43 protein-coding genes and 3 pseudogenes are annotated in these 52160 nt (G+C 69.2%); 25 read left to right on the top strand and 21 right to left on the bottom strand.

Annotation, left to right across the window (positions count from 1 at the left end; genetic code table 11):
• The 7 genes from rhlB to VFE83_RS02010 all read left to right on the top strand — a co-directional run.
• Positions 1–246 (top strand): ATP-dependent RNA helicase RhlB (gene rhlB, locus VFE83_RS02040; RefSeq protein WP_324903202.1); only part of this gene is annotated, 246 nt, incomplete at its 5' end.
• A gap of 147 nt (positions 247–393) precedes the next feature.
• Positions 394–1077 carry a cell division ATP-binding protein FtsE gene (gene ftsE, locus VFE83_RS02035; RefSeq protein WP_324903201.1) on the top strand — a complete coding sequence of 228 codons (684 nt, stop codon included), beginning with the start codon at positions 394–396 and terminating at the stop codon, positions 1075–1077.
• Positions 1074–2027, top strand: coding sequence for a permease-like cell division protein FtsX (gene ftsX, locus VFE83_RS02030; RefSeq protein ID WP_324903200.1), 954 nt, complete (start codon positions 1074–1076; stop codon positions 2025–2027). Before ftsE ends, ftsX begins: the two co-directional genes overlap by 4 nt.
• A complete protein-coding gene (locus VFE83_RS02025; RefSeq protein ID WP_324903199.1) occupies positions 2024–2863 on the top strand; it encodes a response regulator in 840 nt (279 codons plus the stop codon). Before ftsX ends, VFE83_RS02025 begins: the two co-directional genes overlap by 4 nt.
• Positions 2860–3570, top strand: coding sequence for a uracil-DNA glycosylase (ung, locus tag VFE83_RS02020; RefSeq protein ID WP_324903198.1), 711 nt, complete (start codon positions 2860–2862; stop codon positions 3568–3570). Before VFE83_RS02025 ends, ung begins: the two co-directional genes overlap by 4 nt.
• A gap of 263 nt (positions 3571–3833) precedes the next feature.
• The gene (rpoH, locus tag VFE83_RS02015; protein ID WP_324903197.1) at positions 3834–4709 is read left to right on the top strand and encodes an RNA polymerase sigma factor RpoH; all 876 of its coding nucleotides are present in this window, start codon (positions 3834–3836) and stop codon (positions 4707–4709) included.
• A gap of 169 nt (positions 4710–4878) precedes the next feature.
• Positions 4879–5286, top strand: coding sequence for a hypothetical protein (locus tag VFE83_RS02010; protein WP_324903196.1), 408 nt, complete (start codon positions 4879–4881; stop codon positions 5284–5286).
• 93 nt (positions 5287–5379) lie between these two features.
• Here VFE83_RS02010 and VFE83_RS02005 read toward each other — a convergent pair whose 3' ends face one another.
• The 3 genes from VFE83_RS02005 to tal all read right to left on the bottom strand — a co-directional run bounded on the left by VFE83_RS02005 (position 5380) and on the right by tal (position 9657).
• Positions 5380–6657 (bottom strand): NAD(P)/FAD-dependent oxidoreductase, encoded by a 1278-nt coding sequence (locus VFE83_RS02005; RefSeq protein ID WP_324903195.1) that lies wholly within the window; start codon positions 6655–6657, stop codon positions 5380–5382.
• Positions 6654–8000, bottom strand: coding sequence for an MFS transporter (locus tag VFE83_RS02000; protein ID WP_324903194.1), 1347 nt, complete (start codon positions 7998–8000; stop codon positions 6654–6656). Before VFE83_RS02000 ends, VFE83_RS02005 begins: the two co-directional genes overlap by 4 nt.
• A 706-nt stretch (positions 8001–8706) precedes the next feature.
• Positions 8707–9657, bottom strand: a complete 951-nt coding sequence (tal, locus tag VFE83_RS01995) for a transaldolase (protein WP_324903193.1) — start codon at positions 9655–9657, stop codon at positions 8707–8709.
• Between the two features lie 127 nt (positions 9658–9784).
• Between tal and VFE83_RS01990 the strand changes: the two genes are divergently transcribed.
• From VFE83_RS01990 to VFE83_RS01980, 3 genes are all read left to right on the top strand, one after another.
• Entirely contained in the window at positions 9785–10540 is a 756-nt protein-coding gene (locus tag VFE83_RS01990) for an NYN domain-containing protein (protein ID WP_324903192.1), read from the top strand.
• A gap of 67 nt (positions 10541–10607) precedes the next feature.
• Positions 10608–11363 (top strand): protein-L-isoaspartate(D-aspartate) O-methyltransferase, encoded by a 756-nt coding sequence (locus VFE83_RS01985; RefSeq protein ID WP_324903191.1) that lies wholly within the window; start codon positions 10608–10610, stop codon positions 11361–11363.
• Positions 11364–11393: 30 nt separating this feature from the next.
• Complete coding sequence (locus tag VFE83_RS01980; RefSeq protein ID WP_324903190.1) at positions 11394–13862, top strand: hypothetical protein; 2469 nt, start codon at positions 11394–11396, stop codon at positions 13860–13862.
• Between the two features lie 63 nt (positions 13863–13925).
• On the opposite strand, the gene VFE83_RS01975 is transcribed toward VFE83_RS01980, so the two are convergent.
• Positions 13926–16139: a primosomal protein N' gene (locus VFE83_RS01975; RefSeq protein WP_324903189.1), complete on the bottom strand. Its 2214-nt coding sequence runs from the start codon at positions 16137–16139 to the stop codon at positions 13926–13928.
• Positions 16140–16583: 444 nt separating this feature from the next.
• Here VFE83_RS01975 and VFE83_RS01970 point away from each other — a divergent pair, with 444 nt between their 5' ends.
• Together VFE83_RS01970 and VFE83_RS01965 are read left to right on the top strand one after the other, a co-directional pair.
• Positions 16584–17579, top strand: coding sequence for a sigma factor-like helix-turn-helix DNA-binding protein (locus VFE83_RS01970; protein ID WP_324903188.1), 996 nt, complete (start codon positions 16584–16586; stop codon positions 17577–17579).
• Positions 17569–18192 carry a DUF3106 domain-containing protein gene (locus VFE83_RS01965; protein WP_324903187.1) on the top strand — a complete coding sequence of 208 codons (624 nt, stop codon included), beginning with the start codon at positions 17569–17571 and terminating at the stop codon, positions 18190–18192. Before VFE83_RS01970 ends, VFE83_RS01965 begins: the two co-directional genes overlap by 11 nt.
• A gap of 33 nt (positions 18193–18225) precedes the next feature.
• On the opposite strand, the gene VFE83_RS01960 is transcribed toward VFE83_RS01965, so the two are convergent.
• Together VFE83_RS01960 and VFE83_RS01955 are read right to left on the bottom strand one after the other, a co-directional pair.
• Entirely contained in the window at positions 18226–18555 is a 330-nt protein-coding gene (locus VFE83_RS01960) for a DUF4286 family protein (RefSeq protein WP_324903186.1), read from the bottom strand.
• A 1228-nt stretch (positions 18556–19783) separates the two neighbouring features.
• A pseudogene (locus VFE83_RS01955) lies at positions 19784–20084 on the bottom strand (DUF3667 domain-containing protein); the annotation flags it as partial.
• A gap of 241 nt (positions 20085–20325) precedes the next feature.
• Here VFE83_RS01955 and VFE83_RS01950 point away from each other — a divergent pair.
• Both VFE83_RS01950 and sppA read left to right on the top strand, forming a co-directional pair.
• A complete protein-coding gene (locus VFE83_RS01950) occupies positions 20326–21705 on the top strand; it encodes an MATE family efflux transporter (protein ID WP_324903185.1) in 1380 nt (459 codons plus the stop codon).
• Positions 21706–21825: 120 nt separating this feature from the next.
• Complete coding sequence (gene sppA, locus VFE83_RS01945; RefSeq protein WP_324903184.1) at positions 21826–23709, top strand: signal peptide peptidase SppA; 1884 nt, start codon at positions 21826–21828, stop codon at positions 23707–23709.
• A 180-nt stretch (positions 23710–23889) separates the two neighbouring features.
• On the opposite strand, the gene VFE83_RS01940 is transcribed toward sppA, so the two are convergent.
• Positions 23890–24117, bottom strand: a complete 228-nt coding sequence (locus VFE83_RS01940; protein WP_324903183.1) for a hypothetical protein — start codon at positions 24115–24117, stop codon at positions 23890–23892.
• Between the two features lie 103 nt (positions 24118–24220).
• On the opposite strand from VFE83_RS01940, the gene VFE83_RS01935 reads away from it, so the two are divergent.
• From VFE83_RS01935 to VFE83_RS01925, 4 genes and pseudogenes are all read left to right on the top strand, one after another.
• Positions 24221–24997: an SDR family oxidoreductase gene (locus tag VFE83_RS01935; RefSeq protein WP_324903182.1), complete on the top strand. Its 777-nt coding sequence runs from the start codon at positions 24221–24223 to the stop codon at positions 24995–24997.
• 313 nt (positions 24998–25310) lie between these two features.
• Positions 25311–25799 (top strand): DUF6496 domain-containing protein, encoded by a 489-nt coding sequence (locus VFE83_RS01930; protein ID WP_324903181.1) that lies wholly within the window; start codon positions 25311–25313, stop codon positions 25797–25799.
• A 13-nt stretch (positions 25800–25812) separates the two neighbouring features.
• Positions 25813–26445: pseudogene (locus VFE83_RS19470) on the top strand (protein-L-isoaspartate(D-aspartate) O-methyltransferase); the annotation flags it as partial.
• Positions 26422–27810, top strand: coding sequence for an erythromycin esterase family protein (locus VFE83_RS01925; RefSeq protein WP_331683106.1), 1389 nt, complete (start codon positions 26422–26424; stop codon positions 27808–27810). The pseudogene VFE83_RS19470 and the gene VFE83_RS01925, both read left to right, overlap by 24 nt.
• Positions 27811–27819: 9 nt before the next feature.
• Here the strand turns inward: VFE83_RS01925 and VFE83_RS01920 are convergent, their stop codons facing one another.
• The 9 genes from VFE83_RS01920 to VFE83_RS01880 all read right to left on the bottom strand — a co-directional run bounded on the left by VFE83_RS01920 (position 27820) and on the right by VFE83_RS01880 (position 39045).
• Positions 27820–29685 (bottom strand): CocE/NonD family hydrolase, encoded by a 1866-nt coding sequence (locus VFE83_RS01920; RefSeq protein WP_324903205.1) that lies wholly within the window; start codon positions 29683–29685, stop codon positions 27820–27822.
• A gap of 153 nt (positions 29686–29838) precedes the next feature.
• The gene (locus VFE83_RS01915; protein ID WP_324903179.1) at positions 29839–30474 is read right to left on the bottom strand and encodes a DUF4124 domain-containing protein; all 636 of its coding nucleotides are present in this window, start codon (positions 30472–30474) and stop codon (positions 29839–29841) included.
• Entirely contained in the window at positions 30474–31190 is a 717-nt protein-coding gene (locus VFE83_RS01910) for a DUF4124 domain-containing protein (protein ID WP_324903178.1), read from the bottom strand. The genes VFE83_RS01915 and VFE83_RS01910 overlap by 1 nt, the downstream gene beginning before the upstream one ends.
• Positions 31191–31366: 176 nt before the next feature.
• Positions 31367–31936, bottom strand: a complete 570-nt coding sequence (locus VFE83_RS01905; protein WP_324903177.1) for a Sua5/YciO/YrdC/YwlC family protein — start codon at positions 31934–31936, stop codon at positions 31367–31369.
• Positions 31937–32309: 373 nt separating this feature from the next.
• Positions 32310–34805, bottom strand: a complete 2496-nt coding sequence (locus tag VFE83_RS01900; protein ID WP_324903176.1) for a DNA topoisomerase I — start codon at positions 34803–34805, stop codon at positions 32310–32312.
• Positions 34806–35003: 198 nt separating this feature from the next.
• Positions 35004–35999 carry an RDD family protein gene (locus tag VFE83_RS01895; RefSeq protein ID WP_324903175.1) on the bottom strand — a complete coding sequence of 332 codons (996 nt, stop codon included), beginning with the start codon at positions 35997–35999 and terminating at the stop codon, positions 35004–35006.
• An 88-nt stretch (positions 36000–36087) separates the two neighbouring features.
• Positions 36088–36576 carry a DUF494 family protein gene (locus VFE83_RS01890; protein ID WP_324903174.1) on the bottom strand — a complete coding sequence of 163 codons (489 nt, stop codon included), beginning with the start codon at positions 36574–36576 and terminating at the stop codon, positions 36088–36090.
• 86 nt (positions 36577–36662) lie between these two features.
• Entirely contained in the window at positions 36663–37805 is a 1143-nt protein-coding gene (dprA, locus tag VFE83_RS01885; RefSeq protein ID WP_324903173.1) for a DNA-processing protein DprA, read from the bottom strand.
• 91 nt (positions 37806–37896) lie between these two features.
• The gene (locus VFE83_RS01880; RefSeq protein WP_324903172.1) at positions 37897–39045 is read right to left on the bottom strand and encodes a LysM domain-containing protein; all 1149 of its coding nucleotides are present in this window, start codon (positions 39043–39045) and stop codon (positions 37897–37899) included.
• Between the two features lie 192 nt (positions 39046–39237).
• Between VFE83_RS01880 and def the strand changes: the two genes are divergently transcribed.
• The 4 genes and pseudogenes from def to VFE83_RS01860 all read left to right on the top strand — a co-directional run.
• Positions 39238–39753 (top strand): peptide deformylase, encoded by a 516-nt coding sequence (gene def / locus VFE83_RS01875; protein WP_324903171.1) that lies wholly within the window; start codon positions 39238–39240, stop codon positions 39751–39753.
• A 166-nt stretch (positions 39754–39919) separates the two neighbouring features.
• On the top strand, positions 39920–40837 hold the full coding sequence (gene fmt / locus VFE83_RS01870; RefSeq protein WP_324903170.1) for a methionyl-tRNA formyltransferase: 918 nt from the start codon (positions 39920–39922) through the stop codon (positions 40835–40837).
• Between the two features lie 77 nt (positions 40838–40914).
• On the top strand, positions 40915–42219 hold the full coding sequence (gene rsmB, locus VFE83_RS01865) for a 16S rRNA (cytosine(967)-C(5))-methyltransferase RsmB (protein ID WP_324903168.1): 1305 nt from the start codon (positions 40915–40917) through the stop codon (positions 42217–42219).
• Positions 42220–42266: 47 nt separating this feature from the next.
• A pseudogene (locus tag VFE83_RS01860) lies at positions 42267–43940 on the top strand (ArnT family glycosyltransferase); the annotation flags it as partial.
• A gap of 177 nt (positions 43941–44117) precedes the next feature.
• Here VFE83_RS01860 and VFE83_RS01855 read toward each other — a convergent pair.
• Together VFE83_RS01855 and VFE83_RS01850 are read right to left on the bottom strand one after the other, a co-directional pair.
• Entirely contained in the window at positions 44118–44969 is an 852-nt protein-coding gene (locus VFE83_RS01855; protein ID WP_324903166.1) for a glycosyltransferase family 2 protein, read from the bottom strand.
• The gene (locus tag VFE83_RS01850) at positions 44966–45799 is read right to left on the bottom strand and encodes a glycosyltransferase family 2 protein (RefSeq protein ID WP_324903165.1); all 834 of its coding nucleotides are present in this window, start codon (positions 45797–45799) and stop codon (positions 44966–44968) included. The genes VFE83_RS01855 and VFE83_RS01850 overlap by 4 nt, the downstream gene beginning before the upstream one ends.
• A gap of 19 nt (positions 45800–45818) precedes the next feature.
• Here VFE83_RS01850 and VFE83_RS01845 point away from each other — a divergent pair, with 19 nt between their 5' ends.
• Positions 45819–46871, top strand: coding sequence for a CDP-glycerol glycerophosphotransferase family protein (locus VFE83_RS01845; protein WP_324903204.1), 1053 nt, complete (start codon positions 45819–45821; stop codon positions 46869–46871).
• 10 nt (positions 46872–46881) lie between these two features.
• Here the strand turns inward: VFE83_RS01845 and VFE83_RS01840 are convergent, their stop codons facing one another.
• The 3 genes from VFE83_RS01840 to VFE83_RS01830 all read right to left on the bottom strand — a co-directional run bounded on the left by VFE83_RS01840 (position 46882) and on the right by VFE83_RS01830 (position 49932).
• Entirely contained in the window at positions 46882–48318 is a 1437-nt protein-coding gene (locus tag VFE83_RS01840; protein WP_324903203.1) for a PH domain-containing protein, read from the bottom strand.
• Between the two features lie 70 nt (positions 48319–48388).
• A complete protein-coding gene (locus VFE83_RS01835) occupies positions 48389–48892 on the bottom strand; it encodes a PH domain-containing protein (protein ID WP_324903164.1) in 504 nt (167 codons plus the stop codon).
• Positions 48893–48999: 107 nt separating this feature from the next.
• The gene (locus VFE83_RS01830; protein ID WP_324903163.1) at positions 49000–49932 is read right to left on the bottom strand and encodes a lauroyl acyltransferase; all 933 of its coding nucleotides are present in this window, start codon (positions 49930–49932) and stop codon (positions 49000–49002) included.
• 80 nt (positions 49933–50012) lie between these two features.
• Between VFE83_RS01830 and dtd the strand changes: the two genes are divergently transcribed.
• Complete coding sequence (dtd, locus tag VFE83_RS01825) at positions 50013–50453, top strand: D-aminoacyl-tRNA deacylase (protein ID WP_324903162.1); 441 nt, start codon at positions 50013–50015, stop codon at positions 50451–50453.
• Between the two features lie 74 nt (positions 50454–50527).
• On the top strand, positions 50528–52160 hold a 1633-nt coding region (gene rpoD, locus VFE83_RS01820; RefSeq protein ID WP_324903160.1), incomplete at its 3' end, for an RNA polymerase sigma factor RpoD.

Here is a 52160-nt window from a genome sequence, read left to right as displayed (position 1 = left end):
GCATCCGCAGCCGACACCGAGCGCGCACCGCGCAAGCGTCGCCGCCGTCGTGGCGGTCGCCGTATCGAGGGCGCCGAGGGGGCGACCGCACCGGCAGCCGCCGCGCCGCAGAAGCCGCGGCAGCCGACGCAGGTACACGCGCAGAAGTCGGGCGCCAAGCCGGACGGCGACAAGCTCGGCCTGCTGCATCGCATCGGCCGTGGCCTGAAGTCGTTGATCTCGCGTTCGCCGCGCAGCCAGCATTGATCGACCGGCACCGGGTCGATCCGGTCCGCCGGTCGTATCCGGGCCGTGCGGATCCCGTCGCGGTCTGTGCGCGCGGTCCGTTTCGCGCTAGCCATCCACGCCCGTGCCGCCGATACTTGTCGGCACGCGTGTGAGCACCGGTGAGCGATGAGCGTCCTGCGCTTCGACAACGTCAGCAAGCGATACGACGGCCGCGATGCGCTGGCCGAAGTGAGCTTCGAGGTCGCGCAGGGCGAAATGCTGTTCGTGACCGGCCATTCCGGCGCCGGCAAGAGCACGCTGCTGCGGCTGATCCATCTTTCCGAACGCCCGACCCGGGGCGCGGTGGTCTTCGGCGACCGCAACCTGCTCAAGGTCCGCGGGCGCCGCATCGCATTGCATCGGCGCGACGTCGGCATCGTCTTCCAGGACCACCGCCTGCTGGCCGACCGCAGTGTCGCCGACAACGTGGCACTGCCGCTGATCCTGCGCGGAATGCGCCGCGGCGAGATCGGCAAGCGCGTGCGCAACGTGCTCGACAAGGTCGGTCTGGGCGAACGAGCCCAGGCGCTGCCCACGCAACTGTCCGCCGGCGAGCAGCAACGCGTGGGCATCGCGCGCGCCATCGTCGGCGAGCCGCGCCTGCTGGTGGCCGACGAACCCACCGGCAATCTCGACCCCACCCTGTCGGCGGAGATCATGGCGCTGTTCGAATCGCTGCCCGAGCGCGGCACCAGCGTGCTGGTCGCCAGCCACGACCTGGCGCTGGTCAAGCGCATGAAGAAGCGCGTGCTGGTGCTCAACCAGGGCCGGCTGGTCGACGACATCTCGCCGCAGGACCTGGCGCAGTGAGCTCGTCGACCACCGCACCGTCGGCCCGACCTGCGCTCACGCAGTCGCGCCTGGGCACCTGGTTCGACCACCACGTCTACAGCCTGGTGGCCAGCTTCGGCCGCATGCTGCGCAAGCCGTGGGCGACCGCGCTGACCATCGGCGTGATGGCGGTGGCGATCACGTTGCCGCTGGGCCTGTGGGCGGCGCTGAACAACGTCGAGCGCTTCACCGGCACGGTGCAGCAGTCGCGCCAGATCAGCCTGTTCCTCAAGTCCGACGTCACGGTGGAGCGCGCCCGCGCGCTGGCCGAGCAACTTCGCGCCCGCGCCGACGTGGCCGATGTCGAGCTGCGCACGCCCGAACAGGGCATGGAAGAACTGCGCCGCAACAGCGGCCTGGGCGACGCCATTTCCGCCGTCGACGGCAATCCGCTGCCGAGCCTGCTGATCGTTAGCCCGAAGGGCGACGAGACCACGCTCGCGCAATCGCTGGGCACGGTGCCCGAGGTGGACGTCGTCCAGCACGACGCGGCCTGGCGCCAGCGCCTCGACAACTGGCTGCGCTTCGGCGTGCGCCTGGCCTGGGTGCTCGCCGCGCTGCTCAGCCTGGGCGCGCTGCTGGTGGTCGGCAACACGGTGCGGCTGGACATCCAGTCGCGCCGCGACGAAATCGCCGTGCTCCAGCAACTGGGCGCGACCGACGGTTTCATCCGTCGTCCGTTCCTGTACCTGGGCGCGTGCTATGGGCTGGTGGCCGGGGCGCTGGGCCTGGCGCTGCTGACCGCGGCCGACCATGCGCTGCGAGCGCCGCTGATGGAGCTGGCGCGCAGTTACGGCAGCCAGTTCACGCTGCAGGGCTTCGATCTGCCGCAAGCGGTCGCGATCGTGACCGCATCGGGCATCCTCGGCTGGCTCGGTGCCGGCCTGGTGACCGGCCATTACCTGCGCCAGACGCGACCGATCACATGAGCCAGGATCTCCGCCATCTCGCCAGCACCGCGCCGCGCATCATGGTCGTGGACGGCTCGAAGTTGGTCCGCAAGCTGATCGGCGACGTGCTCGCGCGCGAACTGCCTGACGCGGTCGTGGTGCCCTGCGCCGACATCGCCGAGGCGCGCGCCGCGCTGGGCAACGGCGCGGTCGACCTGGTCACTACCTCCTTGGTTCTGCCTGACGGCGACGGGATCGCGCTGGCGCGCGCCGTGCGCGAATCGGCGGGGCAGGCCTACGTGCCGATCATCGTCGTCTCCGGGGATGCGCAGGCGCACCTGGAGTCGCGCCGTTTCACCGAGGACGTCACCGACTATTTCGACAAGTCGCTGGGCCACAACGCACTCGCAGCTTTCATCCGTGGCTACGTGCATCCGCAGCCGATCCCGGGCGCACGCGTGCTGTACGTCGAGGACAGCAAGGTGGTCGCGCTGGCGACCAAGCGCATGCTCGAGCGCCACGGCCTCACCGTGCTGCATTTCGTGGGCGTGGAAGAAGCACTGGAATACCTGGAAACGCATCGCGGCCAGGATGATGCCGGCGCTGACCTCGTGCTCACCGACGTCTACCTGAAGGGTGCGCTCAGCGGCAACGACCTGCTGGCGCGACTGCGCGACGACTTCGGTTACGGCAAGCGGCGCCTGCCCGTGCTGGTGATGACCGGCGACGCCAATGCCGACAACCAGAGCGCGCTGCTGCGCGCCGGCGCCAACGACCTCGTGCTCAAGCCGATCGAGGAACGCCTGCTGGTGACCAAGACGCTGTTCCAGTTGCGCCTGGCGCGACTGGGCGAGCCGGCCACTCTGGACTCATGAGCGAGACCGCAGACCGCATCCGCCTGGAGCCGTCGTGGAAGGCCCGCATCGGCGATTACCTGCAGCGGCCCGAGATGCAGGCCCTTTCGGGCTTCCTGCGCGACCGCAAGGCAGCCGGCGCGCGCATCTTTCCGCCCGGTCCGAACATCTTCGCCGCATTCGACGCGACGCCGTTCGACCAGGTGAAGGTGGTGATCCTGGGCCAGGACCCGTACCACGGGATGGGCCAGGCGCATGGGCTGTGCTTCTCGGTGCAGCCGGGCGTGGGCGTTCCGCCGTCGCTGGACAACATCTTCAAGGAAATCCAGCGGGACCTGGGCATCCCGCGGCCCGACCACGGCTGCCTGCTGCCGTGGGCGCGGCAGGGCGTGCTGCTGCTCAATGCCGTCCTGACGGTGGAGGAAGGCCGTGCCGGCGCCCATCAGGGCAAGGGCTGGGAAGGCTTCACCGACCACGTCGTCGACGTGCTCAACCGCGAGCGCGAGGGGCTGGTGTTCATGCTGTGGGGCAGCTATGCCCAAGCCAAGGGCAAGGTGATCGACCCTCGCCGGCACAGGGTGCTCAAGGCGCCGCATCCGTCGCCGCTGTCCGCGCACCGCGGTTTCCTCGGCTGCGGGCATTTCTCGGCCGCCAACGAATACCTGGCCCGTCACGGCAAGACGCCCATCGACTGGTCGTTGCCGTCCAGGGCCACGCTACCGACCTGACCGCCGGCGGGCTCAGCCCGCATTTCCCGGCGGGAGCCGGTGGTGAACTTTCTCGTCCCGGCCGGGTCTATGAACGGCGTCGCGAAACACCGGGCCGGTCACGCGGTCCCGACGCTCCTCTCACGCGCCAAATGGTTGATTTATCAGGCGATCCATTCGGGATGGCCGGGCAACTCGACCCGCCGCGCTTTGTCCCACCCATGAAACACTGAGGCCCTTTCGACCTTTAGCAGACCACCATTTCGACTGCTAAGATGCCCCCCATGACCCAGAACACCCTGTCCATCCCGCTGGTTTCCAACAACCTCCCGGTGCCGAGCGCCCTCGGCTCGCTGGACGCATACGTCAACGCCGTGCACCGCATCCCGGTGCTGAGCGCCGAGGACGAGCAGGCACTGGCCCGCCGCTTCCGCGACCAGGAAGACCTGGACGCCGCCCGCGAGCTGGTGCATTCGCACCTGCGTTTCGTCGTCCACGTGGCCCGTGGCTACAACGGCTATGGCCTGCAGATGGGCGACCTCATCCAGGAAGGCAACATCGGCCTGATGAAGGCGGTCAAGCGCTTCGACCCCGACCAGGGCGTGCGCCTGGTGTCCTTCGCGGTGCACTGGATCCGCGCGGAGATGCACGAGTTCATCCTCAAGAACTGGCGCATCATGAAGGTCGCCACGACCAAGGCGCAGCGCAAGCTGTTCTTCAACCTGCGCAAGTCCAAGACCCGCCTGGGCTGGATGAACGCCGAGGAGGTCCGCGCCGTGGCCCAGGACCTCAACGTCTCCGAGCGCGAAGTGCTGGAGATGGAGTCGCGCCTCTCGGGCCGCGACATCGGCTTCGACGCGCCGGATGAGGACGACGACAACGCCCCGCCGTCGCCGGTGGCCTACCTGCGCGCCGACGGCGAGGACCCCTCGCAGGCGTACGAGCGCGAGGACGAGGAAGACAACCACCTCGCCCTGCTGCGCGAAGGCCTGTCCGGACTGGACGCCCGCTCGCGCGACATCATCCGCCGCCGCTGGCTGGACGCCGACAGCAAGATCACGCTGCAGGAACTGGCCGACGAATACGGCGTTAGCGCCGAGCGCATCCGCCAGATCGAGGCCAACGCGCTGAAGAAGATGCGCGCGCTGTTCGCGGCATAACGCGACCCGCGTCGAACGACTCACGATGGCCCGGCACTGCCGGGCCATCGGCTTTTGGGCGACCGCATTTCACATTGTCTTCATTGCCTTGCATGGACTTTCCCCTCGCCCTCCGCCACCGCGCGGTGCGGTGGCGGGGAAGGGTGAACCCAACGCAAGGAGTCTCAGGATGAGTACGAAGCTGGCTGGAATGGCTTTGGTGCTGTGCGGTTCGATGCTGGGTACGTATGCGCCTGCCGCGAAGGCGGGAGACGTGAGCAATGCGAGCTTGGCGTGCTATGTGGACACATCGGCGTTTGACCAATTGACGTCGGGCTTCTGCGCGAGCGGCTGGACGCCCGCCCAGCCCAACCCGACCGTCGCACACTTCGAAGTCATCGGCCTTGCGCCGGGCAACTACACGTTTACCTGGTCGTCCGCGCAATGCGGAAACGTGGCGTGGTGCAACCAGTCGATCCGGAAGGACACCAGCGTCGGCGGCCATCCCGTCACGCTGACGGTTACCATTCGCGACAACGACACCGGTGCCAGCAAGACGGTGAGCGCCACCGCCGAGTACATCGACATCTGGACGTAAGCGAGTACCGACGGCAGCCGCGATGCGGCTGCCGTCTTCGATGTACGGCAACAGGATGACCGTCGCGCGCTGGGGAAGGCGCACTGGCCATGTCTACGGCGCGCGCTCCTGCCCCGTCTCTTGGCCGCCCAGGATGATCCGCGCGTGGCGCTGGTAGCTCCAGTAGGCCCAGGCCCAGTTGATCAGCACGATGATTCGGTTGCGGAAGCCGATCAGGAAGAACACGTGGGCGGCAAGCCAGAACCACCAGGCGATTAGGCCCGAAATCTTCAGCCCATGCAGGTCGACGACCGCGGCCATGCGGCCGATGGTGGCGAGGTTGCCGAAGTCGCGATAACGGAACGGTGGGGCTGTCGCGCCGGCGAGGCGCGACCGGATCACGCGCGCTACGTGCGAACCCATCTGCTTGGCGGCGGGCGCGACGCCCGGCACCGGCTTGCCGTTCTGCTGCACGCTGGCCAGGTCGCCCGCGACGAAGATCTCCGGATGGCCCGGCACGCTGAGATCGGCTTGCACGGGTACGCGGCCGGCGCGGTCGCGCGGAACGTCCAGCAGCGCGCCCAGTGGCGAGGCCGCCACGCCCGCGGCCCACAGCACGGTGCGTGCGGGAACGAAGCGGTCGCCCAGCGTGTAGCCGCGTTCGTCGATGGCACTCACCGGCGTACCGGTGACGACTTCCACGCCGAGCTTGTGCAACTGGCGGCGCGCCTTCTCCGACAGCGATTCCGGGAACGACGCCAGCACGCGCGGTCCGGCTTCGACCAGCCGCACCCTGGCCTGCGATGGATCGATGTTGCGGAACTCGCGCTTGAGCGTGTGGCGCGCGATCTCCGCCAGCGTGCCGGCCAGTTCCACGCCGGTCGGTCCGCCGCCGACCACCGCAAAGCTGAGCCACGCCTCGCGCTCGGCGGGGTCCTCGCAGGCTTCCGCGCGTTCGAACGCGAGCAGCAGGCGGCGGCGGATCGCCAGCGCGTCGTCCAGCGTCTTGAGGCCGGGCGCGTCCGCACTCCATTCGTCGTGGCCGAAGTAGGCGTGCGTCGCGCCGCTGGCGAGCAGCAGGTAGTCGTAATGCAGCGCATCGCCATCGGCCAGCGACACGGTGCGTGCGGTCTTGTCCAGCCCGATCACCTCGCCGAGCCGCACTTCCACGTTGCGCTGCTTGCGCAGGATGTGGCGCAGCGGTGCGGCGATGTCGGGCGAGGACAGGCCGGCCGTCGCCACCTGGTACAGCAGCGGCTGGAACAGGTGGTGGTTGCGCCGGTCGACCAGGGTGATACGCACATCGCTGCCGGCCAGCGCGCGCGTGGCCCACAGGCCGGCGAAACCGCCGCCGACGATCACGACATGCGGACGCGCCGAAGTTGCACTCATGCGATGGGAGTCCTGTCCGGAACGGCCACGTCGCGGCCGATGACGTCATGGTCGCGGTCGATGCGCGAATGGTGCTTGGTGTCGCGCATCAGCACATACACCGTAAGCGAAACGGCGACACACGCGGTGACGTAGATGTAGAACCACGACTCGTGGCCGATCTGCTTGAACCACAGCGCGATGTACTCGGCCGTGCCGCCGAACACCGACACGGTCAGCGCGTAAGGCAGGCCCACGCCGAGCGCGCGGATGTGCGCGGGGAACAGTTCGGCCTTCACCACGGCGTTGATGGACGTGTATCCGGTAACGATCACCAGGCCCGCCATCACCCATGCGAATGCGCTCAGCAGCGTGTTCGACGCGGCGATGCCGCTGAGGATGGTGTAGGTGCACAGCGTGCCGAGCACGCCGAAGGCGATGAGGATGGGGCGGCGTCCGGTGCGATCGGAGAGCGCGCCGACCAGCGGCTGCAGCAACATGAACACCAGCAGCGACGCCGCGGAGATCAGCGTCGCGTCGGCCTTGCTGAAGCCGCCGGTGTTCACCAGGAATTTCTGCGGGTACGTGGTGAACGTGTAGAACGACAGCGTGCCGCCCATGGTCAGGCCGATCACCGTCAGCACCTCGCGCGGATGCTGCAGCAGCACGCGCAGGCTGCCACGCTGCTTCGCATCGCGCGTACGCGCGACGGCGAAGGATTCGGTTTCCTGCATGCTGCGGCGCAGGTACAGCGCGGTCACCGCACACAGTGCGCCGACGACGAAGGGAATGCGCCAGCCCCAGTCGTGCAGCTGTTCCTCGGTCAGCAGCGCGCGCTGCAGCAGTACCAGCAGCGCCAGCGCGAGCAACTGGCCCATCACCAGCGTCACGTACTGGAAGCTCGACCAGAAACCGCGATGACGTGACTGTGCCATCTCGCTGAGGTAGGTCGCGGACGTTCCGTACTCGCCGCCGACGCTGAGGCCCTGCAGCAGCCGCGCGAACACCAGCAGCGCCGGTGCGGCCAGGCCGATGCTCTCGTATCCGGGCGCCAGCGCGATCAGCAGCGATCCCACGCACATCAGCAGCACCGAGACCATCAGCGCCGCCTTGCGGCCGTAGCGATCGGCGTACAGGCCCATCAGCCACCCACCGACCGGGCGCATCAGGAAGCCCACCGCGAACACCGCCGCCGTGTCGAGCAGCTGCGCGGTGGTGTCGCCCTTGGGGAAGAAATGCGGCGCGAAGTAGATGGCGAACGCGGAATAGGCGTACCAGTCGTACCACTCCACCAGGTTGCCGACCGAACCGCTGAAGATGCTGCGCAGGCGTTGGGCGGGTGTCATCGAGGCGGTGGCATCCATGCGCGTCAGTTTGCCTGAAGTGATGCGGGGAGATGTCGACGTGATGGTGACCAGCGCCATCGTGGCCCGGGTAAGCGAAGCGCTCCCCGGACTGTCGTGCATGACCCGGGCGGCCTTGGGCCTTTTCCGGGCTATGGGAGGACGCTCTCTGACTGCGCCATGAGCGCGGACGCTCTATTGCTGTCATCCCCGCGAAGGCGGGGATCCATGCCGGCATGCATCACGGCTTCGGAGAGGATGACGCGGCGGGAGGATGGATTCCCGCCTTCGCGGGAATGACGGCTAAAAGAAGCCCGGTATCGGCCCTGGGGCCCGGGTAAGCGAAGCGCACCCGGGACTGTCGCGCACTGATCCATCGCGAGCGAGCTAACCATTCGAGCGCGCTGCGCCAACCCTTGTCGCCCGGATAAGCCGCCAAGGCGCGCCTTAGGTTGTCGGCATGACCCGGATGCGGCCTTAGCCTTATCCCGGGCTACGGGAGCGGACCTTTTTGACTGTCGCGATGAGCGCGGACGCTCTATTGCTGTCATCCCCGCGAAGGCGGGGATCCAGACCGGCGCGCATCACGGCTTCGGAGAGGAAGATGTGACTGAAAGATGGATTCCCGCCTTCGCGGGAATGACAGCTAATAGCAGCTTGGCGTGACGCGTACAAAAAAGCCCGGCATGAGCCGGGCTTCGCATTGATCCGTCCGCGGGCGGGGCATTTATCCCAGCCGCTGCGCCAGCATCGCCTCCAGCTTGCGCTGGTCGGCGGCGAACTTGCGGATGCCGTCGGCCAGCTTGTCGGTCGCCATGGCGTCTTCGTTGTGCTCCCAGCGGAACACGGACTCGCTCATGCGCTCCGGTGCCGGTTGGCGCTCGCCGGTGTCGGTGAGGGCGCGCGGCACGTCGCCGCTGGCATCGGCCAGTGCGGAGAGCAGGTCCGGCGAGATCGTCAGCCGGTCGCAGCCGGCCAGCGCCAGCACCTGCCCGGTGTTGCGGAAGCTGGCGCCCATCACGACGGTGTTGAAGCCGTGGCGCTTGTAGTGGTGCCAGATGCGCGTGACCGACTGTACGCCCGGGTCGTCCTGCGGCGTGGCCGGCTTTTCGCCGCCGTTGGCCACGTGCCAGTCGAGGATGCGGCCCACGAACGGCGAGATCAGGAACACGCCGGCCTCCGCGCACGCCACCGCCTGCGCGAAGGAGAACAGCAGGGTCAGGTTGCAGTTGATGCCTTCGCGCTCGAGCTGCTCGGCGGCGCGGATGCCTTCCCAGGTCGAGGCGATCTTGATCAGCAGCCGCTCGCGGCCAATGCCGACCTGTTCGTACAGTGCGACCAGCTTGCGCGCCTGCGCCAGCGTCGCCTGCGTGTCGAAGCTGTGGCGTGCGTCGACTTCGGTCGACACGCGGCCGGGGATGAGCTTGAGGATTTCCACGCCCACCGTGACGGCTAGCAGGTCGGCGGCGTCGGCGACGCGCGCGGGCAGGTCGGTGCCCCGCGCCTGCGAGATGGCCGAGTCGATCAGCGGCGCATAGGCCGGCAGCGAGGCGGCCTTCAGCAGCAGCGAGGGGTTGGTGGTCGCGTCGAGCGGATGGAAGCGGGCGATGGCGTCGATGTCGCCGGTGTCGGCGACCACCGCCGACAGGCTGCGGAGCTGTTCGAGCTGGCTGGTCATGGTGTGCTTTTCGTGGGGTTCGTTCGAATGGTATCGGTCCCATTGTGGGGGATCGCGCGGGCGCCGTCATGCCCGCGTGCCGGCGCCTGCGCTAGGCTCGCGCGAACGCCGTCCAGGACCCTCCGCCATGGCCGAACCCGAGCGCCGGATCGCCCTGCTGATCGATGCCGACAACGCGCCGGCGGGCAAGATCGACGCGATCCTGGCCGAGGTGGCCCGCCACGGTGCCGCCAACGTGCGCCGCGCCTACGGCAACTGGAAGAGCCCGCACCTGAAGGGCTGGGAGGCGACGCTGCACGAGTACGCCATCCGGCCGATCCAGCAGTTCGCCTACAGCACCGGCAAGAACGCGTCCGACATGGCCATGGTGATCGACGCCATGGACCTGCTGTACGCGCGCAACCTGGATGGGTTCGCCATTGTCTCCAGCGACGCGGACTTCACGCCGCTGGTGATGCGCCTGCTGACCGAGGGCGTGAAGGTCTATGGTTTCGGCGAGAAGAAGACGCCGGCGCCGTTCGTGAATGCGTGCTCCAAGTTCACCTACCTGGAAGCGCTGGTGCAGCCGAGCACCGAAACGGCGGTGGTCGCGACCGCGCCGAAGGCCGGCAAGGAACTGCGCGGCGACACGGCGCTGATGCGCATGCTGCGTGGCGCGGTGGATTCGGCCAGCGGCGAGGACGGCTGGGCGCACCTGGGCGCGGTCGGCCACCAGATCAGCAATCGCGCGTCGTTCGATTCGCGCAATTACGGCTATCGCAAGCTGAGCGATCTGATCGAGGCGACGGAGCAGTTCGAGGTGAAGCGCGACGAGCAGATCGTCTGGGTGCGTTATCGGCCGCGAGCGAAGACGAAGGCGGCGAAGAAGCCTGAGAAGGCCTGAGAACGCCTGAAAACGCGCGACGAGGCGTTTTCGGCGCGCTAACGGCCGCACACCTACACTCGCCGCCATGTCAGGCGGGTCCGCCATCGCCAGGCTGCTGATCGGCGTCGTCGTCGCCGCGATGATGTCGCCGCCGGCGCCTGCGCAGGAGGGCGACCGCTACGCAGGTGCGCGCCGCGCGCTGGTCGCCGAATTGCGCTCGCAGTCGAGTGGCGATGCCGGTACCGCGCTGCAGATCGACCGGCAGACGCTGGACGTCATCGGCCGCGTGCCGCGCCACGAATACGTGCCGGCGTCCGAGCGCGGCGAGGCCTACGAGAACCGCCCGCTGGGCATCGGTTACGGACAGACCATCTCGCAGCCGTACATCGTGGCGCTGATGACCACGCTGGCGAAGCCACGCTCGGGGCAGAAGATCCTCGAGATCGGCACCGGGTCGGGCTACCAGGCAGCGGTGCTCGCCGAATCCGGTCCGCAGGTCTTCTCCATCGAGATCGTCGAGCCGCTGGCCCGCCAGGCCGCACAGCGCCTCGCCCGTTACCGCAACGTCGCCACGCGCACCGGCGACGGCTACTACGGCTGGAAGGAGCACGCGCCGTTCGATGCGATCGTGGTCACTGCCGCGGCATCGTCGATTCCGCCGCCGCTGGTGGCGCAGCTGAAACCGGGCGGGCGCATGGTGATTCCGGTCGGCAGCAGCTTCTTCACCCAGACGCTGCTGCTGGTGGAGAAGGATGGCGGCGGCCGCGTCCGCACGCGGCAGGTGCTGCCCGTCCGCTTCGTGCCGTTGACGGGCGCCGGTCAGGCTGGAGCCCGCGACTGAGGCGCGGGCGCCGCAACAGCGAGCGGTGCCGTGCACAGTGTCGAAACGTCCATCGCCGGATCACGCTTCCGCCTGACGCTGGCGATCGCGCTGGTGTCGGCGGCGGCACTGGCCTACCAGCTGCTGCTGATGCGCTGGCTGGCAATCGTGCACTGGCATCCGTTCGCGGTGATGATCATCAGCCTCGCGCTGCTGGGCCACGGTGCCAGCGGCACGTGGCTCAGCCTGTGGCTGCGTGATCGCGACGTGGCGCGCGATGGCCCGCGCTTCGATGCGGCGTTCGGTGCATGCGCGCTGGCGTTCGCGGTCTCGGCGACGCTGACGCCGGTCGTGGCGCGGGCGATTCCCTTCAACGGACTGGAGCTGGTGTGGAACGCGCGCCAGCTGTTGTGGCTCGGTGCGCTGTTCCTCACCTTGTCGGTGCCGTTCTTCTTTGCCGCAGCGTGCTTCGGGTTGGCGTTCGCCTTTCATGGGCCCCGCATTCCCGCGCTGTACGCGGCGGACCTGTGCGGCGCAGGCGTCGGCGCGCTGGTCGCGCTGGCGCTGGGCTGGTGGCCGCTGCAGAACGGATTGCTGGCGGCCGCGATGTGCGGCGTAGTCGCGGCGATGCTGGTGATGCGCGGGCGAAGACCGCTGATCGTTGCGATCGCCATCGGCATCGCGTTGCTTGCGCTGTGGCCAACACGATTGCTGACGCCATCGCCGAACGAGTTCAAGGGCCTGAGCAAGGCGTTGCTGCTGCCGCAGGCGCGCGTGCTGGCGGAGCGATCGGCTCCGCACGGCTGGTTCACGGTGCTGGAAAGCCGCCGCGTTCCGCTGCGTCACGCGCCGGGCCAGAGCCTGTCCTACACCGGCGAGCCGCCACCGCAACTGGCGCTGTACACCGATGGCGACGCGATGAGCGTGATGCTGCGCGACGACGGACACGTCGATGCGCGGTGGCTGGAGGCGATGACTTCGGCGCTGCCTTACCGCATGCGCACACCCGATCGCGTGCTGGTGCTCGGCGTGGGTGGCGGGATGGAAGTACTGCAGGCGCTGAACCTGGGCGCGCGGCAGGTGGACGCCGTCGAGGCCTCGGCCGAGCGGCTGCAGTGGGTACGCGATGTGTTTGCCGGGTACACCGGCGACCTGCTGCGCGACCGTCGCGTGCAGGCCTTTCATGCCGAACCGCGCGCCTTCGTACGCGCCAGTCCGCGCACGTACGACCTGATCGTGCTGGCCGGTGGCGAATCCTTCGCCAGCAGCGGCGCGGGCGTGCAATCGGCCAGCGAGCAGTACGCGCTGACCGTCGAGGCATTGCGCGATTACCTGGCGCGGCTCTCGCCGGACGGCATGATCGTCGCCACGCACTGGACCAAGCAGCCGCCGCGCGACGAGCTCAAGTTTTTCGCCACCGCGGTGGCAGCGCTGCGCGAGCGGGGCGCGCCGGACCCCGCGCGACAGCTGGCTGCGATCCGCAACTGGGATGCGAGCACGTGGCTCATCGCGCGCTCGCCGATGCCGCGCGAGACGGTCGCCGCGCTGCAACGCTTCGCGCATCGGCATGACTTCGACGTCGTGCATGCGCCCGGGGTGCGCGCATCCGCGCCGCAGGACCGCATGCACCTGCTCGAACCGCCGTACCTGTTCGACGGCGTGCAGGCGTTGCTGTCACCGCACGCGCGGGACTACCTGCGTGCGTACAAGTTCGACATCGACCCGGCGCGCGACGACCGCCCGTACTTCGGCCACTTCTTCCGCTGGCACAGCCTGCCGGAGCTGCTGCGCCTGCGCGGGCAGGGTGGCGCCGTGCTGCTGGATTCGGGCTATCTGCTGCTGGTCGGCGCGCTGATGCTGGCCACGGCCTTGGCGGTGATCCTGGTGCTGCTGCCGCTGCGTGCGCTGCCACGTGCGAGCGATGCGGGCGTTTCGCGCGAACGCGCCGGGCTGTACTTCATCGCGCTGGGGCTCGCGTTCCTGATGATCGAGATCGCGACACTGTCACGCATGACGCTGTTGCTGGGCCATCCCTTGCTGGCGGCGAACGTGGCGCTGGCGGGGTTCCTGCTGTGCGCCGGTGCGGGCAGCGCACATGCGCAACGATGGCTGTCGCGATCGGACGGCAGCGATGCGGCCATCGCCGCGCGCGTGGCCTGGGCGGTCCGCGTGATCATGTTCGGCCTGTTATGGCAGTTCGTGGTGTTCGTGCTGCTGCTCGAACATGCGGCGGCCTGGCCGGTGACATTGCGTGGCCTCGCCTGCCTGGTCGGCATCGCGCCGCTCGCCTTCGCGATGGGCATCCCGTTTCCGCTGGGCCTGGCGCGACTGTCGCGACGCGCGCCCGCCTTCGTGCCGTGGGCGTGGGCCCTCAACGGTTGCGCCTCGGTGATCGCGGCGATCCTTGCGTTGCTGCTGGCGATGGCGCTGGGCCTGCGCACGACGCTGCTGATCGCGCTGGCGCTGTACGTGTTCGCGGTGTGGATGTGGCGCGGGCGAGTGCAGATGGAAGAGGAGTGAGTGGAGAGGGCCGCACGGCCATCCGTACTACTCGTTCCTCTCCACTCTCGCCTCTCCGATCGCTCAGTACAGGTCCACCGGATCCACGTCCAGCGACCAGCGCACCTTGCGCGCTTCGGGGGATGCGTGGATCGCCGGCATCGCGCCGTCCAGTGCGCCATGCAGGCTGCGCCGGTCTGCGGCGGAGAGCAGCAACTGCATGCGCTGGAAGCCGGCACGGCGCGGCATCGGCGCGGGCAGCGGGCCATGCAGGTCGAGCGGGGCGCCTTGTGCGCGCAGGCATTCGCGCGCCATGCGCAGGAACGCCTCGCAGGCCTCCACCTGCTTCGCTTCCGCGCGCAGCATCGCCATGTGCGCGAACGGCGGGAAGCCGGCCGCGTCGCGTTGCGCGAGTTCGGCGCCGGCGAAGGCGTGGTAGCCACCGGCGATCAGCGTGTTGAGCAGCGGATGATCGGGGTGGTGGGTCTGCAGCAGCACCTCGCCCGCGCGCTGCGCGCGTCCGGCGCGACCGGCCACCTGGATCAGCAGCTGCGCGAGTTTCTCCGGCGCGCGGAAGTCCGCCGAAAACAGGCCCTCGTCCACGCCCACCACCGCCACCAGCGTGAGGTTGGGCAGGTCGTGGCCCTTGGCCAGCATCTGCGTGCCGACCAGGATGCCGCGCTGCGTGCCGAACTGCGCCAGCAGCTTTTCCAGCGCATCGCGCCGCTGCGTGGTGCCGCGGTCGATGCGCACCACCGGCACCTCGGGAAACCGCGCGGCCAGCGCTTCCTCGATGCGCTCGGTGCCGGCGCCCTGCGCCTGCAGGGCGAGCCCGCCGCAATCCGGACAGGCCGACGGCGCAGGACGGCGCGTACCGCAGTGATGGCACTGCAGGCGCCGACCGCCGGCGTGCACGGTCATCGGCGTGCCCTGCAGCGGCGTGCTGCAGCGCGGGCAATGCGCGCTCCACCCGCAGTCGTGGCACAGCAGCACGGGCGCGTAGCCGCGGCGGTTCTTGAACACCAGCACCTGGCCGTCCGCCGTCAGCGCCTGTTCGATCGCGGCGAACATCTCCGGCGAGAGGCCCGCTTCGAGCGGGCGCTTGCGCACGTCGCACACGCGCACCCGCGGCGCCTGCGCCTGGCCGGCGCGCGCATGCAGGCGCAGGTGCTCGTAACGTCCGGATTGGGCATTGCGCAGCGACTCCAGCGACGGCGTCGCGCTGCCCAGCAGCACCGGCACTTCCAGCGCCTTGCCGCGCACCAGCGCGAAGTCGCGCGCGTGGTAGCGGATGCCGTCGAGCTGCTTGAAGCTGCCGTCGTGCTCCTCGTCGACGACGATGAGCCCGGCGTCCGGCAGCGGCAGGAACACGGCCGAGCGCGTGCCGACTGCTACGCGCGCCTCGCCGCGAGCGAAGGCGGCCCAGGTGCGCGCGCGTTCGTTGTCGCTCAGGCCCGAATGCAGCGCATGCACCGGCACGCCCAGGCGGGCACGGAAGCGCGCCAGCGTCTGCGGCGTCAGGCCGATCTCCGGCACCAGCACCAGCGCCTGCTTTCCACGCGCCAGGCAGTCGGCGATGGCGTGCAGGTAGACCTCGGTCTTGCCGCTGCCGGTGACGCCGTCCAGCAGCAGCCCGGCAAAGCCGCCGGCGCTGGCCAGGACCGCGTCGACCGCCGCCTGCTGCTCGAGGTTGAGGGCTGGACCGGCGGCGGGGAGCGGCGCATGGGCGGCGGCCGGAATCGCGACGCGCTCGGCCAGTCCGCGCTTGACCAGCGCACGGGCGGCGCTACGCCAGTCCTCGAACTCCAGGTCCAGCCGGTCTTCGTCCAAGGGGCCGGGCTGCAGGCGGTCGGCCAGCAGCCGTGGACGTCCGGCGCGGAGGCGTTCGCGCGCGGTCTGCCCGGCCTCCGTCAGCTGCCAGGCCCAGGCGTGGGTATCGGGCATGGCCTCGCCGCGCCGCAGGGCGGCGGGGAGGGCGGTTGTCAGGACTTCGCCCAGCGGGGCGTGGGTGTAGCGCGCCAGCCACCGTAGGGATTCCAGCAATTCGCCCTGCAGGACCGGTTCCGGGTCCAGCCGCTCCAGCGCGGCCTTGAGCTCGGCGGCGGGGTCCTCGGGCGGGCCGACATCGGCCACCACGCCGACCAGTTCGCGCGTCCCGAAGGGCACCCGCACCCGCAGCCCGACGTCCTCGGGCCCCGCCGATTCCCCCGCGGGCGGCCGGTAGTCGAACAGCCGCGGCAGCGGGACCGGCAGGGCCAGCCGCCACACGGACGGCGGGGTCGGGGAGGGTTCGGGCATCGGCGCAGTCTACCGGCCCGGGCGGGGTGGGCAGGAGCCTCGACAGTTGCCGTTCATTGTTGCCAAGGCTGTGACAAAAATCACGTAAGTAGCTATGTCCAAAGGGAAAGCACCCTTATCCACATCACCTGTGGATAAATCTGTGCATCGCGTGTCGGCAGAAGGGCCCGATCCAGTAAAAACAAAGCTCCTGGTCGGGTTGGTGAAAAAAGTGCCAACGCGGATATTTTCTTTAAGATCATGAGCTTAGGTGTGAAACATGGTTGTCACCCGGGTGGCGTCCCTGTTCAGCCACGTCCCGATGACGGCTGCGTTACTGCTGTGCACAACCACATTTTTCGGACGAGGCCCGTCCTGCTTGGCGGAGCACGTAACAGGACGTTGTCAAGCGGTTTTGCGGAGAAGTCGCACCGCTATGATGCGGCGTATGGTGAAGCCGGTCCGATGAGCGTTTCCCCCGAATTTTCCACCGCCGCGCCGGCTGCCTTGTCCGCGTTCCTGCGTGGCGTCGAACGGCGCGGCGCGGTCCTGGCCGAGCTGCAGACCGGCGATGCCGCCTCCGGCGACGCGGCCCTGGCGCTGGCGATGCGCCGCTTCCGGGCCGAGGCCGAAGGCCTGCCGATGGCGGAGTGGCCGCGGCGGTTCTGGGCCCTGCTGCTGGCCCAGCCGCAACTGCTGCAGCGCACCCGGGTGGCGGTGCCCATCGAGGCGACCGACCGGCTGGGCGAACTCGGCGGCGGCCCGCGCGCCGCGCTGCTGCTGCGCGTGGCGGCCGGCCTGAGCGACGAGGACGCCGCCCAGGTGCTGGGCGTGTCCCTTCCTACCTACCGGCTCGCCCTGCAGCGGGCACTGCCCCGGCACGAGGACGGGCGGGCCGACACTTCCTCTTGGCAGCCGCTGCGCGAGCAGATCCACCGGCGCATCAAGACCTTGGCCCCCGACCGCCTGGTGCGGCTGGCGTCCATGCGCGAGGCGGTCCTGCGGGGCGAGGGTTCGTCCGCGCAGGGAACCGCTCCGGCCGGCAACGACGCCCCCTCCCGTCCCCGCTGGCTGATGCCGCTGCTGTGGAGCCTGCTGGTGCTGTGCGGGTTGGCGCTGGTCGCGACCTTCCAGCCCTGGGGTTCGCTGCTCGGTGGCGGTGCCGCGCCGGGGCAGGTCCACGTCGAGCCGCTTCCCGAGGCCGAGGCGCCCGCCGCTCACTACGACACCCGGACCGCGTTGATCGCCCATCGCGACTTCGCGCTGCTGGCCGATCCGCAGGGCGAAGCCGCCGCGCAGGACCTGCCGTTCAACAGCTGGCTGGCCGCGCAGCAGGCCGCCGGAGTCGAACAGCCGACCCCACCGGCCGACGTGCCGCAGGACGAGGCGCTGCCGCCGACCCCCGCGCCGGACCCCGCCGGCATCGGCGAGACGGAAGCGGAGACCGCCGATGCGCCGTAAGCATGCCTTGGCCCTGGTGCTTGGACTGGCGGTGTTCGCCGTCGGTGCGGCGCCGGCCGACCTGCGCGAGTTGCTGGACCGCCTGCCGTCCGCGTCGCAGGCCGCGTTGCGGCGCAACCTCGACCAGTGGGAGGCATGGACGCCGGCCCAGCGCGATGCGTTCCGCCAGCGTGCCGCGCAGTGGGACCTGCTGCCGCGCGCGGAACGCGACCGTCGGCGCGAGCAGTACCACGCCTGGCAGGCGCTGCCGGCGGCCGAGCGCTCGCAGATACAGCTGGTGGCCACGCACTACGCGGCGATGCCGCCGGACGTGCGCGCGGCATGGCGTGCGCAGTTCGATGCGCTGGATCGCAGCGAGCAGCGCGGCTGGCTGCTGGGCCCTTCGCTGGGGGCGGACTATGCGCGCCTGCAACCGCTGCTCGCGCAGGCGCCAGAAGACCAACGCGAGCCGCTGCTGCGCGTGCTGCAGGCGATGTCGTCGCAGCAGCGGCAGGAACTGGGCGTGCTCGCTCAGCGCACGCCGCCGGACGCGCGCGACACGCTGCGCCGCGAACTGCTCGCGGTCAGTCCTGCCGAGCGCAGCGACTGGCTGTGGCGCCGTCTGCAGCGCTAGCGCTTCGCCGCGGCGGCGCCGGCATCACGCGCCCTAGTAGTCGCCAAGCACCCGCATCACCCGTCGTCGTGCGGTGAAACGACCGCCGAAGCGCGCTTGGCCTTCAGCACGCAGGCGCGGGGTGTGGTCGCGCAGGTAATCGTCGAGTGCGGCGGCATCGCGCAATGTGTACTGCACGCACAGCGCGACACGACCAGACGGTGCGGCCGGCTCGTCCACCTGCGCCAGCCGTGCGCCGATGAAGCCGGGCAACGCCAGGATCTCGCGGATGTGCGCTTCCAGCCACGTGCGGTAGTCGCCGGCAATGGACGCGTCCAGGTCCAGGTTCACCTCGTACATCACGCGCATCGCGGTGCCGTCCACCGTTACATCCGCACGATGCTGGCCAGCGCCAGGAACGCCACCGCGAAGCCGAGCAGCACGAAGTACAGGTTGCCGATGACCAGGTAGCGCACCGTCGTCAGCAGCCAGCCGTCGCGGTACACGCGCTTCTGCATCAGCCACAGGTACACCGGCATCCACATCCACAGCCCGAACTCCAGGATTCCCGTGATCCAGCCGAACGCGCCCCAGTGCGGCGAGATGGCGTTGTCCAGCGCGATCAGCAGGAAGAACGCCAGGATCGCCAGGCACATGAAGGCGTGGCTGTACAGCGCGACGACGAGGTGTTCCAGGTACAGGCGGCCGGAGCCCAGGTAGGCCAGCTTCAGCAGCAGCGCGAACACCGGCACCAGCAGGAACAGCGCCGACGGCACCGCGCCGAGCATCGCGCGCACCCACAGGCCCGGGTCGCGCTCCATGCGGCTCACATTATCCTTGCCGTGCGCGATCTGCCGGTTGACCCAGGCGTTGAAGAAATCCGGCGCCCACGCGAACGTCACCGGGTTGAGTTCCTCGTCCCACGGCTCCTCGCTGCCGAACAGCGTCAGGCGGCCGTCGCAGTTGGTGTCGCCGTAGATCCGCGCATCGTCCGCGCGCTTGCGGCGCAGGCCGTGTTCGCTGGCGGTGGCGACGTCGATCTGCAGCTTCGCCGCGCGGCAGCCGGCGGCGTGGTTGGTCTCGCGGATTTCCAGCAGCTGGCGCTTGTGCTCGGCCTGCTGCGTGGCGGGCAGCGCGGCCAGCGCGGCGCGTTGCTTCTCCAGGCGTTCGTTGCGCAGGGTTTCCAGCTCGGCCAGCGTCTTGGCCTTCTCCATGCTGGGAATGGCCTCCTCCTGCGTCACGCGCGACTTCAGCTCCGCCTGCGCGTCCTGCTTGCGCTTCTCGGCTTCCTCGACGGTATAGCCGAACTCCTTGCGCAGCTGCTCGTTGCGCGCGTCGGCGGCGCGGTTCACGTCGTCCATCGCGATCTCGAACGGACGGCGCACGTGCGGCAGCATCGTCGAGACCGCCTGGAGTCCTTCGTCCAGCTCGGCCAGTTCGCGCGCGCGGACCTTCTCGACCTGGTCGATGGTGTCGGCGTCGTTGAACTTCCGGCTTTCCTTGTTGGCCGCGCCGCTGCGCTTCGCGCCCCCGCTCGCACTCGGTTTGGCGCCGTCGTCGAGGAACTGCACCGGGCTGTCCGGGCCCTCGCTTTCGACGTGGATCACCAGCTGCGCGACGAAGAACGTCAGCACGCTCAGCACCACGAACAGGCGCAGCGGGGCGACGTAACGCGCGCGCTGGCCGGCCAGGTAGTTCACCGCGACGCGGCCCGGGCGGAGCAGGTCGCGCAGGGTCTGGAAGATGCGTCCGTCCAGGTGCCAGAACGCCTCGAACACTTCCTCCACCGCATGCGCGGCGTGACGGATCGGGTTGACCACCGACTGTCCGCAGTCGTGGCAGTAATGGCCCTGCAGCGCGGCGCCGCAGTTCTCGCAATGGGTCGGCGTCTCGTGCGCGGCCGATGCGTTCATGGTCCTGCAATCTCCCCGTGGCGACCGCGCGGCCCGTTCGGTCGCGGACTCGCGTGCCTGATGCGTGACGTGATGCGTGCAGCGCGCGTTGACCCGGCGAGCAAACGAGCCAGCAAGCCGATGCGTTCGGAAAAAACAAACCCTGCAATGGCCGGTAAGATAGCGGGCCGCCGCGACCCGGCGCCAGCGCCCGACATTGGATGCGGTCGCGCGGCCGCAGTCGTGCGTCTGGTTTCCCCCGATGTCGCTTCCTTCCGCTCCCGCCGCCGGCCGCACGGGCCTGTCCGGTGAAGTCCGCACCACCGCCCTGCTCGCCGCGCCGCTGGTCGGCGGCCACGTCTCCACCGGCCTGATCGGTTTCGTCGACAACGTGCTGGCCGGCCACCACGGCACCACGACGCTGGCCTCCGTCACCATCGGCACCGCGCTGTGGTGGCTGCCGATGATGGTGCCGATCGGCACGCTGCTGTCGGTGCCGCCATCGGTGTCGCAGCTGGACGGCGCCGGCCGCCGTGGCGACATCGGCTTCCTGTTTCGCCAGGCGCTGTGGCTGGCGCTGGGACTGGGCGTGGTGCTGTTCGCCTTCCTGACGCTGATCCCGTACGCGCTGGCGCCGATGGGCATCGCGCCGGAGATCATCCCGGGCGCGACCGAATTCCTGCACGGCATCCGCTGGGGCGTCGTCGCGCTGACGCTGTTCTTCTGCATGCGCTACCTCAGCGAGGGCCTGCACTGGACCCTACCGACGCTGCTGCTCAGCGCGGGCGGCCTGCTGGTGCTGCTGCCGGTGGGCTACACGCTGACGTTCGGCAAGTTCGGTTTTCCGGAACTGGGCGCGGGCGGGCTGGGCATCGCGTCGGCGATCATGCTGTGGCTGCAGGCCATCGGCTTCTTCATCGTGCTGAAGCGGTCCAGTCGCTTTGCCGACCTGAAGTTGTTCGAACGTTTCGACCGGCCGCACTGGCCCACCATCCGCACCCTGCTGGCCACCGGCCTGCCGATCGGCGTGACCGTGCTGATGGAGGGCGGGCTGTTCATCACCACCGCGCTGCTGATGGGCCGCCTGGGCGAAGTGCCCGCGGCCGCGCACCAGATCGCGATCAACCTGGCCGCGCTGTGCTTCATGGTGCCGATGGGCCTGGCCGAGGCGACCACCGTGCGCGTGGGCCACGCGCTGGGTCGCGGCGACTTCCACGGCGTGCGCCGCGCCGCCAAGGCCGGCTACGCGATCGTGCTGGGCACGCAGTTGCTGTCGGGCATCGTGCTGCTCACCGGCAACGAGCTGCTGGTCGGCTTCTACACGCGCGATGCGGCGGTGGCAACGCTGGCGGCATCCCTGCTGCTGTACGCGGCGGCGTTCCAGTTCCCCGACGGCGTGCAGGTGCTTTCGGCCGGCGCGTTGCGCGGGCTGAAGGACACGCGCGTGCCGATGATCCTGGCCGCGGTGGCGTACTGGGGCATCGGCATGCCGCTGGGCGCCGGCCTGGGCCTGGGGCTGGGCTGGGGACCCAAGGGGATGTGGATCGGCCTGATCGCCGGCCTCACCTTCGCCGCGGTGCTGCTGTGCGTGCGATTCGTGCGCTCCAGCCATCCGGATCGGCTGATGATGCGCGGCCCGTAGCGGACTGGCCGACGCGTTCCGTGCCGGGCTAGACACGCCGTGACGCCCGGCCGTGTTACGAATGGCGGGTGATTCCGCGCCCGCCTGCGATTAGGCTGGATGCGTGACCCAGGAGCCCGTATGAACGACACGCCGCGTCGCGGCCCCATCGCCCGTTTCTTCGTCGGGCTGTGGGACGCGATGAACTTCACCCGCCGCCTCGTCCTCAACCTGCTGTTCTTCGCCGTGCTGCTGCTGTTCCTGGCGATCCTGGGCGCCGGACCCCGTACCAAGCCGCTGCAGGACCGCACCACGCTGGTGATCGAACCCGAAGGCGCGCTGGTCGAGCAGTACAGCTCCGATCCGCTCACGCGCGCGCTCGGCAAGGCGCTGGGCGAGCGCGGTGGCGAGGTGCAGCTGCGCGATCTGGTGCGTGCGCTCGATGCCGCGCGTCGCGACAAGCGCGTCGAACGCGTGGTGCTGCGCCTGGACAAGCTGCAGGCCGGCGGCATGGCGTCGCTGCGCGAGGTCGCCGATGCGATCGCACGCGTGCGCGCCAGCGGCAAGCAGGTCGTGGCCTTCTCCGAGATGATGGACCAGAAGCAGTACCTCCTGGCCGCGCAGGCCAACGAGGTGTTCTTGGACCCGATGGGCGGCATGCTGCTGGAAGGCCTCGGCCGCTACCGCACGTTCTATCGCGAGGGCCTGCAGGACAAGCTCGGCGTCGACGTGCACCTGTTCAAGGTGGGCGAGTACAAGTCGGCTGCCGAGCCGTACGTGCTCGACGCCGCGTCGCCGGAGGCGAAGGAAGCCGACCTGTACTGGATGAACGACGTGTGGCAGCGCTATCTGGCCGACGTCGCCAAGGCGCGCAAGCTCGACGCGGCCAAGCTCGCCCAGTCGATCGACGACATGCCCGCCGGCATCGCCGCCGCAAACGGCGACCTGGCCAAGTTCGCGCTGCAGGGCAGGATGGTCGACGGTCTGAAGACGCGCGAGCAGGTCGACGACCTGCTGGTGCAGCGTGGCGTCGCCGACGAGGACAGCGATGGCGGCTTCCGCCAGGCCTCGCTGGACGAATACCTGGCCGTCCTCGACAGCGGGCTGCAGGCGGTCGATCCGCGCCCGCAGGTCGCGGTGGTGGTGGCCGAGGGCGAGATCAGCGGTGGCGAACAGCCGCCGGGCAACATTGGTGGCGAATCGACCTCGCAGCTGCTGCGCGAAGCGCGCGACGACGAGAATGTGAAGGCCGTGGTGCTGCGCGTGGATTCGCCCGGTGGCGAGGTGTTCGCCTCCGAGCAGATCCGTCGCGAGATCGTCGAGCTGAAGAAGGCCGGCAAGCCGGTCGCCGTCTCGATGGGCGACCTGGCCGCGTCCGGCGGTTACTGGATCTCGATGGACGCCGACCGCATCTACGCCGACGCCTCCACCATCACCGGTTCGATCGGTATCTTCGGCCTGATCCCGACCATCCCGCGCGCGCTGGAGAAGATCGGCGTGCGCAGCGACGGCGTGGGCACCACGCGCTTCGCCGGTGCGTTCGACATCACCCGTCCGCTGCAGCCGGAAGTCGGCCAGGTCATCCAGTCGGTCATCGACAAGGGCTACCGCGATTTCACCGGCCGCGTCGCGACCGCGCGCAGGAAGCCGGTGGAACAGGTGGATGAAGTCGCGCGCGGCCGAGTGTGGACCGGTGCGCAGGCGAAGGAGCGCGGGCTGGTGGACGAACTCGGCGGCCTGCAGCAGGCGGTGGCGTTCGCCGCGACCAAGGCCAAGCTCGGCAAGCAGGGCGACTACCAGATCCGCTACATCGAGAAGGCCGCGACGCCGTTCGAACGTTTCTTCACCGGTCTGGTCGCCAGCCGCATGGGCGCGGCGACGCTGCAGCACTCGGATATCGCCCGCAGCCTGCTGGCCAAGGCCTCGCCGCAGGCCGCGGCCGACCTGCGCTTCCTGGAAGGTGCCATCGCGCCGACCCGCGGTGTGCCGGTGAAGGCGCTGGCGTACTGCTTCTGCGGGTTCTGAGCGGCGAGCGTCGCGAGGACGACCTGCGTGGCGCTTGAGCCCTCCCCTTCACGGGGAGGGTTGGGTGGGGCTGGTTGAAGCGCGCCGTACATGGGCGCTGCGGATCCCCGTAGGAGCGAGCTTGCTCGCGACCGGTGCGCCAGTCCTCGTCGCGAGCAAGCTCGCTCCTACGAAGACGAATCAGTTGTTGTCGCTCGCGCCTTCGGCCGCCTCGATGGCCGCGCGCTGCGCGTCTGCCGCCGCCTTGACCTGATCCTCCACCTGCTGCGCCTTCTCGATCGGCGCCTGGATGGCATCGCGCAACTGCGTGGCCTGCGGTTCGACCGGCCGCTCCTTCTCGGGCGGCTTCGGCCTGGAGCAGGCGACCAGCAGGAACATCACGATCGTGGCACACAGCAGCGTACGCATGGCGGGATCCTCCCAGGCTCGCCGGCTATGCTAACCGTGCCGCCGCGCGCGGCAAGCACGGCATGTGCCCCGCATCACGGATGCATTCCACACGGAGATCGCGATGGACCCGAAGCGTTGGCGACTGGACGGCCAGCTGTCCCTGGTCACGGGCGGCAGCGCCGGCATCGGCCGCGCGATCGCGCGCGAGCTGCTCGGCTTCGGCGCGGACGTGCTGCTGGCTGCGCGCGACGCCGCGGGGCTGGACGCGGCGCGCAGCGAACTGCTGGAAGACTTTCCCGATCGCGAGGTGCAGTGTTTCGTCGCCGACGTGGCCGACGAGGAGCAGCGCCGCGAACTGCTCGACTGGGTCGAGGATTTCGGCGAAGGGCTGCACATCCTGGTCAACAACGCCGGTGGCAACCTCACCAAGGCGGCGACGGAATACACCGAGGACGAATGGCGGCAGGTGTTCGAGGTAAACCTGTTCTCGGCGTTCGAGATCTCGCGCTATGCGCATCCGCTGCTGACGCGCCATGCCAGCTCCAGCATCGTCAACGTCGGCAGCGTGTCGGGTTCCATCCACGTGCGCACCGGCGCGCCGTACGGCATGAGCAAGGCCGCGATGCACCAGATGACGCGCAACCTGGCGGTGGAGTGGGCCGAGGACGGCATCCGCGTCAACGCGGTGGCGCCGTGGTACATCCGCACGCGCCGCACGTCGGACAAACTGGCCGATCCGGACTACCTGGACGAAGTGTTGCTGCGCACGCCGCTGGGCCGCATCGGCGAGCCGGAAGAAGTCGCTGCGGCGGTGGTGTTCCTGTGCGTGCCCGCATCGGCGTACATCACCGGCGAATGCATCGCGGTGGACGGCGGCTTCCTGCGTTACGGCTTCTGACGCGCTGCACGCGCCGCGTCGCGCCAAGCGGACCGCATGCACGCGGTCTGCAACTTTCCGAATGCGCGACATGAGATCTGCGCAAAATAAAGGCCGCCAGACGGGTGTTGAGCGTCCGGCGGCCCGTGACAGACGTTAAGTCTGTCGGTCACCTCAAGGATCAGCGGACTTTCGTCCGTGTGGTTCACCTCAAGGCATGCGTAGCGTACTGCGCGCGATGGTACGAACAGGTGAAGGTCTCGCCGTCGCAGCATGACCGATGCATAACGTGCGCGTGGGTTTCAATGGGCGTCACGCGAAGCGTGGAAGTGACGTGCCAGAGAAGCAGACCATCGAACGCGCGCGCCGCGACAAGCGCGAGGGAAAGTCGGCCAGCACGCAGGCCGGCGAGTTCGTGCGCGAGGAAATCGAACATGTCCGCGAAGGCAAGCACGGCGCGCGTTCGACGAAGCAGGCCATCGCGATCGGATTGTCGAAGGCGCGCCGCGCCGGAGTGAAACTGCAGCCGCCGGAAGACGCGCCCGCAGACGTCAGGCGCAAGGCACGACAGGATCTGGAAGCCGGCGAACACCCGCACAAGCCATCCGCGAAGCGATCGCGAGCGACGAAGCGGGCGCTGGAGGGCGAGGGCCAGCGTGCGGCCAGCAAGAAGGCACTTTCGTCGCAGGCGAAGAAGGCGGCAGCCAAGCGCACCGCGGGCGAACGCTCCGCTGCCGCGAAGAAGGCCGCGCGCACCAAGGGGCCCGCCAAGCGCTCCGCCGCGGCGAAGAAGGCGGCCAGGACGCGCAAGCGCGAGGGCTGAAGCCGGAGGCCGCATGCCCAGACACGCCGGTGCGCGCGAACGCATGATCCAGACGCATCTGCGCGGACGCGGCGTCCGCGACCCGCGCGTGCTCGCCGCGATGGCCGAAGTGCCGCGCGAACGTTTCGTCGATCCGGGCATGGAGGAGTTCGCCTACGAAGACAGCCCGTTGCCCATCGGCGAAGGGCAGACCATCTCGCAGCCGTACATCGTCGCGATGATGCTGGAAGCGGCGGAAATCGAGCCGGGCGATTGCGTGCTCGAGGTTGGTGCGGGATCGGGCTATGCCGCTGCGCTGATGGCGCGGCTGGGCCAGAAGGTGCACACGATCGAGCGCCATGCCTCGCTGGCGCGGCAGGCGCGCGCGCGACTGGACGAACTGGGCTATCACAACATCGACGTGCACGTGGGCGACGGCAGCAAGGGATGGCCGCGTGCCGCGCCGTTCGATGCGATCCTGGTGGCCGCGGGCGCGCCCGCGCCGCCGGAAGCCTTGCGCGAGCAGCTCGCCATCGGCGGGCGGCTGGTGATTCCGGTCGGCGACGAGGGGCAGGTACAGGAACTCGTCCGCATCCGCCGCATCGGTCGCGATGAATACGAGCAGGAGAGCCTGGGCGCGGTGATGTTCGTGCCGCTGGTAGGCGAGCAGGGCTGGACGGAGGACGGTCGCCGTTCGGCCAGTCGCCACATGGCGGGCGCGACGCGCGGCATCGATGCGTCCGAACTGATCGCGCTGTCCGCGCATGCGTTGCCCATGCCCGAGGACGACGCGTTCGCCGACGCGTTCGACCGGTTCGCGCAGGCACGCATCGTGCTGCTGGGCGAAAGCAGCCACGGCACGTCGGAGTTCTACCGCGCGCGTGCGGCCATCACGCGCAGGCTGGTGGAGCGGCACGGGTTCAACCTGATTGCCGTTGAAGCGGACTGGCCCGATGCAGCGATCATCAACCGGCACGTGCGGCATCTGCCGCGCAAGCCGCATCCGCCGGCCTTCGCTCGATTCCCGCAGTGGATGTGGCGCAACGAGGAAGTCGCGTCGCTGATCGCGTGGATGCGCCGCCATAACGAAGGGCGCGAACCGTCGCAGCAGGTGGGTTTCTACGGGCTGGACATCTACAGCCTGGGTGCATCGATAGAGGCGGTGCTGCGTTACCTCGACGAAGTGGACCCCGACGCGGCCGCGGTGGCGCGCGAACGCTACGGCTGCCTCACGCCGTGGCAGCAGTCGCCGGCCGTGTACGGACGCGCCGCGCTGCGCGCCGGCTACGCCATCTGCGAAGAAGCCGTGGTGCGCCAGTGTCGCGAACTGCTGGACAAGCGCCTGGGCGAGTTGGACGGGATGGCGTCGGACCACCTCGACGCGGCACAGAACGCGCGCTTGGTTGCGTCGGCCGAACGCTACTACCGCGTCATGTATTACGGCGGCGCGGAAAGCTGGAACCTGCGCGATTCGCACATGGCCGACACGCTCGACCAGCTGCTGCAGGCGCACGGTCCGCAGTCGAAGGCGATCGTGTGGGCCCACAACTCGCACATCGGCGATGCGCGTCATACCGACATGGGCCGTGCGCGCGGCGAACACAACATCGGCCAGCTCTGCCGCGAACGTCATCCTGACCAGACCGCGCTGATCGGTTTCGGTACCCACGCCGGCACGGTTGCCGCGGCCGACGACTGGGACGAACCGATGCAGGTGATGACGGTGCGTCCATCACGCAACGGCAGCTTCGAGCAGCTGTGCCAGCAAAGCGGCATCGAGCGCTTCATGCTCGACCTGCGCGAAGGTACCGACGAGGCGCTGCGCCGGCGCCTGTCCGAGCCGATGCTGGAGCGCTACATCGGCGTGATCTATCGCCCCGACACCGAACTGCAGAGTCATTACGCGCAGTCGGCACCGGCGCAGCAGTTCGATGCGTGGGTGTGGTTCGAACGCACGCGCGCCGTCTCGCCCATCGGCGATCAGACGGCTACGGGCGGCGAGGTTCCCGACACGTATCCCTTCGGCGTGTAGCCGCCCACGTCACGGTGCAATCGCGAACGTCTCGCCCGACGGCGTGGGGATGTCGAGCACCGGGATCTCGACGAAGCTCACCGCATCGCCGCCGTGGAAGATGCGATTGAGCGCCTTCGCCGGCTCGGTCTCGTCGTAGTTGCGCCCGCCGGTGTTGAGATTGCGCTCCAGACGCGGAAAGCTGCTGCTGGTGACATCCAGTCGGATGCGGTGCCCGCGCGGGACCAGGTAGGCGATGGAGCGCATCGGCACGTCCAGTACGTAACGCTTGCCGGGCGTCATCAGGCTGGGGCGCTCGACGCCGTCGCGATAGCGCGCGCGCAACGCGCCTTCCTGGATGCTGGTGGCGCGCCCGTCGGGCCATACGTGCACCAGCCGTGCGATGAAGTCGGTATCGGGCGCCGAGGACGACACCACCAGTTGCGCGCGCAGCGGTCCGGCGATGCGCAATGGCGAACGCAGCGGCGCCGAGGTGTAGACCAGCACGTCCTGGCGCGTTTCCACGTCGCGCTGGTCCTCGGGGCCGGAACGGATCGCCGGATCGCCCGCGCAGCACACCGGTCCGCCCCGCGACGGCACGGGATCGCGCGGGTCGTACAGGAACTCGTCGGACCGCGTGTCGCGCGAGGGCTGCAGCGACAGCACGCCGTCGCCGTCGCGGCCGTTGGCATGGCCGCGGCTGCCCAGGTACCACGGCTGCACGCGCGCTTCGGCTGGTGGCCAGGTCGTCGAGCCCAGCCAGCGCTGTTCGTTGAGCACGAAGAACAGATACGGCGGAAGCTTCGCCAGCCCGTCGCCGCGGCCGCGCAGCCAGTGGTCGAACCACGCCAGGTACCACTCGCGGTACGGCTGCGCCGCATTGCGCACCGGCAGCACGCCGAAGCGGCCCATGCCTGCGACGAGTTCATGCTCGCAGTGGTTGCCCGGCGCGATCACCACGTGCTGGCGTGGCGTATCCGGCGAATCGCGGCGAACCGCCTCGGCCAGGGCCAGCGTGCCGTCGATGCTGGGATCGCCCCAGGTGTCGATCACCAGTGCCGGCGTGGCCGCCCGGTCGCCGTCGAAGACGTAGTCCATCTCGCGCCAGCGCGGATCGCCCAGCGAGGTCTGCAGGAACTCCTCGTACGCATTCGCGCCCGGCCGCACGCGCCGCACCGCATCCAGCACCGGCCACTGGCGCATGCTGTCGGCGGTGTCCAGATCGTCCGGCCACGGGCCGTGCTCGTTGCGCACGCCGTGCTTCGAGAACCAGCCCGTCGTGGCGGCCAGCTGCAGCACGCCGCCTTCGAACGCGCCGAAGTAGGCGGCACGCCCCGAGACGCGACCCGCCGCGCCGCCAGCCGCCATCGGGACCATCGCCGCATGCGCGGGATGGTTGGCCCGGGCCAGTGCGTACTGCAGTTCGCCCAGCGCCGAGCAGCCGATGGTGCCGACCTTTCCGTTCGACCACGGCTGCCGGACGATCCACTCCAGCGTCGCGACGCCGTCCTGCGTGGCATGCCGCCACGGCACGAAATCGTCGCCTTCCGAACCGAACTTGCCGCGCACGTCCTGCACCAGCACGGCATAACCATGGCGCGCGAAGAACATGCCTTCGCCCAGCGCCTCGGCGTAGCGGCGGCGGTCGTAGGGCAGGCGCACGTACACGGTGGGCAGCGGCCCCTGCGCGCGGCGCGGCCGGTAAAGCGTGGCGGCCAGGCGCGTGCCGTCTGGCATGGCGATGCGTACGTCGTCGTCGATGCGCACGCCGAACACCAGCGCGCGCAACGGCTGCTGCCAGTGCGCGGGAATGCGTTCGCGCAGCGCGTAGGCGGCGCCGAGGGCGAGCAGCAGCGCCAGCAGCGCGGCCAGCACGATCCACCAGACGGGTCGCACTGCGGACAAGTCCATCTCCAAGCGGGCGTTCCCTGCGACGCGACGGCGGCGGCCGCCCGGTCTGTGCCTTCGGGCGGGCGAAGCGGTCCGTCGGTCCCCCTCCGCACCTGTTCCAACGTGTGGCGCGGGCGCGGACGGCCAGCGTGGCGCGCGTCAGCGGGTGCAGGTGCTCGCGCGAACGACGCCGCGCAGGCGCTCGATCTCGGCAGCCGGCAGCTGCGTGCGTCCGTCGTTGAAGAACGAGGCGGGGATCTCCGCTTCGCGCACGCGGCGCGCCCATGCGTCGCACAGGGCGGCCTCGGGCACGGCCTGGCACTGGTCTTCGACCATTTCGCAGGCCGCGCCACCGGCGCTTTCGCCGCGCCCATCCAGTCTGGTCACCTGCAGCGGCGCGCAACGCGGCGGCGGCTGCGCCTCCTCGCTCAGATAACGGTCGCCGCCCCGGGTGCGGCATTCGAACAGCGGCGGTGGCGGCGTGCGCGCGATCTCCTCCGCCGGTTTCGGCGGGGGCGTCGGCGCCGGTGCTGGAACGGGCGTCGGTGCAGGCGTGGCGGTCGTCGCCGGCACCGGCGTGACGAAGGCCGGCGGTGGTGCGGGAGGCGGCGTCTCGATCGTCCGCTTCTGCTGCTGCGTGCCCTTGGGGCAGGGGCGGTCGTTCTGCAGCGTGACCGCGCCGCTGGCGTCGGTGCAGCGGTAGATCACCACCTGCGCCGGCGACGCATGCGGCAACGCGACCAGGCAGGCCAGCAGCGTCGTTGCGCGCAGGCGCGCGCCGCATGCGCTGTGCATCAGGCGCCGCCGCAGTCGCGCGACAGGCGCGCGTCGATGCCGCGCTGCTGCGTGTCGATCTGGTGGCGCTCGCTCTGCAGCGCGCTGTTGTAGCGGCGCGCCAGTTCCCAGCGCTCGTCGCGCAGGCGCGCGCAGACTTCTTCCTGCGGCAGTGCGTGGCATTCGTCCTGGACCCAGGTGCCGGCACCGTAGGCCATCGCGTAATCGGAAGGACGGTCCGGTGGCGGACGCGACCTGTCGCCGATGCGCACGTCGTAACGCCCGTCGCCGCCGTTGAACTCGCCACCCACGCGCGCGTACAGGCCGGTGTCGTAACGCGGTCGCACCGGTACCGCCACCGGATAGCCGAGCGTCCACAGCGGCACCCAGCGCGGATTGCCGGCGGAGGTTTCGCTGAGGTACTGCGTGCCGTCGGGCGTGGTGCATTCGTACATCGGCTGCGGCGGCGTCACCACGACGTAGCGCGTCGGCGGCAGCGTGGCCGGCGTGGTGCCCGCCTGCGGCGCGGCCGGTTTGCGGCGCACGGGCGGCGCGTCCTTCGGGCGCTGCATTTCCCTGGTCTGCTGCGTTTCGCCCTTGCGGCAGGGTGTGTCGCGCAGGGTGAGGTTTCCCTTCGCATCGGTGCAGCGATAGACGGTGATGTCGGCGGCGCCGGTCCCGCCTGCCGCCAGCAGCAACGGAAGGATCAGAAGGCCGAAGGGGCGACGCGCACGCATGGGCACATCTTGCACCGGCCCCGTACGCGAAGGAAACGCGCGGGCCAAGTCACTGCACGGCGACATCCGGGTGATCTTCATGGCGGCCTCACTCGACGGCGGCGTTGCCGGCCAACGCCGGCGCGGCGACGCTAAGGCCGGCGTCGTTAACGCGGCGTGCTGCCGGAGCGAACGGCTCAGGCCCGGATCTGGGCGCCGGTGCGGGCGTCGCGGATCGCCGTCGGCGAGGTCAGCCCGCCGGTCTCGCCGGTACCCACTCCGTCCACCTCGGCGGCGACGCGTGGATCGAGTGCCTCGCGCGAGAACGCGGGCGGCTCGCCGGCCAGGTTCGCGCTGGTCGACACCAGCGGCCCGCCGAACGCGGCGCACAGCGCGATGACGTCCGGATGCGCGCTCACCCGCACCGCCACGCCGTCATGGCTGCCGGTGATCCAGCGCGGCACGCGCGCGGTGGTCGGCACGATCCAGGTATTCGGTCCGGGCCAGCTGTCCAGCACGGCCTGGCGCTGCGCCGGCTCCAGTGCCTCCCAGTCGAGCAGGCCATCGAACTGGTCGAGCGCGCCGGCGATCAGGATCACGCCCTTGTCCACCGGCCGCTGCTTGATCGCCAGCAGCCGCAACACCGCTGCTTCGTCGAACGGATCGCAGCCCAGTCCCCACACGGCTTCGGTGGGATACGCCACGACGCCTCCGCGCCGCAGCACCGCGGCGGCATCGCTCGGACTGAGGAAAACGTTCGTGTTCATCGTATCTGCGTGGGATGAAAATCGATTGACGCTGATTGGACGCGGATAAAGCGAACGAAAAAGCCTGTCGCGGGAGTTCAGACGACCCGAACTACATTGTCTGCGTCGTCTGCGAGATCTGCGTCCAATGATCTTCCTGTCGGACCCCGATCAACGCAGACGAGCGCGGATAAGCGAACGCGGACGGATGCCGGGCAAACCGATGGGCAGTCGTATCCATCGCTCTGTCCGTGTTCTCTGCGTGATCTGCGTCCACCATCTTTCCTCGGGACGCAGAACGACGCAGACAGGGCAAGGCGGTAACGGGGCTGCCGACGATGCGCTTCCGACGCATCATCCGCACTGTCTGCGGAATCCGCGTCAAGGGTCCCGCCTACGCCCTGGCCTTCTTCACCACCTTCTTGGCCGCCTTCTTCGCAGGCGCCTTGGTGGTTTTCTTGGCAACGGCCTTCTTCGCGGGCGCCTTTTTGGCCGTTGCCTTCTTGGCGGCCTTCTTCGCCGGTGCCTTGGCGGCGGCTTCCTTCTTCACCTTCACCGCCGGCTCCTTCTTCGCCGCGGCCTTCTTGCCGAAGCGCCCGCGCACCGGCTTGCCCGTGTCGGCCAGCAGCTGCGTGGCTTCCTCCAGCGTCAGCGACGCCGGCTCACGGTCCTTCGGGATCTTGCCGTTGAGCTTGCCGTCGCTGATGTACGGACCGAAGCGGCCGTTGAGCACCTGCACGTCGCTGCCATCCCACTGGCGGATGATGCGGTTGCGCGCGATCTCTTCCTTCTGCTCGATCAGGAACACCGCGCGCGCCAGGTCGATGGTGTACGGATCGTCTTCCTTGGTGAGCGAGGCGTACGTACTGCCGCGCTTGGCGAACGGGCCGAAGCGGCCGATGCCGACGCTGACCTCGTGGCCGTCGCTCTGGCCGAGCTTGCGCGGCAACTTGAACAGCTCCAGCGCGTCCTCCAGCGTGATGGTATGCATCGACTGGCCCGGACGGAGCGATGCGAACTCCAGCTTTTCGTCGGTGTCCTTGTCGCCGATCTGCGCGTACGGCCCGAAACGGCCCAGGCGCACGCTGACGGGCTTGCCGCTCTTGGGGTCCGTGCCCAGCTCGCGCGCGCCGGTGGCCTCGGAGCGGTCGACCGATTCGGTCTTGTCCTCGACCAGTTCCTTGAACGGGCCCCAGAACTTCTCCATCAGCGGCACCCATTCCTCTTCGCCGCGGCTCACCGCGTCGAGCTCGTCCTCGAGCTTGGCGGTGAAGTCGTAGTCGACGTAGCGGGTGAAGTGCGAGGACAGGAACTTCGACACCGCGCGGCCCACGTCGGACGGACGGAAGCTGCGGCCTTCCATCTCGACGTACTTGCGGAACAGCAGCGTCTGGATGATCGAGGCGTAGGTGGACGGACGGCCGATGCCGTATTCCTCCAGCGCCTTCACCAGCGCCGCTTCGGTGTAGCGCGGCGGCGGCTGGGTGAAATGCTGGTCGGCGTGGATGCGGTCCAGCGGCACGCGATCGCCGGTCTTCATCGCCGGGAGCTTGCGGCCTTCGTCCTCGTCCTCCGCGCCCTTGGTGTCCTTGCCTTCCTCGTACACGGCCAGGAAGCCCGGATCGACCACGGTCGTGCCCGAGGCGCGGAACGAATGCTCGCTGCCCGCGGCCAGGTCCACCGACACGGTGTTGAGCGTGGCCGGCACCATCTGCGAAGCGACGGCGCGTTTCCAGATCAGCTCGTACAGCCGGCGCTCGTCGTCGCTGAGGAAGCGCGCGACCTGCGCAGGCGTGCGCAGCGCGGAGCTGGGGCGAACCGCTTCGTGCGCTTCCTGGGCGTTCTTGGACTTGTTCTGGTAGGCGTTGGGCTTGTCCGGCAGCGCGCGCGTACCGTAATCGCGCGCGATCACGTCGCGGATCTCGCTCACCGCATCCACCGACAGCGTCACCGAGTCGGTACGCATGTAGGTGATCAGGCCGACCGTGCCTTCCTCGCCGATGGCCACGCCTTCGTACAGCTTCTGCGCGACCTGCATGGTCTTGCGCGTGGTGAAGCCGAGCTTGCGCGCGGCCTCCTGCTGCAGTGTGGAGGTGGTGAACGGCGGCGCCGGGCGGCGCTTGCGTTCCTTGCTGGCCACGTCGGTGACGTGCAGCGCGCCGGCGGCCGCGGCGGCGATGCGCTTGCGTGCGTCCTCGGCGGTGTCGCCGTCGGTGACCGTGAACTGCTCGAACTTCTTGCCGTCCAGCTTGGTCAGCTTGGCCGTGAATGCCTGCGTGGGATGCGCGCACTCGGCCTCGATGGTCCAGTACTCGCGGGCGACGAAGGCCTCGATCTCCTCCTCGCGCTCGACGATCATGCGCAGCGCCGGCGACTGCACGCGGCCGGCGGAGAGGCCGCGCTGCACCTTGCGCCACAGTACCGGCGACAGGTTGAAGCCCACCAGGTAATCCAGCGCGCGCCGCGCCTGCTGCGCATCGACCAGGTCGCTGGCGATGCTGCGCGGCTGGGTCATCGCTTCCTTGATGGCACGCGGGGTGATCTCGGTGAACACCACGCGGTGCAGCGGCTTGCCTTCCAGCAGGCCGCGCTCCTTCAGGATCTCGGCGATGTGCCAGCTGATCGCCTCGCCTTCGCGGTCCGGGTCGGTCGCCAGATAGAGCGCCTCGGCGCCCTTGGCGGCCTTGGCGATGGCGTCGACGTGCTTCTCGTTCTTGTCGATCAGGTCGTAGCGCATGGCGAAGCCGCGCTCGGGATCGACCGCGCCCTCCTTGGGCACCAGGTCGCGTACATGGCCGTAGGAGGCCAGGACGGTGAAGTCCTTGCCGAGGTACTTGTTGATCGTCTTGGCCTTGGCGGGCGATTCGACGATGAGGAGATTCTTGGCCATGGGGGCTCCGCAGGACCTGTCCCGGTGCTGCGATGGGGGCGGTGAGGGCTTGAGAAGGCTACGCCCGCGAGTTCCGGCGCGGGCGTCGAGGGGCTTCTCTTTTTCTATTGAGGCCATGCGCCTGCCGCGGCTGTCAAGCACGGCGGCGTGAAGCCCGCTGCCGGCCCCGCCCGCGGAGCCGGCTATTCAGCTGGAATCTCAGCCCACGCCGGCGGCGCGGCGCACGTAGTCCTGATAGGCCGGGATGGCGATGGCCATGATGATGCCCATGTACACGACCATCGCCAGGCCGCCCAGGATCAGCACAACGATGGCAACCACGCCCAGCCCGCGCTGCTGGCGGTCCGGATGCGCGGTGTAGGCCCAGCGGTCGACCACCAGCGTGCCGGCGGCCATGTCGTGCAGGCCGCGCTTGCGGTCCGTGAACGCGGCCATCAGGTAGCCGATGTAGAACGTGACGTAGCACAGCAGGTGCGAGGCCCAGCGGCCCAGCGCGTGGCCGCGGGCCAGCCGTTCGCCGCGCGAATCGGTGACCTTGATGCCCACCGCCATCTTGCCCAGCGTCGCCTGCGTGGAGGACGACTCGAACCCGATGTAGTACAGGCCGCTGATCACCGGGTAGGCCAGGTAGACGATGGCCAGCACCGCGCCGATCGCGCCGGCATTGGCCCCGCCGCCGCCCTGCATGGCCGCCGCCGCACTGATGCCCATCGCCAGCACGCCGACGAAGATCACCACGTAGTAGGCGATGGTGACCACGAGGGCGTCGATCATCAGCGCGGCGAAACGCTTCCAGAAGCCGGCATACACCACCTCGCCCGCGGCCGCGGGCCGATAGCCGGCGTCCACTTCGTTCAGCACCGCGCGCGGCGGCGCATAGGGGGAGGCGTACGGCGAGGCGTTGGATGCAGGCTCGAACGCAGCCCGCTCCGACGGCGCGCGCTCAACGGGTTCGAAACCCGACACCGGCGGAGCCGGCGGCAGCATCTCCGGCGCGGGCGGTGGCTCGACGGCCAGGCCGTCCAGGCTCAGGTCCTCGGAAAAGCGGTCCAGCGGCTGCCACTCACGCGCACCGGCGCGCCAGGCCAGCGTGTCGCGGCGGATCGTGCCGGAGCGGTAGGCCTCGCGCACGTCATCGGCCGCAAGCGGCCCGACGCGGCCCTGGCCGGGAAGGTGGTAGTACCAGTCGGTCATCGCGTTCCCCTGTCTGCATGGCGGGCGGCCGGTCGGCGGCGCCCGGCGCGCCTCCCCAGGCGCGCCCGTGTCGTGCAACCCGCGGTGCTCAGTGCACCGGTTCGGGCTCGTCCTCGAACATCTGCGTTTCCATCCACGCGTAGGCCGCTTCCGACCCCGGCTGGTTGAACAGCACCATCAGCACGACCCATTTCAGGTCGTCCAGGTCGATCTCGTCCTGGTCCAGCGCCATGGCACGGTCGAGCACCAGTTCGCGCTGGCCGGCGTCGAGCACGCCGTGCTGCTCCAGGAACAGCAGGAAGCCGCGGCATTCCACGTCCAGCTTGTCCAGCTCCGGCCCGAAGAACACCCGCACCGGACCATTGGCGCGCGGCGTCGCGGCGCTCGGCCTCTGCTGGGCCAGCGCGTCGAGCCATTCGAACGCCTTGTTGATCTCGGCGGGACTGAAACCTGCCTGGCCGAGTTCGTCGAAGAGGGGGCCGCTGCGGAGCGAATCCCGGTCGCGGACCAGGTCCGCATCGTCGGTGAAGTAGTGCTCGAAGAGGTAAAGCAGGACGTCCAGGATGCTTTCTTTCATTTCCCTCGGCCTGCGCCGCACGCGGCGCGGTGGGCAGAACTTGCGGGTGGCCCGCCGATGCGTCCGGTTACCCTGAACGGGAGCCTTCAGCGACTGCGGAAGTACCGGCCGTGCTGCGAAATTACACGGCCATCAAGCTCCATGAGCAGCAGCATGGAGGACACTGCCGCGGCCGTCAATCCGGTCCGCTCCACCAGTTGATCCATAGCGCTTGGGTCGTGGCCGAGGGCGTTCCACAAGTTCTGGTAGTCGGGATCGTCCCGTCCTGAACCGTGGGCGGCCTCGTCCACAGGCCGGCGAGACTCCTGGATGGGGGCCTGCAGGCGACTGCGCAAGTCCCCGGCCAGGAGCGCCGCCTGCGGCGCCAGCGCGGCGATCACCTCCGCTGCCGACTCCACCAGCCCGGCGCCGTCGCGGATCAGCCGGTGGCAGCCGCGGGCCAGCGGGTTGTGGATCGAACCCGGCACCGCGAACACCTCGCGGGCCGCTTCGGTCGCCAGCCGGGCGGTGATGAGCGCGCCGGAACGTTCGGCGGCCTCGATCACCAGCGTGCCCAGCGACAGGCCGGCGATGATCCGGTTGCGCGCCGGGAAGTGGAACTGCGCCGGCCCCGTGCCGGGCAGATATTCGCTGACCACCGCGCCGGCCTCGGCGATACGGGCGTGCAGGGCGGCATTGCTGCGGGGATACGGCACGTCGACCCCGGTACCGAGCACGGCCACCGTCAGGCCACCGCAATCCAGCGCGGCGTGGTGCGCGGCGCTGTCCACGCCTGCAGCCAGGCCGCTGACCACGCCCAGCCCGGACGCGGCCAGCGCGCGGGCGAAGTCGCGGGCGTTCTCGCGGCCGGCGGGCGTGGGCGAACGGCTCCCGACCACGGCCACGGACGGATGCCATAGCCGGGTCGGATCGCCTGCGACGAACAGCGCGAGCGGTGGATTCGGGCCGCGCCTGAGCGGGGGCGGATAGTCCGGGTCGTGCCAGCCGATCAGGTGGCTCCCCGGCGACTCCAGCCAGGCCAGCGCGCGCGCCGGCACGGCATGGGTGTCCGTCAACGACGCGATCTGTTCCGGCGACAGGCCGGCATTGCGCCACGCGCCCGGTCCGGCATCCAGCGCGACGGCGGCACTGCCGTGCTGGTCGAGGAGGTCGCGGCGAACGTCGCTGGCGCCGCGGGCGGCGACCAGGCGGAGCAGGGCAAGGGTGTCTTCGGTAGAGGTCGTCTGCATCGCGCCACGCTAGCCCCAAAACACCGACGGCGCCCTGGGGCGCCGTCGGATGCATCGGTAGGAATCGTCCGGAACGTGCCGGCGCGGGTCCTTAGTTGGTCGCGTCCGGGTGCTTCAGGCGATAGCCCAGGCGGGTCGGACGGATGCCGTCCATGACCAGCGCGTAGCTGACCTTGTCGAAGGTGCGGAACACCATGACGTGGCTGGCGAACTCGTCCGGCATCTTGACCTTGCTGCCGCGGCTGAACGCATCCGGGCTGCGGTCCGCATTGCCGACCACGCGGTCCACTTCGACGCTGCCCTGGCGCCAGGTCGAGAACACCGTGCCGTTGTCCACGCCGTCCAGCGAGCCGACCGACAGCGCGACCACGTCGCGGGTGCCGCCGGTGGTGACCATGTCGGTGACGGCGATGATGCGCGCCTTCTCGACCGGGATCTCCTGGTTCGGCGCGTGCGGCATGAACTGCAGGTCGTACGGCTGCGCCTCGACGGGGATCAGGCGGTCGCCGACGCGCACTTCCGTGCCGATACCGTCAATGACGAACGTGGCGGCTTCGGCATCGCCGACGATGCCGCGGCTGATCGTGCCGGTGGTCATCTTGGTCAGCTCGTAGCCCAGGAAGTCGCCGCCGCTCGGCGGGATCTGGTAGGCCCACAGCGACTCGGTGCCCCACAGACGCTTGCCCTGGAAATCCAGCGACTGCGCGCGGCGACCGGAGTTCTCGCAGCAGCGGTCCGGATCGATGCTGACGTAACGCTGGGTCGGGCGCACCACCATGTAGCGCTGGCCGGGCTGCGCGTCCGGCAGGCCCTTGATGTAGGCGACCTGGTTCAGGCTGCTGCGCAGGCGGTCTTCTTCCAGGCCGACCACGTACGGCAGGCTCTCGAACTCGTCGACGACGCGCAGGTCCTTCAGGAAGGCCTCGACGTCGGACAGCGGGATGGCGTTGATCGGCGCTTCCTGGCGCGGGCCTTCCTGCACCGCGACGCGGTCGAGGTAGGCCAGCGACAGCACGTCGCCCGGGTAGATGAGATGGGGATTCTTGACCTGCGGGTTGGCCTGCCAGATCTCCGGCCACAGCCACGGCTTCTTCAGGAAGCGGCCGGCGATGTCCCAGAGGGTGTCGCCCTTCTTCACCACGTAGGTGTCCGGATGTCCGCCCGCGATTTCCGCGGCGACGCCGTAGGTGGCGATGGTGAGCAGCGCAGCGGCCATCACCGTGCGCAACGGTTTGAACATGATGCCCATCTGGCAATCCCCTTACCGCCCCTGACGCTGCCCCCGGCAGCTTCCCAGCACGCTCGTGTGAGAGCGGGGCCCCGCGGCACTATAGCCCAGAAGAACCGCGGGGTTGCAAGCGTTGGCAGACGATAACGGGGTTACAATCACGCTACTTCTTGTGGTTGTGACACACGCCCCCATTTCGACGCCATGACCCTGCTTCCCATCCTCGAATTCCCCGATCCGCGCCTGCGCACCGTCGCCGCGCCGGTCGATCCCGCGCGTGTGACCAGCGCCGAATTCCAGACGCTGCTCGACGACATGTTCGAGACCATGTACGAGGCGCCGGGCATCGGTCTGGCGGCCAGCCAGGTGGACGTGCACCAGCGCTTCATGGTCATCGACGTCACCGAGGAGAAGAACCAGCCGCTGGTCTTCATCAATCCGGAGATCGTCGCGCGCGATGGCGAGCAGGTGTACCAGGAGGGCTGCCTCTCGGTGCCCGGCATCTTCGCCGACGTCACCCGCGCCAACCAGATCACCGTGAAGTTCCTGGACCGCAACGCGCAGGAACAGGCGCTCGATGCCGACGGCCTGCTGGCGGTGTGCATCCAGCACGAGATGGACCACCTGGCCGGCAAGCTGTTCGTCGACTACCTCTCGCCGCTCAAGCGCGAGATGGTGCGCAAGAAGCTGGCCAAGCAGCGTCGCCAGGCCGCAGCCTGACGTTTCGCCAGCGGAAGCGTATGTGGCGGGCGGGGAACAGTCGTTTCCCGCTTCATTGCTTTCCGCAGGCTGCCATCGTCGTAACGCCTGACGACCTGCGCTGTATCTAACGCGCCAGCGCCGTGTCCCCCTTGCCGTTTGACCTTCCCTCGTTCCTGGACTCCGCATGCGCCTAGTCTTCGCCGGCACCCCCGACTTCGCCGTTCCGTGCCTGCGCGCGGCCGCGCAGCGCAACGAGGTGGTGGCGGTGTACACGCAGCCGGACCGTCCGGCCGGGCGTGGTCGTGAGCTCACGCCTTCGCCCGTGAAGCGCGAGGCGCTGTTGCGCGGCATCCCGGTGCTGCAGCCGGAAAACTTCAAAAGCGCGATCTCGAAGGATGCGCTGCGCGCGCTGGAGCCGGACCTGATGATCGTGGTGGCCTACGGTCTGATCCTGCCGCAGTCGGTGCTGGACATCCCCACCTACGGCTGCTGGAACGTGCACGCCTCGCTGCTGCCGCGCTGGCGCGGTGCCGCGCCGATCCAGCGTGCCATCGAGGCCGGCGACACCCACAGTGGCGTATGCCTGATGCAGATGGAGAGGGGGCTGGATACCGGTCCGGTACTGCTGTCGCAGTCCACGCCCATCGGCGAGCACGAAACCGGCGGGCAGCTGCACGACCGCCTGTCGCAGCTCGGCGCGCAGGTGCTGTCGGACGGGCTGGGCCTGTTGCGCGCGAGCCTGCGTCCGGTGCCGCAGCCGCAGCCGGAAGAGGGCGTCACCTACGCGCACAAGCTGGACAAGAGCGAAGCGCGTCTGGACTGGACGCAGCCGGCGCGCACGCTGGCGAACAAGGTGCGGGCGTTCAATCCCTGGCCGATGGCCGAAGCGATGCTCGCCGGCGAGCGCCTGCGCTTGCACGGTGCCATCGCCCTGGACGAGGCGCATGGCGCTGAACCCGGCACCCTGCTGCGCGCCTCGCGCGACGGACTGGACGTGGCCTGCGGTGACGGCGTGCTGCGCATCCGCGTGCTGCAGCGCGAAGGCGGCAAGGCCATCACCGCCGCCGACTACCTCAACGCGCGTCGCGACCTCGTCCGCTGACGCGTCCGTACGCGTCGCTGCGCTATGGATGAGCCGTCGCCCGCGCCGAAATTCCGCGAACTGTCGCTGGAGCACGCATGAAGCCTTCCCCCGGCGTACAACCCCGCGTGATCGCCGCCCGCGTCGTCGACGCGGTGCTGCACCAGGGCCGCTCGCTCAAGGCCGAACTCGCGCAGGCGCTTCCGGCGCTCGCCGATCCGCGCGATCGCGCGCTGGTCGAGGCGATGTGCTTTGCGGTGCTGCGCGAGCCGGCGCGCTTCGAGGCCGCTCTCTCGGCGTGGATGCCCAAGCCGCTGCCGCGACGCGACAACGAGCTGAAGGCACTGTTGTATGTTGGGCTGGCGCAACTCGATCCGCTGGCCTTGCCGGCGCATGCCGCCCTCGCGGCGACGGTCGATGCCGCGCGCTCGATGAAGCGCAACCACCAGGCCGGGCTCGTCAACGCGTTGCTGCGCCGCGCGCAGCGCGAAGGCATTGCCAAGGCCGACGTTCGTGCGCACTGGCCACGCTGGCTGCGTGAGCGTGTCGTCGCCGACTGGCCGCAGGACGAAGAGGCCGTGTTCCAGGCCAGCGCCGCCGAGCCGCCGATGTGGTTGCGCGTGAATCGTCGGATGACCGCGCCCGAGGCGTATCGCGACCAGTTGGCACAGGCCGGACTGCACGCGCAGACCGACGATGCCGCGTCCGACGCCCTGCGCCTGGACGCGCCGGTTCCGGTGGCCGCGTTGCCCGGCTTCGACGACGGTGTCGTGTCGATCCAGGATGCCTCCGCGCAACTCGTCGCCGATGCGCTGGCGCCAGCCCACGGTGCACGCGTGCTCGACGCCTGCGTCGCGCCGGGCGGCAAGGCCGCGCACCTGCTCGAACGCGACCCATCGCTGCAGCTCACCGCCGTCGACATCGATGCGCAACGCCTGCAGCGCGTGCGCGGCAACCTGCAGCGCCTCGGCCTGCACGATGCCGCGCGGCTGATCGCGGCGGATGCGGCGGATACCGCGGCGTGGTGGGACGGCGTGCCATTCGATGCGGTGCTGCTGGACGCGCCGTGCTCGGCGACCGGCATCGTGCGTCGCCAGCCCGACGTGCTGTTGCATCGCCGCGCCTCCGACTTGGATGCATTGGGCGCCACGCAGGCGCGCCTGCTCGACGCGCTGTGGACCACCGTCGCACCCGGCGGCGTGCTGCTGTACGCGACGTGCTCGATCCTGAAGGCAGAGAACGAAGCGCAGGTCGATGCGTTTCTCGCGCGCACTCCGGATGCGCAGGCCGAGTCGCTCGATGAGCGCTACGGTCGTGCGGCCGGCCCCGGTCGTCAACGCTTGTCCGGCGAACGCGGTTACGACGGCTTCTACTACGCACGACTGCGCAAACGGCCGGCGTAACGGGTTTCCAACTCCGCTGAAGCAGGCCGCGCTTATCATCCGCAGCCATGCCGACCTCCGCCCCAACCAGTACCGCGCGCCGCGACACCTGGGTGTTCTGGATCATTGCCGTGCTGGTGCTCGGCGCAGGCATTGGCCTGCGCGATCCATGGCCCGCCGACGAGCCGCGCTTCACCCTTGTCGCCAAACAGATGGTCGAGAGCGGCGACTGGTTGTTCCCGCATCGCGGCCACGAGTTGTATTCGGACAAGCCGCCGTTGTTCATGTGGCTGCAGGCGATCTTCTACTCGCTGTTGGGCAACTGGCGCATCGCCTTCCTGCTGCCGTCGTTGCTGGCAGCGCTGGGCACGCTGTGGTGCGTGGTGGACTTGGGCACGCGGCTGTGGACGCGCCGCGTCGGCGTGTATGCCGGCTACGCGCTGCTGTTCGCGCTGCAGTTCACCTGGCAGGCCAAGAAGGCGCAGATCGATCCGCTGGTGGTGTTCTGGATCACGCTGGCCAACTACGGACTGCTGCGCCACGTGCTGCAGGTGGCGCGCAATCGCGGGCCCGACTGGACGATGTGGATGCTCGGCTGGGCCGCGGCCGCGCTGGGCACGATCAGCAAGGGCGTGGGTGCCATCGCGCTGCTGATGCTGCTGCCTGCGGGCATCGCGTCGCTGCGCGGCTGGGACGTGAAGGTCCACGTGCGCAGCGCGAAATTCTGGCTGGGGCCGCTCGCGTTCGTGCTCGCGGCCTGCGTGTGGCTGGTGCCGATGCTGGTCGCCGCCATCGGCAATGCGAGTCCGGAGTACCGCGCCTACGTGGACGACATCCTGGTGCGACAGACGGCCAAGCGTTACGGGAACTCGTGGGATCACGGCCAGCCGTTCTGGTACTTCCTCGAAGTGATGGCCACGATGTGGCTGCCGACGATCCTGGCGCTGCCATGGGCGATTCCGGCATGGCGCCGCCGCCTGTGCCGACGCGATCCGCGTTACCTGCTGCCGCTGGCGTGGTGGGCGCTGGTGATCGTGTTCTTCACCATTCCCAACGGCAAGCGCGACATGTACATCCTGCCCGCGCTGCCGATGATGGCGCTGGCGCTCGGCCCGCTGCTGCCGGGCCTGATGCGCAAGCTCGCCGTGCGTCGCGTGGCGTGGGGCTTCACCGCGCTCTTCGCGGTGGCGCTGCTGGCGGGCGGCTTGGCGATATGGTTCGGCGATCCGGGTTTCGAGCGCCGCTTCGTTGCCGAACGTTCGCTGCAGGACGAATCGCGCACGTTGGCGGCCGCCATCGCGGCCATTGGCGCGTTCGGCATCGGCTGCCTGCTCTGGGCGGGGCGACGACGTCCGTTCGCGGCGATGATCGCCACGCTGTCGGGGCTGTGGGTGGTATTCGGCCTGGTGCTGGCGCCGCTGCTCAACGACTCGTCATCCGCGCGCGGACTGATGACCGAAGTCGGCCGCCGCATCGGCCCGGACGCCGAACTTGGCCTGGTCGCCTGGCGTGAACAGAACCTGCTGATGGCCGACCGCAAGGTCGCCGAGTTCGGCTTCAAGGTCGACTTCAAGGAACAGATGCGTCGCGGCCTGGCGTGGCAGGCGCAGTCGCCGCAGACGCGCTGGCTGCTGGTGCAGGACGTCGCACTGGCCGAATGCGTCGACGTCGCGCGCACGCAGCACCTGGGTAACGCGAACCGCCGCGGCTGGACGCTGGTGCCGGGTGAGGCGGCGTCTGGCTGCCGGTGAATTCGTTTCGACGCGGATCGACGCAGAGAACGCGGATAAAGCGAAAAACTTGTAGGAGAACAATCGTCGAATGCGATGGTTGCTGGCCAGCCCTACAACGCACCGCCGCTTGATTCGCCTTTTGGCGTTATCTGCGTTCTCTGCGTCCATCTGCGTCAAAAAGAAACGCTAGCCAACCTCGCGCAGATCCGGCAACGGATGCTCGGCGAATTCGGCGATGTGGCGATCCAGGCCGAGCGGGCTGCGCACGCGGCCGGTGGCGCGGGTGTCGGCGAGCAGTCCGTCATTCGGGCTGGCACCCTCTTCGTGGCGCTCCTGGTGGTAGAGGTGGGTCGCCAGCCCGGCAAAGCGCAGCGACCGGCGCTTCAGACCGGCGTGGAATGCGCGCACGGCCAGGTCCTTGTCCTCGCGGCCCCAGCCTTCGAAACGCTCGTCGAAGCCGTTGAGCTTCACCAAATCCGAGCGCCACCAGCCCTGGTTGCAGGTCTTGATCGCGTTACCGCTCTGGCCTTCTGTCGTGCGCAGCGACAGCGCGGCGAGCGGCGGAATGCGCAACGTATGGCGGCGACGCGTGAGGCCGCGGTCGAAGAAGCCGAGTTGATCCGTCTCGTGCGAGAGCAGCCGCTCGCGGCCTTCCTCGTCGGTCAGCACGCGCATGCCCTGCACGAACGTGCCGGGCTTGGCCGCCCAGACGTGGTCGGCGACGAAGCGCGGATGCGCGACCATGTCGCCGTCCAGCAGCAGCACGTAGTCGCCCGACGTCGCCGCGATCGCACGATTGCGCGCCAGCGATACGCGGAAGCCCTTGTCCTCCACCCAACTGTGGCGCAGCGGCACCGGGTAGTCCGTCGCGACGCGCTCCAGCATCGCGCGCGTGTCCTCGCGCGAGCCGTCGTCCGCGACGACCACTTCGTGCGGCAGCCTGTCCTGGCGCGCGAGCGCCTCCAGCGCCAGTTCCAGCGCCTGCGGCCAGTTGTACGTGGTGATGACCACGCTGGGGCGCAGGGGCTGGCCGCTCATCGCTCGGCTCCCGGTTCGGGTGTCGTGACCGGTTGGCCGTTCTGCAGCATCCACAACATGATGGTCTTCTGGCGTACGTAGTTGGCGCGGACGTAGGCGTAGACGAGCCCGTGCCAGCCGTCGAGGAAGCCGCCGCGCAGCACGTAGCCGCGCCAGAACCGCCAGGCCGGCGACAGCACCAGCTTGCCCGGCGTGGCGCGCTTGCCGCGTGCGTAGTCGTGCTCGGCCATCATGCGCGCGTAGCGCTGCGTCTTGACGAGCTGCTGCTCCAGCGAACGGTACGGGTAGTGGATCAGGTCGCCTGCCAGCGTGCGCACGGGACCATCGACGCTCGCCGCCTCGTGCACTTCCCGCTTGCCGCGCCACCCACCGCGGCGGCGATCGAACAGGCGCAGCACGCGATCCGGATACGCGTTGCCGTGACGCAGGAAGCGCCCGAAGTACTCGCTCAGGCGCGCGAAGCGATAGCCCGCAGCGTCGGCAAATCCGCCGGCTCGCGCGGCCTCGATCGAGGTGCGCAATGCGTCGCCTACGCGCTCGTCCGCGTCCAGGCACAGTACCCAGTCGTGCGCGGCCTGCTCCACCGCGAACTGCTTCTGGCTGCGGAATCCATCGAACGGGCGCTGGATGACGCGCGCGCCCAGCCCCGCCGCGATGTCCGCCGTGGCGTCGGTCGAATGCGAATCCACCACAACCACCTCGTCGCAGAACGCCAGCGAGGCGATGCAGTCGCCGATGCGGTCGGCTTCGTTGAACGCGATAATGCAGGCCGAGACGGGCACCGCGCGTGCATCCGCCTGCCGCGACGGCGCCGCCGGCGTTTCGTGCATCGATGGATTCGAGGAAGCGTTGATGGCCGACTACCTGTTGTTCGCGAGCGAGCGCTATGCACTGCCCATCCTGCAGCCGCTGGCGCAGGCGCTGCAAGCGGCCGGACACGGCGTGCACGCCTGGTTCGTGGACGGCGCGGCCGGTGCCGCGCTGCCGCCGCCGGTGCGCATGATAGGCCTGCGCGAGGCGGTCGCGCTGAGGCCCCGTGCGGTCTTCAGCGCCGCGAACTGGGTGCCCACCTTCGTCACGGGCGCCAAGGTCCAGCTCTTCCACGGTTTCAACGTGGAAAAGCGCTCCGATCAGCGCGGTCACTTCCGCGTACGCGGGCTGTTCGACCTGTACTGCACGCAGGGCCCGGCGACCACCGCGCCCTTCCAGGCGCTCGCGGCGCAGGCAGGGCATTTCGCAGTGGTCGAGACCGGCTGGCCGAAGCTCGACCCGTTGTTCCGGGACGATGGCGGTGCCGCGGCGCACATGCGCGCGCCAGCCGGAACGCGCCCGGTGGTGATGTTCGCGTCGACGTTCACCGAACGGCTGAGCGCGGCCCCGCACCTGCTCGACGTCATCGCTGCGGAGGTTGCCCGCGGCGACCGCTACTGGCTGCTGACCCTGCATCCCAAGTGTCCGCCGGAGCTGTTCCAGCGCTATCGGTCGCTCGTGGGGCCCAACGCGACATTCTTCGAGACCGAACAACTGGTGACCGCGCAACGCGCGGCCGACGTGCTGCTGGCCGACACCACATCGGTAGTGTCGGAGTTCGTTGTGCAGCGCAAGCCGGTGGTGACGTTCCGCAATCGCGCGCCGAAGCCGCACATGCTGGATTTCGACGATCCCAGCCTGTTGCCGGCAATGCTGGAACGTGCGTTTGCGCCCACGCTGGAGCTGCAGCAGGCGCTGACGGCATACGCCGACGCAATCCATCCGTATCGCGACGGCCGCTCATCCGAACGCGTGCTTGCCGCGACGGAAGCGCTGCTGGGTGGCGAACTGGGCCGGCTGCGTCGCAAGCCGCTGTCGACGTGGCTGCGGCGGCTACAGATTCGCCAACAACTGGGCTACTGGGGTCCGTAGCCGAACGTGATCACCAGCGCAGCGGCCGCTTCGCCAGCGCGCGCGACAAGGTTTCGTACAACGCCCGCGCCTCCGCCACCGGCAGGAAACGCACCCGCAAGGGCGGCGACATGGCTCCCGCGCCGGCCGTGTCCAGCCACAGCGTCGCGGTGCCGCAGCGGCGGTCGATGGGCGAGCGTGTCAGGTGCAGGGCCTGCAGCTTGTCGAGTTCGGCGAAACGCCAGTGGCGGGTCCACCAGCCTTCGCGCACGGCGATGAGTTCGTCGCTGGTGGCATACGCCGCGCGCAGGGCACGGCGGCGCGCCTTGAACGCGGCCCATGGCAGCCAGGCCAGTGCCAGCAGCCCCCACGCGCCGAAACGCCACGACAGAGCCACCGTCGCGATGGCCACCAGCGGCAGCGACGGCAGGAACAAGCGCCACCAGCTCGACGCCGGCAACGGTTGCCACTGCAGCTGCGGCCAGCCCGCGCGCGGCAGCAGGTGGGTGATGAGTTCGTCGCAGGCCTGCGGCGTGGCGATCGGCGCCAGCTCGCGCAATGCGCGCTGCTGCTGGCCGTCTTCGGCCACCGCGGTGTCGATTTCCAGGCTGCGGCGCTTCAGCCAGCGATGCAGCACGCCTTCGCGCAGCGTCCAGGCCTGGATCCGGCGCCGCGACGCGCTGGTGCGCCAACGTGCGAGCAGGCCGCGTTCCACGGTGAGGCGCCGGCCGATCTCGCTCAGGTGGAAGCCGTAATACTGCAGCAGCGCCAACAGGATCGAGAACAGCCGCAGCGCCGCGACCACCAATGCGACGAGCGTGAGCCCGGCGGCGACGTAGTGAATGACGCCGAAGTCATGCGAGCCGGCGTAGCCGAACATCCATTTGCTCACTACTTCGAACGTGTTCGGCAGCACGCGCGGACTGGCCTGCGACACGGCCGCAGCGGCAGCGCCGACCACGATCATGCCGCGGTTGGACACCAGTCCGAGCCGCAGCACCTCGCCGAGCGGCATCGCGAGCAGCGTGGTGCCCGCGGGCTCGGTGGAGGTTTCTCCCGCGACTGCTGCAGCACCGCGGCGACGCACCAGCGCTTCCAGCGCCAGTGCATCGTCCAGACGCAACACGCGCATTTCCGCCTCGGGCTTGCGGCCGCCGGCCGACTCCAGGCGCACCTCGGCCACGCCGAACAGCCGGTGCAGCATCGACTGCTGCAGCGCGACGTTGTGGATGCGCGCGAACGGAATCACCCGCAGGCTGCGTTCGAGCAGGCCGCTGCGCACCACCAGGTGGTCGCCGGCCACGCCGTAGCGATAGGTGAAGTACTGCCACAGCGACAGCAGCACCAGCGCGCCGACGCCGATCAGCGGCCAGAGCTCATCACGATCGCCGCGGCCGAACACCACCAGCACGAACAGCGGCAGGATGAACTGCTTGAGCTGCTGCAGCAGCACGAACAGCCACGACATCGGATGCAGGCGGCGTTCGGCTGCAGTGGCATCTGCGGGCGACGCGGGCGGCACGCCCGGCGGCAAGGGCTCAGGCGTCGTCATCGTGATCGATCTGCCGGCCCAGCCGGTCGCGCAGGCGCTCGGCGTCGCCTTCGTCCAGGTGCGGCACGGTCACGGCGCTATGGCGCGTGCCCGCGGTGTGCACCACGAGCGTTGCCAGACGGCGCTGCCGTTGCAGCGGTCCGCGCTTGAGGTCGAGGTGTTGCACACGCGTGGCGGGCACGCGGGTCTCGCGCTGCCACAGTCGGCCGCGCCGGATCGCCAGGCCGTCGGCATCCAGCTTCCAGTACGTGTAGCGGTATTGCTTGCCGCCGATCCACGCGCCCAGCACCAGCGCGACCGCCAGCAGCGCCGGCACGATCAGCCACGTATCCAGCATTCGCGACAGCACGAAGCCCGGCACCGCGCAGGCGAACACGAACGGCAGCGTCGCGCCCAGCACGCACAGCAGCCGGGCGCGCGCCGGCAACGGGTGCCAGTCGGCATCGGCCAGACCGTCGGCGATCGGTGCTGCGAGGGTGGAGTCGTTCATTCACTCATCTCGAAGACGTTGTACGGCTGCACCCGGTCTCGCGTGGAATGGTATGGCGCTGGTCGATGCGCAGCGGACCGTCCTCAAGGCCAGTTCGTGCGCGGCCGCTAGCGATTCCAGTACGGGTTCTCTTCCCCCGAACCCGGCGGCCGCAGCGTATAGCGTTTGTAGGTCCACTGGTATTGGGCGGGGTCGCGGCGCGCGATGCCCTCCACCGCTTCGTTGAGTGCGGCCACCGCCACTTTCGGATCGGGGTCGGACACCGCTGCGGGCGCGGCCTGGATGTGCAGCGCGAAGCCGGGATGGTCGGCGTGCGTGTCCACGCGCTCGCACCAGGCGAACAGCACCGCAGCGCCGGTGCGCGAGGCCAATCGGCCCAGCAGCGTCATGGTCAAGGCCTGCACGCCGAAGAACGGCGCGAATTCGCCGTCGCCCGCCTTTGGTTGCTGGTCGGGAAGGATGCCGACCACGCCGCCGTCGTTGAGGCGCTTGAACAACTGCCGGATGGCCGGCCCCTCCGCGCGCACCTGGGTCACGCGCTCGGCTTCGCCCGGCTGCTCGTGGTCGGCGCGCACCAGGTTGAGGAAGGCCTCGACCACGGCCGATTCGGGCGGCCGGTACAAGATCGCCAGCGGCGTGCGCCAGGCCAGCCACTGGTTGAGCAGCTCCCAGTTGCCGTGGTGCGGGGCGGCGATGATCACCCCCTTGCCGGCGGCGATCGCCTGGTCCATCAGTTCCGTGCCGTGCTGCTCGCGCAGCAGCGCCAGGTTCTCGGCGTGCGGGCGGGTCCACAGACGGACGGTCTCCAGCACCTGGCGCGCGGTCGTCCTGAGGATCGCCGCGTGCAGCGCGTCGCGCTCCGAGGGCAGAAGCTCGGGGTAGGCCAGTTCCAGGTTGATCCGCACCACCCGGCTCTCGCGCACGTCGCGCCAGCGCCACCAGGACGCGAGCAGGTCGCCCAGGCGCAACAGCCACGGCCACGGCAGGCGGCCGACCAGGGAGGCGAGGGCGTACAGCAGGCGCGCGGCGATCCGGTTCATCCGCACCAGTCTACCGGGCGAGGTTGACCCGCCCGGGCGCGCCCGACAGCATCGGCGCTCCGGTCGTACGAAGGCTCCGCATGCTCGCCCTTATCCAGCGTGTCACCCAGGCCAGCGTCGTGGTGGAAGGGGAAACCGTCGGCGCCATCGGTCCCGGACTGCTCGCGTTGGTGGGGGTTGAACCGGAGGACGGCGGGCCGCAGATCGCGCGCATGGCCGACCGGCTGCTCGGATACCGTGTATTTGCCGACGAGGCCGGACGCATGAACCGCAGCCTCGCCGACACCGGGGGCGGGTTGCTGCTGGTCAGCCAGTTCACCCTGGCGGCCGACACCAGCAGTGGCATGCGCCCGGGCTTCAGCACCGCCGCGGCACCGCAACTGGCTGAACCATTGTTCAGCCGTCTGGTCGAAACCTGCAGACAAAGGCACGCCGGGGGGGTGGAAACGGGGCGGTTCGGCGCCCATATGGTGATCAGCCTGGTCAACGACGGCCCGGTCACCTTCCTCCTGCGGTCCTGAAGCGCCGTCCCGACCGGGCTGGCCTGTTATACTGGAACGTTCCCCATCCTCTCACTAGCGCGGTGGCGCAGCCCATGGCCAACGAACGTCAGCCCCCCTCCTCCGATATCAAGCAGTTGATCAGCAAGGGCCTGGAGCAGGGCTACCTGACCTATGCCGAGGTCAACGATCACCTGCCCGACGACCTGGTCGATGCCGAGCAGATCGAAGACATCATCGGCATGATCAACGGCATGGGCATCGAGGTCCACGAAGTGGCCCCCGATGCCGAAACCCTGCTGCTCGCCGACGGCGGCACGGGCAACCGTGAAGTCGACGACACCGCCGCCGAAGAAGCCGCCGCCGCGCTGACCGCGCTGGACGGCGAGGGTGGCCGCACCACCGACCCGGTGCGCATGTACATGCGCGAAATGGGCACGGTCGAACTGCTCACCCGCGAAGGCGAAATCGCCATCGCCAAGCGCATCGAGGAAGGCCTGGGTCAGGTGCAGGCATCGCTGGGCGTGTTCCCAGCGACGATCGCCTCGATCCTCGAGGACTACGAGCAGCACAAGGCCGGCAAGAAGCGTCTGGCCGAGATCATCGTCGGCTTCAACGACCACCTGGACGAAACGCCCGAGCCGCCGGCTCCGGTCGTCGAGGCCGTGGACACCGATGCCGAGGCCGACGAGGACGAGGAAGACGTCGCCGAGGGCGAGACCGAAGAGGTGGTGACCGGTCCGGATCCGGTCGAAGTCGCCGCGCGCATGGAATCGCTGGCCGACAACTACCAGAAATTCCTCAAGGCGTACGCCAAGCACGGCCCCGCGCACAAGAGCGTGCTCAAGCTGCGCGAGGACATGGCCGCGGTGTTCGTCACCTTCAAGCTGCCGCTGCCGCTGACCGACGTGCTGGTGAAGAACCTGCGCGACGTGGTCAACCAGATCAAGGACCACGAGCGCCGCATCCTCGATCTGTCCACGCGCGTGGCCAAGATGCCGCGCAAGGACTTCATCCGCGCCTGGGAAGGCAACCAGACCAACCTGGAGTGGGTGGACGAGCTGCTCAAGCGCAAGCAGAAGTGGTCGTCCGGCCTGCGCGAGGTGAAGGACCAGATCATCGCCGAGCAGGAAGCGACCATCGCGCTGGAGAAGACCTCCTACCTGGCGCTGGCCGACATCAAGGACATCTCCCGTCAGATGGCCTACGGCGAAGCCAAGGCGCGCAAGGCCAAGAAGGAAATGGTCGAGGCCAACCTGCGCCTGGTGATCTCGATTGCCAAGAAGTACACCAACCGCGGCCTGCAGTTCCTGGACCTGATCCAGGAAGGCAACATCGGCCTGATGAAGGCGGTGGACAAGTTCGAATACCGCCGCGGCTACAAGTTCTCGACCTACGCCACCTGGTGGATCCGCCAGGCGATCACCCGCTCGATCGCCGACCAGGCGCGCACCATCCGTATCCCGGTGCACATGATCGAGACGATCAACAAGTTGAACCGCATTTCCCGCCAGATGCTCCAGCAGTACGGCCGCGAGGCCACGCCGGAGGAGCTGGCCAAGGAAATGGACATGCCGGAAGACAAGATCCGCAAGGTGATGAAGATCGCCAAGGAGCCGATCTCGATGGAAACCCCGATCGGTGACGACGAGGATTCCCATCTGGGCGACTTCATCGAGGACACCAACGTGGAGTCCCCGATCGAGAACACCACCAACATCAACTTGT

Origin of the sequence: Lysobacter sp. (genome assembly GCF_035655815.1) — a bacterium.
Taxonomy (GTDB): Bacteria; Pseudomonadota; Gammaproteobacteria; order Xanthomonadales; family Xanthomonadaceae; genus Lysobacter_J.
Note: the sequence above shows the minus strand (reverse complement) of the source record. Positions and strands in the feature narration are given on the sequence as shown.

Bases quoted from the DNA above. Each gene is read 5' to 3' on its own strand.
- VFE83_RS01915 (WP_324903179.1), bottom strand. From the start codon at position 30,474: ATGCACAGCGCATGCGGCGCGCGCCTGCGCGCAACGACGCTGCTGGCC.
- ung (WP_324903198.1), top strand. From the start codon at position 2,860: ATGAGCGAGACCGCAGACCGCATCCGCCTGGAGCCGTCGTGGAAGGCC.
- VFE83_RS02000 (WP_324903194.1), bottom strand. From the start codon at position 8,000: ATGGATGCCACCGCCTCGATGACACCCGCCCAACGCCTGCGCAGCATC.
- VFE83_RS01970 (WP_324903188.1), top strand. From the start codon at position 16,584: ATGAGCGTTTCCCCCGAATTTTCCACCGCCGCGCCGGCTGCCTTGTCC.
- tal (WP_324903193.1), bottom strand. From the start codon at position 9,657: ATGACCAGCCAGCTCGAACAGCTCCGCAGCCTGTCGGCGGTGGTCGCC.
- VFE83_RS01835 (WP_324903164.1), bottom strand. From the start codon at position 48,892: ATGAACGACTCCACCCTCGCAGCACCGATCGCCGACGGTCTGGCCGAT.
- ftsE (WP_324903201.1), top strand. From the start codon at position 394: ATGAGCGTCCTGCGCTTCGACAACGTCAGCAAGCGATACGACGGCCGC.
- def (WP_324903171.1), top strand. From the start codon at position 39,238: ATGACCCTGCTTCCCATCCTCGAATTCCCCGATCCGCGCCTGCGCACC.
- VFE83_RS02025 (WP_324903199.1), top strand. From the start codon at position 2,024: ATGAGCCAGGATCTCCGCCATCTCGCCAGCACCGCGCCGCGCATCATG.
- VFE83_RS01850 (WP_324903165.1), bottom strand. From the start codon at position 45,799: ATGCACGAAACGCCGGCGGCGCCGTCGCGGCAGGCGGATGCACGCGCG.
- VFE83_RS01925 (WP_331683106.1), top strand. From the start codon at position 26,422: ATGTTCGTGCCGCTGGTAGGCGAGCAGGGCTGGACGGAGGACGGTCGC.
- VFE83_RS01940 (WP_324903183.1), bottom strand. From the start codon at position 24,117: ATGCGTACGCTGCTGTGTGCCACGATCGTGATGTTCCTGCTGGTCGCC.
- VFE83_RS01910 (WP_324903178.1), bottom strand. From the start codon at position 31,190: ATGCGTGCGCGTCGCCCCTTCGGCCTTCTGATCCTTCCGTTGCTGCTG.
- dprA (WP_324903173.1), bottom strand. From the start codon at position 37,805: ATGCAGACGACCTCTACCGAAGACACCCTTGCCCTGCTCCGCCTGGTC.
- sppA (WP_324903184.1), top strand. From the start codon at position 21,826: ATGAACGACACGCCGCGTCGCGGCCCCATCGCCCGTTTCTTCGTCGGG.
- VFE83_RS01830 (WP_324903163.1), bottom strand. From the start codon at position 49,932: ATGAACCGGATCGCCGCGCGCCTGCTGTACGCCCTCGCCTCCCTGGTC.
- VFE83_RS01990 (WP_324903192.1), top strand. From the start codon at position 9,785: ATGGCCGAACCCGAGCGCCGGATCGCCCTGCTGATCGATGCCGACAAC.
- VFE83_RS01840 (WP_324903203.1), bottom strand. From the start codon at position 48,318: ATGTCGTGGCTGTTCGTGCTGCTGCAGCAGCTCAAGCAGTTCATCCTG.
- VFE83_RS01855 (WP_324903166.1), bottom strand. From the start codon at position 44,969: ATGAGCGGCCAGCCCCTGCGCCCCAGCGTGGTCATCACCACGTACAAC.
- rsmB (WP_324903168.1), top strand. From the start codon at position 40,915: ATGAAGCCTTCCCCCGGCGTACAACCCCGCGTGATCGCCGCCCGCGTC.
- dtd (WP_324903162.1), top strand. From the start codon at position 50,013: ATGCTCGCCCTTATCCAGCGTGTCACCCAGGCCAGCGTCGTGGTGGAA.
- VFE83_RS02005 (WP_324903195.1), bottom strand. From the start codon at position 6,657: ATGAGTGCAACTTCGGCGCGTCCGCATGTCGTGATCGTCGGCGGCGGT.
- VFE83_RS01965 (WP_324903187.1), top strand. From the start codon at position 17,569: ATGCGCCGTAAGCATGCCTTGGCCCTGGTGCTTGGACTGGCGGTGTTC.
- VFE83_RS01900 (WP_324903176.1), bottom strand. From the start codon at position 34,805: ATGGCCAAGAATCTCCTCATCGTCGAATCGCCCGCCAAGGCCAAGACG.
- VFE83_RS01950 (WP_324903185.1), top strand. From the start codon at position 20,326: ATGTCGCTTCCTTCCGCTCCCGCCGCCGGCCGCACGGGCCTGTCCGGT.
- VFE83_RS02010 (WP_324903196.1), top strand. From the start codon at position 4,879: ATGAGTACGAAGCTGGCTGGAATGGCTTTGGTGCTGTGCGGTTCGATG.
- VFE83_RS01895 (WP_324903175.1), bottom strand. From the start codon at position 35,999: ATGACCGACTGGTACTACCACCTTCCCGGCCAGGGCCGCGTCGGGCCG.
- VFE83_RS01890 (WP_324903174.1), bottom strand. From the start codon at position 36,576: ATGAAAGAAAGCATCCTGGACGTCCTGCTTTACCTCTTCGAGCACTAC.
- VFE83_RS01975 (WP_324903189.1), bottom strand. From the start codon at position 16,139: ATGCCCGAACCCTCCCCGACCCCGCCGTCCGTGTGGCGGCTGGCCCTG.
- VFE83_RS01935 (WP_324903182.1), top strand. From the start codon at position 24,221: ATGGACCCGAAGCGTTGGCGACTGGACGGCCAGCTGTCCCTGGTCACG.
- VFE83_RS01905 (WP_324903177.1), bottom strand. From the start codon at position 31,936: ATGAACACGAACGTTTTCCTCAGTCCGAGCGATGCCGCCGCGGTGCTG.
- fmt (WP_324903170.1), top strand. From the start codon at position 39,920: ATGCGCCTAGTCTTCGCCGGCACCCCCGACTTCGCCGTTCCGTGCCTG.
- VFE83_RS01985 (WP_324903191.1), top strand. From the start codon at position 10,608: ATGTCAGGCGGGTCCGCCATCGCCAGGCTGCTGATCGGCGTCGTCGTC.
- rpoH (WP_324903197.1), top strand. From the start codon at position 3,834: ATGACCCAGAACACCCTGTCCATCCCGCTGGTTTCCAACAACCTCCCG.
- VFE83_RS01880 (WP_324903172.1), bottom strand. From the start codon at position 39,045: ATGTTCAAACCGTTGCGCACGGTGATGGCCGCTGCGCTGCTCACCATC.